At 44.5% G+C, this 57,671-nt stretch carries 58 protein-coding genes, 4 tRNA genes, 1 pseudogene and 1 riboswitch (2 of these 64 running past the window's edge); of the genes and pseudogenes, 3 read left to right on the top strand and 60 right to left on the bottom strand.

All coding sequences use genetic code 11. From position 1 onward, the window contains the following. The 20 genes from ANCC_RS04695 to dpsA form a co-directional block, all read right to left on the bottom strand. A protein-coding gene (locus ANCC_RS04695; RefSeq protein ID WP_006566467.1) for a hypothetical protein crosses the window boundary here: on the bottom strand, positions 1-72 show its 5' portion. 417 nt of this gene lie to the left of the window's left edge; 72 of the gene's 489 nt are visible here — the first part of the coding sequence; the start codon lies at positions 70-72; its stop codon lies off the left edge, out of view. Positions 73-166: 94 nt separating this feature from the next. Continuing rightward, complete coding sequence (locus ANCC_RS04690; protein ID WP_039946516.1) at positions 167-1,540, bottom strand: FAD-binding oxidoreductase; 1,374 nt, start codon at positions 1,538-1,540, stop codon at positions 167-169. Positions 1,541-1,543: 3 nt separating this feature from the next. Next, positions 1,544-2,206, bottom strand: a complete 663-nt coding sequence (locus tag ANCC_RS04685; protein ID WP_006566469.1) for a methionine ABC transporter permease — start codon at positions 2,204-2,206, stop codon at positions 1,544-1,546. Position 2,207: 1 nt separating this feature from the next. Further along, entirely contained in the window at positions 2,208-3,221 is a 1,014-nt protein-coding gene (locus ANCC_RS04680) for a methionine ABC transporter ATP-binding protein (RefSeq protein WP_006566470.1), read from the bottom strand. A gap of 25 nt (positions 3,222-3,246) precedes the next feature. Next, positions 3,247-4,098: a MetQ/NlpA family ABC transporter substrate-binding protein gene (locus tag ANCC_RS04675; RefSeq protein WP_009289025.1), complete on the bottom strand. Its 852-nt coding sequence runs from the start codon at positions 4,096-4,098 to the stop codon at positions 3,247-3,249. A gap of 200 nt (positions 4,099-4,298) precedes the next feature. After that, positions 4,299-4,430: a hypothetical protein gene (locus ANCC_RS17790; RefSeq protein WP_006566473.1), complete on the bottom strand. Its 132-nt coding sequence runs from the start codon at positions 4,428-4,430 to the stop codon at positions 4,299-4,301. A 98-nt stretch (positions 4,431-4,528) separates the two neighbouring features. After that, complete coding sequence (locus ANCC_RS04670) at positions 4,529-4,921, bottom strand: VOC family protein (protein ID WP_006566474.1); 393 nt, start codon at positions 4,919-4,921, stop codon at positions 4,529-4,531. A gap of 59 nt (positions 4,922-4,980) precedes the next feature. Further along, positions 4,981-5,895 carry a helix-turn-helix transcriptional regulator gene (locus ANCC_RS04665; RefSeq protein WP_039946477.1) on the bottom strand — a complete coding sequence of 305 codons (915 nt, stop codon included), beginning with the start codon at positions 5,893-5,895 and terminating at the stop codon, positions 4,981-4,983. A gap of 125 nt (positions 5,896-6,020) precedes the next feature. Then, positions 6,021-6,093, bottom strand: a tRNA-Lys gene (locus tag ANCC_RS04660). A gap of 28 nt (positions 6,094-6,121) precedes the next feature. Next, positions 6,122-6,193, bottom strand: a tRNA-Gln gene (locus ANCC_RS04655). Between the two features lie 107 nt (positions 6,194-6,300). Beyond that, a tRNA-Lys gene (locus ANCC_RS04650) sits at positions 6,301-6,373 on the bottom strand. Between the two features lie 27 nt (positions 6,374-6,400). Next, positions 6,401-6,472: transfer RNA gene (locus ANCC_RS04645), tRNA-Gln, on the bottom strand. Positions 6,473-6,615: 143 nt separating this feature from the next. After that, entirely contained in the window at positions 6,616-7,257 is a 642-nt protein-coding gene (locus ANCC_RS04640) for an Ig-like domain-containing protein (RefSeq protein ID WP_006566476.1), read from the bottom strand. A 29-nt stretch (positions 7,258-7,286) separates the two neighbouring features. Next, a complete protein-coding gene (locus ANCC_RS04635; protein WP_039946480.1) occupies positions 7,287-8,108 on the bottom strand; it encodes a hypothetical protein in 822 nt (273 codons plus the stop codon). A 175-nt stretch (positions 8,109-8,283) separates the two neighbouring features. Next, positions 8,284-9,150 carry a nitroreductase family protein gene (locus ANCC_RS04630; protein WP_233441510.1) on the bottom strand — a complete coding sequence of 289 codons (867 nt, stop codon included), beginning with the start codon at positions 9,148-9,150 and terminating at the stop codon, positions 8,284-8,286. A gap of 235 nt (positions 9,151-9,385) precedes the next feature. After that, positions 9,386-9,994 (bottom strand): cytidylate kinase-like family protein, encoded by a 609-nt coding sequence (locus ANCC_RS04625; protein ID WP_006566479.1) that lies wholly within the window; start codon positions 9,992-9,994, stop codon positions 9,386-9,388. 25 nt (positions 9,995-10,019) lie between these two features. Beyond that, positions 10,020-10,631 carry a cytidylate kinase-like family protein gene (locus ANCC_RS04620; protein ID WP_039946481.1) on the bottom strand — a complete coding sequence of 204 codons (612 nt, stop codon included), beginning with the start codon at positions 10,629-10,631 and terminating at the stop codon, positions 10,020-10,022. 136 nt (positions 10,632-10,767) lie between these two features. Then, the gene (asnB, locus tag ANCC_RS04615) at positions 10,768-12,618 is read right to left on the bottom strand and encodes an asparagine synthase (glutamine-hydrolyzing) (protein WP_006566481.1); all 1,851 of its coding nucleotides are present in this window, start codon (positions 12,616-12,618) and stop codon (positions 10,768-10,770) included. Between the two features lie 67 nt (positions 12,619-12,685). Beyond that, entirely contained in the window at positions 12,686-13,267 is a 582-nt protein-coding gene (locus ANCC_RS04610) for a dipicolinate synthase subunit B (protein WP_009289030.1), read from the bottom strand. Next, positions 13,267-14,109, bottom strand: a complete 843-nt coding sequence (dpsA, locus tag ANCC_RS04605) for a dipicolinate synthase subunit DpsA (RefSeq protein ID WP_009289031.1) — start codon at positions 14,107-14,109, stop codon at positions 13,267-13,269. Before dpsA ends, ANCC_RS04610 begins: the two co-directional genes overlap by 1 nt. A gap of 154 nt (positions 14,110-14,263) precedes the next feature. Here dpsA and ANCC_RS04600 point away from each other — a divergent pair, with 154 nt between their 5' ends. After that, complete coding sequence (locus ANCC_RS04600) at positions 14,264-14,632, top strand: desulfoferrodoxin family protein (protein ID WP_006566484.1); 369 nt, start codon at positions 14,264-14,266, stop codon at positions 14,630-14,632. 304 nt (positions 14,633-14,936) lie between these two features. On the opposite strand, the gene ANCC_RS04595 is transcribed toward ANCC_RS04600, so the two are convergent. From ANCC_RS04595 to melB, 7 genes are all read right to left on the bottom strand, one after another. Beyond that, positions 14,937-16,199: an ATP-binding protein gene (locus tag ANCC_RS04595; protein WP_006566485.1), complete on the bottom strand. Its 1,263-nt coding sequence runs from the start codon at positions 16,197-16,199 to the stop codon at positions 14,937-14,939. 36 nt (positions 16,200-16,235) lie between these two features. Then, the gene (locus ANCC_RS04590; protein WP_006566486.1) at positions 16,236-16,952 is read right to left on the bottom strand and encodes a LytR/AlgR family response regulator transcription factor; all 717 of its coding nucleotides are present in this window, start codon (positions 16,950-16,952) and stop codon (positions 16,236-16,238) included. Positions 16,953-17,256: 304 nt separating this feature from the next. After that, entirely contained in the window at positions 17,257-18,252 is a 996-nt protein-coding gene (galE, locus tag ANCC_RS04585; RefSeq protein ID WP_009289035.1) for a UDP-glucose 4-epimerase GalE, read from the bottom strand. 17 nt (positions 18,253-18,269) lie between these two features. Then, on the bottom strand, positions 18,270-19,772 hold the full coding sequence (gene galT, locus ANCC_RS04580; RefSeq protein WP_006566490.1) for a UDP-glucose--hexose-1-phosphate uridylyltransferase: 1,503 nt from the start codon (positions 19,770-19,772) through the stop codon (positions 18,270-18,272). Then, positions 19,765-20,790, bottom strand: coding sequence for an aldose epimerase family protein (locus tag ANCC_RS04575; protein WP_039946483.1), 1,026 nt, complete (start codon positions 20,788-20,790; stop codon positions 19,765-19,767). Before ANCC_RS04575 ends, galT begins: the two co-directional genes overlap by 8 nt. Before the next feature lie 12 nt (positions 20,791-20,802). Continuing rightward, a complete protein-coding gene (locus tag ANCC_RS04570) occupies positions 20,803-22,083 on the bottom strand; it encodes a galactokinase (RefSeq protein WP_006566492.1) in 1,281 nt (426 codons plus the stop codon). Between the two features lie 20 nt (positions 22,084-22,103). Further along, positions 22,104-23,483 (bottom strand): melibiose:sodium transporter MelB, encoded by a 1,380-nt coding sequence (melB, locus tag ANCC_RS04565; RefSeq protein ID WP_006566493.1) that lies wholly within the window; start codon positions 23,481-23,483, stop codon positions 22,104-22,106. A gap of 214 nt (positions 23,484-23,697) precedes the next feature. Here melB and ANCC_RS04560 point away from each other — a divergent pair, with 214 nt between their 5' ends. Then, entirely contained in the window at positions 23,698-24,711 is a 1,014-nt protein-coding gene (locus ANCC_RS04560; protein WP_006566494.1) for a LacI family DNA-binding transcriptional regulator, read from the top strand. Between the two features lie 46 nt (positions 24,712-24,757). On the opposite strand, the gene ANCC_RS04555 is transcribed toward ANCC_RS04560, so the two are convergent. The 23 genes and pseudogenes from ANCC_RS04555 to ANCC_RS04445 all read right to left on the bottom strand — a co-directional run bounded on the left by ANCC_RS04555 (position 24,758) and on the right by ANCC_RS04445 (position 45,213). Beyond that, complete coding sequence (locus ANCC_RS04555; protein ID WP_233458259.1) at positions 24,758-25,822, bottom strand: FAD:protein FMN transferase; 1,065 nt, start codon at positions 25,820-25,822, stop codon at positions 24,758-24,760. A gap of 27 nt (positions 25,823-25,849) precedes the next feature. Beyond that, positions 25,850-26,344: a Gx transporter family protein gene (locus ANCC_RS04550; protein ID WP_006566496.1), complete on the bottom strand. Its 495-nt coding sequence runs from the start codon at positions 26,342-26,344 to the stop codon at positions 25,850-25,852. 12 nt (positions 26,345-26,356) lie between these two features. Further along, entirely contained in the window at positions 26,357-26,722 is a 366-nt protein-coding gene (locus tag ANCC_RS04545) for a NusG domain II-containing protein (RefSeq protein ID WP_006566497.1), read from the bottom strand. Then, a complete protein-coding gene (locus tag ANCC_RS04540) occupies positions 26,719-27,447 on the bottom strand; it encodes an NAD-dependent protein deacylase (RefSeq protein WP_006566498.1) in 729 nt (242 codons plus the stop codon). Before ANCC_RS04540 ends, ANCC_RS04545 begins: the two co-directional genes overlap by 4 nt. Positions 27,448-27,564: 117 nt before the next feature. Beyond that, complete coding sequence (gene ribH, locus ANCC_RS04535; RefSeq protein WP_006566499.1) at positions 27,565-28,029, bottom strand: 6,7-dimethyl-8-ribityllumazine synthase; 465 nt, start codon at positions 28,027-28,029, stop codon at positions 27,565-27,567. A 32-nt stretch (positions 28,030-28,061) separates the two neighbouring features. Continuing rightward, positions 28,062-29,258: a bifunctional 3,4-dihydroxy-2-butanone-4-phosphate synthase/GTP cyclohydrolase II gene (locus tag ANCC_RS04530; RefSeq protein ID WP_006566500.1), complete on the bottom strand. Its 1,197-nt coding sequence runs from the start codon at positions 29,256-29,258 to the stop codon at positions 28,062-28,064. A gap of 11 nt (positions 29,259-29,269) precedes the next feature. Beyond that, positions 29,270-29,914 (bottom strand): riboflavin synthase, encoded by a 645-nt coding sequence (locus ANCC_RS04525; RefSeq protein WP_006566501.1) that lies wholly within the window; start codon positions 29,912-29,914, stop codon positions 29,270-29,272. A gap of 4 nt (positions 29,915-29,918) precedes the next feature. Further along, positions 29,919-30,983, bottom strand: a complete 1,065-nt coding sequence (ribD, locus tag ANCC_RS04520; RefSeq protein WP_006566502.1) for a bifunctional diaminohydroxyphosphoribosylaminopyrimidine deaminase/5-amino-6-(5-phosphoribosylamino)uracil reductase RibD — start codon at positions 30,981-30,983, stop codon at positions 29,919-29,921. Between the two features lie 478 nt (positions 30,984-31,461). Continuing rightward, positions 31,462-31,576: riboswitch (FMN riboswitch) on the bottom strand. Positions 31,577-31,596: 20 nt separating this feature from the next. Continuing rightward, positions 31,597-31,815, bottom strand: coding sequence for a DUF3791 domain-containing protein (locus tag ANCC_RS04515; protein ID WP_006566504.1), 219 nt, complete (start codon positions 31,813-31,815; stop codon positions 31,597-31,599). After that, complete coding sequence (locus ANCC_RS04510) at positions 31,812-32,057, bottom strand: hypothetical protein (RefSeq protein ID WP_006566505.1); 246 nt, start codon at positions 32,055-32,057, stop codon at positions 31,812-31,814. The genes ANCC_RS04515 and ANCC_RS04510 overlap by 4 nt, the downstream gene beginning before the upstream one ends. Next, positions 32,054-32,496: pseudogene (locus ANCC_RS17980) on the bottom strand (DUF3990 domain-containing protein). The gene ANCC_RS04510 and the pseudogene ANCC_RS17980 overlap by 4 nt, the downstream one beginning before the upstream one ends. A 511-nt stretch (positions 32,497-33,007) precedes the next feature. Next, positions 33,008-33,856, bottom strand: a complete 849-nt coding sequence (fba, locus tag ANCC_RS04500) for a class II fructose-1,6-bisphosphate aldolase (RefSeq protein WP_006566507.1) — start codon at positions 33,854-33,856, stop codon at positions 33,008-33,010. Positions 33,857-33,860: 4 nt separating this feature from the next. Continuing rightward, positions 33,861-34,808 carry a 1-phosphofructokinase gene (gene pfkB / locus ANCC_RS04495; protein ID WP_006566508.1) on the bottom strand — a complete coding sequence of 316 codons (948 nt, stop codon included), beginning with the start codon at positions 34,806-34,808 and terminating at the stop codon, positions 33,861-33,863. 18 nt (positions 34,809-34,826) lie between these two features. Beyond that, the gene (locus ANCC_RS04490; RefSeq protein WP_006566509.1) at positions 34,827-35,723 is read right to left on the bottom strand and encodes a sugar phosphate isomerase/epimerase family protein; all 897 of its coding nucleotides are present in this window, start codon (positions 35,721-35,723) and stop codon (positions 34,827-34,829) included. Positions 35,724-35,763: 40 nt separating this feature from the next. Further along, a complete protein-coding gene (hxlB, locus tag ANCC_RS04485) occupies positions 35,764-36,303 on the bottom strand; it encodes a 6-phospho-3-hexuloisomerase (protein WP_006566510.1) in 540 nt (179 codons plus the stop codon). 13 nt (positions 36,304-36,316) lie between these two features. Further along, positions 36,317-37,366 (bottom strand): galactitol-1-phosphate 5-dehydrogenase, encoded by a 1,050-nt coding sequence (locus ANCC_RS04480; protein ID WP_006566511.1) that lies wholly within the window; start codon positions 37,364-37,366, stop codon positions 36,317-36,319. Then, positions 37,366-38,013, bottom strand: coding sequence for a ribulose-phosphate 3-epimerase (gene rpe / locus ANCC_RS04475; RefSeq protein ID WP_156340668.1), 648 nt, complete (start codon positions 38,011-38,013; stop codon positions 37,366-37,368). Before rpe ends, ANCC_RS04480 begins: the two co-directional genes overlap by 1 nt. Positions 38,014-38,027: 14 nt before the next feature. After that, positions 38,028-39,083, bottom strand: coding sequence for a galactitol-1-phosphate 5-dehydrogenase (locus ANCC_RS04470; protein ID WP_006566513.1), 1,056 nt, complete (start codon positions 39,081-39,083; stop codon positions 38,028-38,030). 34 nt (positions 39,084-39,117) lie between these two features. Next, a complete protein-coding gene (locus tag ANCC_RS04465; RefSeq protein ID WP_006566514.1) occupies positions 39,118-39,420 on the bottom strand; it encodes a PTS sugar transporter subunit IIB in 303 nt (100 codons plus the stop codon). Between the two features lie 25 nt (positions 39,421-39,445). Next, on the bottom strand, positions 39,446-39,889 hold the full coding sequence (locus ANCC_RS04460) for a PTS sugar transporter subunit IIA (RefSeq protein WP_009289059.1): 444 nt from the start codon (positions 39,887-39,889) through the stop codon (positions 39,446-39,448). Between the two features lie 11 nt (positions 39,890-39,900). Then, the gene (locus tag ANCC_RS04455; RefSeq protein WP_006566516.1) at positions 39,901-41,166 is read right to left on the bottom strand and encodes a PTS transporter subunit IIC; all 1,266 of its coding nucleotides are present in this window, start codon (positions 41,164-41,166) and stop codon (positions 39,901-39,903) included. 250 nt (positions 41,167-41,416) lie between these two features. Then, complete coding sequence (locus ANCC_RS04450; protein WP_006566517.1) at positions 41,417-43,510, bottom strand: BglG family transcription antiterminator; 2,094 nt, start codon at positions 43,508-43,510, stop codon at positions 41,417-41,419. A 125-nt stretch (positions 43,511-43,635) separates the two neighbouring features. Continuing rightward, positions 43,636-45,213: an alpha-glucosidase gene (locus ANCC_RS04445; protein WP_233458260.1), complete on the bottom strand. Its 1,578-nt coding sequence runs from the start codon at positions 45,211-45,213 to the stop codon at positions 43,636-43,638. Positions 45,214-45,338: 125 nt separating this feature from the next. On the opposite strand from ANCC_RS04445, the gene ANCC_RS04440 reads away from it, so the two are divergent. Further along, positions 45,339-46,727 (top strand): MATE family efflux transporter, encoded by a 1,389-nt coding sequence (locus ANCC_RS04440; protein WP_039946519.1) that lies wholly within the window; start codon positions 45,339-45,341, stop codon positions 46,725-46,727. A 54-nt stretch (positions 46,728-46,781) separates the two neighbouring features. Here ANCC_RS04440 and ANCC_RS04435 read toward each other — a convergent pair whose 3' ends face one another. The 10 genes from ANCC_RS04435 to ANCC_RS04390 form a co-directional block, all read right to left on the bottom strand. Next, the gene (locus tag ANCC_RS04435; RefSeq protein WP_006566520.1) at positions 46,782-48,212 is read right to left on the bottom strand and encodes a sensor domain-containing diguanylate cyclase; all 1,431 of its coding nucleotides are present in this window, start codon (positions 48,210-48,212) and stop codon (positions 46,782-46,784) included. 128 nt (positions 48,213-48,340) lie between these two features. Then, entirely contained in the window at positions 48,341-48,721 is a 381-nt protein-coding gene (locus ANCC_RS04430) for a RidA family protein (RefSeq protein ID WP_039946522.1), read from the bottom strand. 91 nt (positions 48,722-48,812) lie between these two features. After that, positions 48,813-49,949: a hypothetical protein gene (locus ANCC_RS04425; RefSeq protein ID WP_006566522.1), complete on the bottom strand. Its 1,137-nt coding sequence runs from the start codon at positions 49,947-49,949 to the stop codon at positions 48,813-48,815. 12 nt (positions 49,950-49,961) lie between these two features. Beyond that, positions 49,962-50,516, bottom strand: coding sequence for a signal peptidase I (gene lepB, locus ANCC_RS04420; RefSeq protein ID WP_006566523.1), 555 nt, complete (start codon positions 50,514-50,516; stop codon positions 49,962-49,964). A gap of 64 nt (positions 50,517-50,580) precedes the next feature. After that, positions 50,581-51,867, bottom strand: coding sequence for an adenylosuccinate synthase (locus tag ANCC_RS04415; protein WP_006566524.1), 1,287 nt, complete (start codon positions 51,865-51,867; stop codon positions 50,581-50,583). 117 nt (positions 51,868-51,984) lie between these two features. Beyond that, a complete protein-coding gene (locus tag ANCC_RS04410) occupies positions 51,985-54,483 on the bottom strand; it encodes an LTA synthase family protein (protein ID WP_006566525.1) in 2,499 nt (832 codons plus the stop codon). A 70-nt stretch (positions 54,484-54,553) separates the two neighbouring features. Beyond that, a complete protein-coding gene (locus tag ANCC_RS04405; protein ID WP_006566526.1) occupies positions 54,554-55,684 on the bottom strand; it encodes a chorismate mutase in 1,131 nt (376 codons plus the stop codon). Further along, positions 55,681-56,508 (bottom strand): 2-amino-4-hydroxy-6-hydroxymethyldihydropteridine diphosphokinase, encoded by an 828-nt coding sequence (gene folK, locus ANCC_RS04400; RefSeq protein ID WP_006566527.1) that lies wholly within the window; start codon positions 56,506-56,508, stop codon positions 55,681-55,683. Before folK ends, ANCC_RS04405 begins: the two co-directional genes overlap by 4 nt. A 13-nt stretch (positions 56,509-56,521) precedes the next feature. Next, the gene (gene folP / locus ANCC_RS04395) at positions 56,522-57,328 is read right to left on the bottom strand and encodes a dihydropteroate synthase (protein ID WP_006566528.1); all 807 of its coding nucleotides are present in this window, start codon (positions 57,326-57,328) and stop codon (positions 56,522-56,524) included. 9 nt (positions 57,329-57,337) lie between these two features. Then, on the bottom strand, positions 57,338-57,671 hold the 3' portion of the coding sequence (locus tag ANCC_RS04390) for an HD domain-containing protein (protein WP_006566529.1). The gene runs 140 nt beyond the window's last position; 334 of the gene's 474 nt are visible here — the last part of the coding sequence; its start codon lies beyond the right edge, outside the window; the stop codon is at positions 57,338-57,340.

Below are 57,671 nucleotides of genomic sequence, written 5' to 3'. Positions count from 1 at the left end.
TCCTGTAAACATCGCAGCGACACTTAATGTGAGGACTGCAACCATTGTAAGCATCCAACATTTCTTTTTCATTATGAATTCTCCTTTTCCTTTGGAATAATTATTTGATACCACTATTGTTTCCAATGAAAAGGAAAATATACCTTAACAAATTCTGCGATAATTTTTAATCAAAAATTTTATTTGGATTTAAAATATTTTTCGGGTCCAGGCAAAGCTTCACCTGCTTCATCATTTGAAGAATTAAAGGATCTGATGCTTTCTTTAAATATGTTTTCTTGCTCAGCCCGATCCCGTGTTCTCCTGATGTCAGGCCGCCAAGCTCACTGCTTTTATCGTAGGCAGAAGCCAGCACTTCTCTCCGGTCTTTTTCCCACTGCTCCTGTGTCCTGCCGCCCCGGACAACACAAAGGTGTACATTCCCGTCTCCCGCATGTCCGAAACTTACCATTTGAACTCCGGTCTTCTGTTCTAAATCATTGATATATTCTATGAATTCGGCAGATTTATTGATGGGAACCACAATGTCCACCGGCTCCTGTTCCGATTTTGCCTCAACAGCTTTTACAAGGGCTCCCCGGATCTTCCACACCGCATCAATCGTCTCTTCGTCTTCCAGCACGAGCGCATCCTTAGCTCCGCTTTCCTCGGCGATTGTTTTGAGTTTTTCGACCCGTTTATAAATTTCCTCCGAGTCATCTCCGTCAAAAGTCAAAAGAATATATGCCGCTGCATCTTGATAAGGAAAAGCAAGACCAACATATTCTTCTCCGAGAGCGACTACCTTCTTCTCCACAAATTCAATGGCCGTCGGGTCAAGACTGCCCCGAATTACGTTTAAGACTGCCCGTATCCCCGTATGAAGATCATCAAAAGGCAAAAGAACGCTCAATGACTTCTGAGGTTTTGATGTAAGCTTCACAATGGCCTTTGTGATGACTCCGAGGGTTCCCTCTGAGCCGATCATCAGATGTTTTAATGAAAGACCGGAACTGTCTTTTACAACTTTCCCGCCAAGCTCTGCCACACTGCCGTCGGCCAGCACTACTTCCAGCCCACGGATATAATCTCTGGTGACACCATATTTTACGGCGCGCATTCCTCCTGCATTGGTGCTGATATTTCCGCCGATGGTGGCTGTCTTCTCACCCGGATCCGGAGGGTAAAACAAGCCTTCCTGCTCCACCAGCTCCTGAAAATCTTTCAGCACGACACCGGATTCCACTGTTGCCGTAAAAGTATCCTTATCGATCTCCAGCACCCGGTTCATGCGGGACAGATCCAAAACGATCCCTCCGTCCGCCGGTACCGTAGAACCTACTAAATTGGTCCCTGCTCCTCTCGGTGTAACCGGAATCTTATGTTCATATGCATATTTCATAATATCGCTGACCTCTTTTGTGGACTCAGGGAATACCAGGGCTTTTGCCCGTCCCCTGAGTCTTCCCAGAGTGTCCGATAAATATTTTTCTTCTATATTAGAGTCAAAGATCACCCGACTGCTGTCGGGAATCAAACATTCAAGTCCTGTCAAAGCCATCACCTACCGTTTCGTAAATTTTAATGCCACCTTATCTCCGAGCCACTGTCCGAGCTGGACAATGATAATCAATACAATCACTGTAAATGTCAGAACACCGGTCTCGTACCGGTTATATCCGTACCGGATCGCCAGATCTCCGATTCCGCCTCCTCCGACACTTCCTGCCATGGCAGAGTATCCGATGATGCTTACAAATGTCACCGTAAGTCCGCGGATCAGACTCGGAAGAGCTTCCACAAATAAAACCTTGCGGATGATCAGGGAAACACTTGCCCCTGTGGCCACCGCTGCTTCCACGACTCCTTTGTCCACTTCACTGAAGGATCCTTCCACCAATCTCGCATAAAAAGCCACAGATGCGATGGAAAGGGGAACCGCCGCCGCTGCCGCACCGATGCTGGTGCCTACTAAGATCCTTGTCAGCGGAAGGAGTACTACGAGCAGAATAATAAACGGCATGGAACGGATAATATTTATAATGGTACCTGCCACCGCATTGACCGCCCGGTTTTTAAAAAATAAGGGATTAGCTGTCAAGTGCAGCACCAGGCCAATGAGCATTCCGAATACAACGGCCGCAGCCATGGCAATCAGCACCATCTGTATGGTCTCTATCGTCGCATTTCCAAATTCTAATTTTATAATCTCCATCGTTTCCTTCATCTTATCGTCCTCCCTCTAATTCTTCTACACGGTACACATTTTCTTTCATATAACGAAGGGCTTTTTCCCGTTCTTCATTTCTGCCTCTTACAATCACGATCAGCACACCCAATGGTTTCCCATGAATATAGTCGATCTTTCCGTTGATGATATCGATCACCACGTCGAATTGTTTGGAAACCTGGCTGATCACAGATGCATAAGCCTTTTCCCCGGTATAACAGAGTTTCACGAGTTCTTCTTCCTCCGAAAGCTTCACCTCATCGGGAACGCCCACATTGAGCACACGCTCCACAAGACTTTTGGTAATCTCTTCTCTCGGCTCTGCAAATGCAGAATATATATCCCGTACTTCCTTGATTTCACCGTTTTCCATGAAGGCGATCCTGTCAAATAATTTTTTTGCAACTTCCATCTCATGGGTGATGAAAACTATGGTAATATGATATTTTTCATTGATCTCTTTTAACAGAGACACGATTTCTTCTGTATTCTCCAAATCCAATGCGGATGTCGCCTCATCACAGAGCAGGATTTTCGGATCGTTGGCCAGCGCTCTAGCGATTGCCACTCTCTGTTTCTGCCCGCCGCTTAAGTTGGCCGGATAGGAATCCGCTTTTTCCGGCAGATGTACCATTTCGAGGAGTTCTTTCACTCTTCCCTGTATTTTCTCTTTCGGATAATGGTTTGCATGAAGGGCAAACGCCACATTTTCCGCGATCGTGGAACCGCTGATCAAATTAAAGTGCTGGAAGATCATTCCGATGTCCAGACGGACCTTACACAGCTCTTTTCTTTTCAGGGAAGTGATCTCATTCCCTTCGATCAGCACCTGTCCGGCAGTAGGCGGCTGAAGCAGATTGATCACTCTGACAAGCGTACTCTTTCCGGCTCCGCTGGGTCCTACAATGCCAAAGATTTCTCCTTCCTCAATGGTCAGATTTACGTTCTTAACCGCCTGAAAATCCTGTTTATTCTGCTGAAATGTCACTCCAATATTCTTTAATTCAATCACAGTTTCTCACCTTTCTCTCTTATGTTTATTTTTCTTTATATTTTTCTGTCCACCAGTCTGGTTTCTGGAAGGACTGAAAGCTGCTCTTTTTGTCTGACACCGCTTTATAAAAATCTTCTGACTCCACAGCCTCTTTGAGGTCTTTCCCCAGCTGTCCTTTCACGTCATCAGTTTTTACAGCAATGACATTTTTATATTCTTCTGCCAGAGTCTCGACCGCCAATGCTCTGGAAAAGTCCAGTTTTGCCGCATATGCATAATTTCCTGGAACTACCCCCGCCGCAACACTGTCCAAACTCCTTGATATCTGGGCCGCATCCAATGTTACAAATTTTAAATTCTTAGGATTCTGGGCAATGTCCTTCTCCGTTGCCTTCGTCTGGTCGATTCCTTTCTTAAGGACAATGACCTTTTCTTTGCCAAGAATACTGAGGGCCCTTGCAAGATTGGAAGGATCATTCGGTATCCCGATCTTGTCACCCTTCTTCAGTTCTTTCAAAGATTTTATGCTGTCAGAAAAAATTCCTGCTCCCGCAGTCGGCACCGCAATGACTTTGCTTATATTCAGATCATTATCTGCCGCAAACTTTTCTAAATATGCCGTGTGCTGCATTAAATTTGCATCGATCTCACCGTTTGCCAGGGCCTGATCCGGCAGTACATAATCACTGAACTCTCTCACCGATACTTTGTATCCCTTTTTCTCCAAAGAAGGCGCGATCGCTTTTTTCACCATGTCTCCGTATGGTCCCGCACAGACACCGATGGTAATGTCTTTTGCAGCACTGGCTTTTTGGCTCCCGCATCCGGTCAAAGCACCCAGTGCCAATACTCCAATCATAACGATTCCTGTCAGCTTTTTCAACGATTTTTTCATAATACGTTCCTCCATTTTTATACAAATCCTATTTTTTTAGTATGGAATTAATAATTTCAAGCTTCAGCTCTGTCTGCGGCCGTTCAGACATGGAGCGTTTTTTATTTCACAGAAAAGGCCGTAAACTTTTTTATGAAATAAAAAAAGGAGGCCATGCATGGCCTCCCAATACTTAACCGCTATGTACTTTCTCTCAGCTTTTAAGATATCTCCATACAAATATGATGTTCCGGTATTTGATTGTACGCAAAAGAACTGCACATGCTCTGCATCTGCATTTCCATACCCATCATATCCATCATGAAATTCTTATATGCCTTGATAAAATTCATTGCGGTATCTCCTTCTTGCTGATTTCCTATCTTGCCTATAGGTTATTTGGAATCTTACACGGTTTCTTTCTATTTGTCAATAGGTTTTTTTGATTTCATCACTCTTTTCCAAAAGATCCGATCTCAATCAGATTCCCGTCAGGATCTGCAACATAGCTTGTTCTCTGTCCCCATGGTTCCGTTACCGGTGCGAGAACCGGTTCGGCTCCTGCTTCCAGCACTCTCTGATACTCCCGGTCCACGTCTTCATAGGAAGGCAGATCAAAGGCGAGTTCCACCGTCCCGTTTATTTTGTCCGGATAGCCAAAGTTTCTGCCGGTCATTTCTTCAAAATCTTTTCTCCCAAACATAATCAGACACATGTCGCCGGAATAGAGTTCAGCGTTGGGAGTTCCTTCCCAATCGGTCTTCATACCCATCACATCCCTGTAAAACGCGACCATTTTCTCCATATCAGTAACAAATAATCCTGCTGCTGTCATTTTTAACATAGCACTTCCTCCTTCTTTGAATACATTCAGTATATCAGGAGGAACCAGACAGCTTTATGTCATGTTCCTGTATATCTGTTTAAATTCTTTTTCAATTCCGACACAAGATCATCCGCAAGGCACCTGGGTTCTATGACCATTGCCTGGCTTCCAAAACTCAAAATCCACTGCTTCATGTTATCATAATTCACGAAATCCCATTCAAAGATCAGCCGGCCCTGCTCGTCTTCGGTATAACAGCCGGCCCCGTATTCTTCCACAAGCCTGTATTTTGCTTCTTTTTCAAAGACCGCTCTAAGTTTGACTGCATCCTGTCTGAAATAGTCCTGAAAATCTGCCTCCGTTTTACCTGCATTTCTCATCAGGAAACTGTTTCCTGTCTCTTTGAGCTCCCACAGCCTGTTTAGTTTAAACATACGGAAATCCTTTCTTTTTCTGCAGTAGCCATAGACATACCAGGATGACCACCGGAAGACCAGAAGATACGGCTCGATCTCTCTGTATTCTTCTCCTCTGCTGTAATAATACAAAAAGTTCACCGTATGCCGGCTGGAAACCGCATGTTTTATGATCCCGATCTTCTCTTTCAGTGATTCTTCATAGTGAGAAGCCAGATCGATCAGGATCATTCCTTCTGACAGGACCGAATCTTCCGGCTCTAAAGAGAGCTTTTCCATGAGACTTAACGCAGCGGAAGTCCTTGATACGCTGTCAATTCCTTTCAGCCCTTCAAAAACTGCTCTCAATTCTTCTTTCGTAAAAACAGTTTTGTCAAGCTTATAGCCTTCAGCGATACGGATTCCGCCGCCGTATCCCTGTTCCGTGATCAGAGGAATCCCCGCACGGCAGATCACGTCAATGTCCCGGCTGATGGTCCTTCTGGACACTTCAAACCTCTCGGCCAGTTCAGGTGCCGTGACTTTGTCGTTTCTGAGCAAAAGTGTGATAATTCCGATTAAACGGTCTATTTTCATTGAGATGCCTCCTGCAAGATAACAAATGATTTCATATAAAAGGATAAAGTGGCAAGCCCACCTCATCTCCCCACCCCTCATCTATGTAAATGAAAAAACTCCGTTTCATCTGAAACGGAGTCCTATGAGCGTGCGGGGATTCGAACCCCGGACAACTTGATTAAAAGTCAAGTGCTCTACCACCTGAGCTACACACCCTGATTATTCTATTTTAATTCTGATGAAACTGGGCTAGCTGGATTCGAACCAGCGGATGCAGGAGTCAGAATCCTGTGCCTTACCACTTGGCGATAGCCCAACAGCTTTATCAATATATCACAGCAAAAATCTTATGTCAACTACTTTTTTACTGATTTTCCAAAAAATATGAGACAGATCTTCATCTGTGATTTCCTTATAAGGAACTGAGCGTGCGGGGATTCGAACCCCGGACAACTTGATTAAAAGTCAAGTGCTCTACCACCTGAGCTACACACCCTGATTATTTATTTTAATTCTGATGGAACTGGGCTAGCTGGATTCGAACCAGCGGATGCAGGAGTCAGAATCCTGTGCCTTACCACTTGGCGATAGCCCAACAGCTTTATTAATATACCACGGAATTTCGACAAGCGCAATGGTTTTTTATATTTTTTTTAATTTCTTTTGTTCTCAAATGCCGAATAAAAAATGTTGTAAAACTGTCCTATTTAATTTTACAACATTTTCTTTCAGCATTTTTTATTTTACCGTTACGCTGACCTTTTTATACTTTCCATTCTCACTGATCACATAAATAGCTGCCTTGCCGGCTTTCTTTGCTTTGATCTTTCCTTTGCTGTTCACGGATACTACAGAACTTTTTGAAGTCATGTAACGAATCTTTGCACCGTGATTTTTCGGCTGTTTCTTGCCGGACGGGACCTTTACCTTCGCTTTAATGACAGCTGTCCTGCCCTTTTTCAGAGTAATTGATTTCTTCTTTACAGAGACGGAAGATGCATTTGCATACCGTGAACCGGCTCTCATCAATACATGTGCCGTATTAGATTTTCCAATGTTCTTTTTCTGTTTGTTCACATTTTGATATGGTCTTACATAAAACTTATAGGAACCTTTGGATTTCAGTTTTCGCTTTCCAATCTTTGTGATGGTAGTCTTCGTTCCCTTCTTTACTGTCTTTAAATATTTTGGTGTAGATTTCTTTCCACATTGATTACCGTAAATCCGGTATCCGTCCGCACCCTTCGTCTTTGTCCATGACAGCTGAACCTTCCTGGAAGTCTTGGCCGTACCAGTTGCTACAATGACCTTCTTTTCGGTACTGGCTGCTGTATTGAGAGTGAGCTCCTTAGTTTTGGCACCTGCTGCCAGACTTGGCATATCTGCACCTGTTGTAGGATACTGCACCTTTACTTTAAATTTTCCGTTCTGCGCACTAGTCTGAGATAAAGCGATATAATTTGTATCTGCTTTCCCCATTTTACATCTTTACTGTTTTTCTTATTCACATATTTTGCATAGACCGTAAAATCCGACTTTTTGATCACTTGGTTCTTCTTATAAGTCTTTGTATTCTTTACATAAATCCCGCTTAAAACATACTCGCTGGCAAATGAACCATGATATAAAAGAATTGGCTGGCCGGCTACTCCGCCGTTGTCACATCCATAGCGGGAATACTTCCCGTCCGTGGTATTAATATTGCTTCCCTTAAAAGTCTCGTTAAATGCAATGGTTCCATTACAGCTGTCAAAAAGACTTACAAATTCCGGATTGTCTTTACTGTTTAAAGCAAAATAAGTATCGCCTTTCTGCAGCTTATTGTAGCTTTGATCGGGTGAATTATACCAGGTAGGGCTGGAAACCTTTCGGCCAAGTTTTACAGGAAGCAGACTTGCGCTTACCGTTACCCATGTATTCTGTTTCAGCACCCTTTTATAATCCGGCCGCTGTTCCCCATAACCGTCTGCGAGACGCAGTGCATAATATGTTTTTCCCGTCTTAAGCTCTCCTCCTGATTTTACATAGGAGCCTACTTTGATCATCCTTGCGCCTTTTGCATTGTTTACTGTAACCGTCTCATTCGCTCTGCCATCCATATTGGCATCGGCTTTTTTGCCCGAAGCCCCGGATACAGACGTTTTCGTTCCCCCAAAAACTCCAAACATCATTGCTGCGGATAAGGCCGCAGCCATTCCCTTTTTCCATAATGAACTGCTCATCTTCCTCATAATCATTCCTCCTTATTCTGTAAAACATTTTATCATAAGAATCTGAAATAATAATGAGATTGAATCTATGTTGTTATTTGTTGTTTTTCAGTCGGAAAAAAATACAGTTAAACGAAGAAAACTCGTTTAACTGTATTTGGTCATTTTTATAATATTACGGAAATCCTTAAGGGTATTACATACTGCAGGATGCCACAATCTTATAGTTATCCGGTATATTGTATTTATTTTCCACAGGTTCGAGATTCCAGCTGATCTCACATAAGGTCTCCCTCATCACCTTCTTGCAGTAAAGCATTACGATGCCCGCGTCGATCTGTTCCTCGTAGAGATTCGTATCCTCGTCGTCCCTGACTGTAAGAATCAGCAGTCCTCCGTCAATGATAAATCTCCACGGCTGGCGATTTAAAGTAGAAGGCGCCATCCTTGCATAGTTTAACGGTTCGTATACAGCCCGGTTCACAAGCTCATCCACCGTTGCTTTATTGCCCCATGTATCAAGAAAAACAATCTCTTCTAAAGGCATCCTTGGAGATGTAACGCTGTCTTTCACCTGAAAATCCGCATTAGCATATCCTTTTCCCAGTGTGACATTCCCTGTAACCTTTTTAAACCGCTTCTTTCCGTATCCCAGTGCCATGATCGCCACCACTTCTTTATCCGTGACAATGTTCAGCTTTTCAATGACTGTACGGCTGTCTTTGAAGGTAATCCAGCAGGAATCCACTCCCAGAGAATGAGCTTTAACAGAGATAGATTCACCCACATATCCGCCATTTTCAATATAATGATCCTTTTTCTCTGACAAAACGATCATATAGTGCGGCGCATTGATCAAAATCCCTTTATATCCTGCATACCCGTCCAGCTGGCGGTAAACGGTATCATTATCCATAAAGCGGATATCGATCCCGATACTGTCATCCAGGCGCTCACAGGACTGGGCAAAATCCCGGATTTTCTTAACGGTAGCGGCATCGACTTCCTTCTCTTTATAATCCCTGACGGAGTTCTTGCTTTCAATCAAATCTTTATATTCCATAGTCATACAACCTCCCTTATCCAGTAAAAATATCTTCCTGCTACTTGTTATATTATACCTTATCGCGCAAAGCGCGTCCACCCGAGAGACATTTTCCACATGATTTCCGTTCGGCTCTTAGAATGCCTCACTCCAATCATGCAGAAAACGGATATAATGTCGCAGAAGGCAGCCTTACAAACTGCCCTCCAGCAACTTAAAAAGGACAGGTGGATTTCCCATCTGCCCTTTATATCTATTCTTCCAAGTAAGATTCTATGACTTTTACCGCTTTATCTATACCTGTCCGGCCGGTGTTGATGACCAGTTCATAATTGCTCGGATGTCCCCACTTGATTTTTGTGTAGTAATTGTGGTAAGAAGCCCTCTCCTTATCCACCTTTTTCATGAGACGTTTCGCCTCCCGCTCAGAGACGTCCTCCGTGTCCATGATCCTCTGAATCCGCACTGCCTCAGAGCTGTGGATGAAGAAAGAGTGGCAGCCGGGAAGTTTCTGAAGGATAACATCTGCACACCGCCCCACAAAGATGCAGGACTTCTCCTGCTCTGCGATCTGGCGTATGGCAATGGACTGAATGACAAAAAGCTTCTCAGGTGTCAGGATACATTCATCCATAGGAGTCGTGGCCGGATGTCCGATGGGAACTCCGAAGATATAGGCATAATCACCGGTCTCTTCCCTTTGGCTTATATACTCTTCAGACACGTCCGCCATCTTTGCCACTCTGGCGATCAGTTCTTTGTCAAATAGCTTGATCCCTAAATCCTCTGAAAGCTTCTCCGCAATTTCATGGCCTCCGCTTCCGTACTCTCTGGATATGCATATAATCGTATTCGGTCTCATATCATCTCTCCTCTCTGTATCATACTCAGCGTTCTACATAGTAAGAAATCAGATCCACCGCATTTTCCATGCCCAGTTTTCCCATGTTAAGAACCAGGTGATAGTTGCTCGGATGTCCCCACTTGATCTTCGTGTAATAGTTGTGGTAAGAGGCTCTTTCCCGGTCAGTCCTCTTAATCAGTTTCCTTGCTTCCTTTTCTGTAATCTGCCGCAGATCCATAATTCTCTGAATCCTGTCTTCCAGCGGGCTGTGGACAAAAACTGAGATGCACTCTGCCTGATTCTGCAGAATAACATCCGCACACCGTCCCACAAAAATACAGGAACCTTCGTCTTTAGCCATCTGCCGGATGGCAATGGACTGAAGGGCAAACAGTTTCTCCGAAGTAACTACAAAGTCTCTTGTAATATCCGCTGCAACATGTCCGGACGGCATCACTCCCAGGAAGCCCCGGAAGTCTCTGACCTCCCCCTGTTCTTCCACGAAGTCTTCAGGCACATTGCCAAGCTCGGCTACCTTTGTTATGATCTCGCTGTCGAACAGCTTGATCCCCAGCTTCTCTGACAGGTGTTCTCCCAATTCATGGCCGCCGCTTCCGAATTCTCTGGAAATACATATGATTCTGTTCTCTTTCATAAACATCACTCCTTTGCTCATAAACAGTGATTGCTAAGATCAATATCTTATCTTCATTATACCATGACAGAGTGGAAAAAACATAAAAAATAGAAGGAATTGTTCTTTTATGAAAACAATCCCTTCTGTTCTCTTCTTATATGACAGCGATATGATACGTTTCCAGCCAGTAGTTGACCTGGAGCATAAACGCCACCATCTGCGGTCCTGCCATCAGCTGTCCGTACCAAGGTTTTCCGTAGTCCGACGGACTCTCTAAAAATTCTTCCGTTTTCTTTTTATCGATCAAATTCCGAATCGGAGCATTGGGATCTGCGATCACTTCCCGCAGCCGGTCTCCCAGCATTTTTTCATATTCAGGATGATACGTTTTCGGATACGGACTCTTCCTCCTGTACAATACTTCATTCGGAAGATCTCCTTCACCTGCGGCCCTTAACAGTCCTTTGACCACACCATCCGGACATTTCATTTCCCACGGCACATTCCACATATATTCCACGATCCTGTGGTCGGCAAACGGTACTCTGGCTTCCAGGCCGGAATACATGCTGGTGCGGTCCATCCGGTCCAGAAGTGTGACCATAAACCATTTAAGATTCAGATAGGAGATCTCTCTCCTCCGGCTTTCTGTCGGATCTTCTCCAAGAAGTCTTGGGGTTTCCCGGATCGTCTTTTCGTATGCCCGCCGTGCATGGGCTTTCAGATCTACCGCCTGAAGCACATCGCCGCTTAACAGGGCCTCCCTGGGCTCCATATCCATAGACCACGGAAATGCATGGGCTTCAAAACATTCTTTTTTATGAAACCACGGATATCCTCCGAAAATCTCATCTGCACATTCTCCGGTCAGAGTAACCTTCTTTGTCTCGGCAACTTTTGAACAGAAGTAGAGAAGGGAAGACTCCACATCAGCCATGCAGGGAAGGTCTCTTGCATCCACAGCCCTGTACAGGTTCTCAATCTGCTGCTCGTTATTACACTCCAGGTACGTGTGATTGGTTCCCGATGCCTCTACCATACGGTCTACCCACGGACGGTCCTGGGACGGCTGAAAAGAATTGGCCTTAAAATACCGGTCATTGTTTACAAAATCAAAAGAAAAGGTATTCAGCTGTTTCCCCTGTCTGCCAAGCTCTTTGGCACAGATGGCTGTCACAAGACTGCTGTCCACCCCTCCGGATAAAAACGTACAGATCGGAATATCAGAGAGCATCTGCATCTTTACCGCATCGTGGACCAGATAAGACAGTTTCTCTACCGTCTGATCATAAGATTCTTCATGAGGCCGGCTCTCAAGCTTCCAGTAAGTGTGATCATTAAGCCCCTCCGTACTGTACTCCAGAAAATGACCCGGCAGTACTTCTGAAACACCTTTGAATACTCCTTTTCCATAGGATTTTGCCGGTCCCAGTCCAAAAATCTCACCGAGTCCGTCCCGGTCGATGACCGGTTCTATCCCCGGATACTGAAAGATACCCTTGATCTCGGATGAAAATACAAGGGTCTGGCCGGAAAAAGAATAAAACAATGGTTTGACCCCAAGCCGGTCTCTGAACAAAAACAGCTTCTTTTCCGCAGAATCCCAAATACTGACCGCAAAAATACCGTTCAGTTTCTCCACAAAGGCCGGTCCGTGAAGGATGTACCCCGCCAGGATCACTTCCGTATCGCTCGCTGTCCTGAAGATCGCCCCTTCCTTTTTCAGCTCCTGTTTCAATTCCTTCATGTTATAAATTTCACCGTTATACACAATGACAAACTTACGTCCGGATTCCTCTCTTACCATGGGCTGATGACCGGTGTATAAGTCAATGATCGAGAGACGGACATGGGCCAGACCGCACCCATTTTCCAAAAACGTTCCCTGATCATCCGGGCCCCGGTGCTTCTGAACTTGATTCATACGGTCCAGAACATCTTCCCACTGTCCTTTCTTTTCCAGATACCTGTTATGAGGATTACAAAATCCCGCAATACCACACATATGTGCCACCTCTTCAACTTTTTTTCATACAGGCCCCGCGGTGAAGCATCACCGGGAGCCTTACGTTCTATCCCCGGATAACCGGCTGATATTGTCTGCCTTCCAGCGCTTTTTCCACAGTCGGGATCAAAAGGCTGGTATCGGCGATCATGGAGTTCGGTTTTTTCACCGGATCATCCTGCCCAAACGGTACAAAATAAATATTTTTCATATTCATCAGAGCTCCGATGTTCTTCATATTTATTCCCAGAGCATCATTGGTTGATACAGAAATCACCAAAGGTTTATCGTTCCTTAAATGGGCTTTTGCCGCCATCAGGACCGGTGAATCTGTGATCCCGCTGCACAGCTTTGCAAGCGTGTTTCCTGTACACGGGAAGATCACCAGAATATCCAATAGACTCTTTGGACCGATCGGTTCAGCCTGGGCAATCGTTTTCATCGGGGTAATCCCAGTGATCTTCTCTGCCCTATCCAAGAAATCTTCTGCCTTTCCAAATCGGCTGTCTATGCTCTGTGCGGCCCCGGAAAAAATGGTCTGCACCTGTGCTCCTTCTTCTGCCAGCTTCTCAAGCTGGATAAAAATTTTTTCATATGTGCAGAATGAGCCAGTTACGGCAATTCCTATTTTCTTTCCTTTTACACTCATCATACATCCCATTCCGTAATCATTGTTTCTGTCAGAATGGCAGCTGCCGAACACGCTGCATACTTGCCGGGAATTCCAAGACATTGTTTTGCCTTGATCCCCAATTCGTCTGCCGCCATGAAATCTACGCCTCCCGGCGCAGATGCAATATCCACGATTAACGCCTCTTTTTTTACCTGTTCCAGACGTTCTCTGTCTAAAATCATGGCCGGAATCGTGTTAAAAATAAAATCAGCCTGAGAAAGTTCTTCTTTCAGCTCATCGAGAGAGACTGCTTTTATTCCAAAGGACTCCGCCAGGGCACGCTGCTCCTTATTTCTTGCGGCTGCCGTTACTTTGGCCGACCAAAGCTTCAGCTTTTCTGCCAGGACGCTGCCGCATCGTCCGAAGCCTGTCACCAGACATCGGCTTCCCTGTATCTGTACAGGAGAATCAAAAACGGCTTCTGCCACAGCTCCCTCGGCAGTGGGCACGGCATTTTTTAACGCCACTGAGTCCAATTTCATAAAGTCATGGACAGCAACCCCCGCATTCATGCAATAGCGGCAGAAGTCATCCGGAATACATCCCGCAAAGATCTTCTGCCCTTTCCTCAGATGCTGTTTTACATCCTCTATTCCGAAGTCAGCACAGCATTCCATGGAAACCAGGTTTTCACGGTCTTTGGAAAAAGGGATCGGGCCGATCAGGATTTCTGCATTTTCCACGGCTTCTTTCATAGAAGAAGCCTGCACCTCCCCGGATGCGATCCCATAGGTAATCACAGAATAGCCTTTAAAAGCAAGCTGTTTTGCCATATAAAACTGTCTTAAATCACCGCCAAGCACTGCAAAATCATACATTTTACCGCTCCTTTCTGCTGCCATCTAATGATAGTATATGAAATTTGTCACAGAGTTGCTTCATTTTTTCCAAATTCTACAGACAAATGACGCATAGTCTGATATATTAGAATCAGTAACCAGGGTTGTTGTTTTAAAGAAGGGAGTTCTTAAAATGAAATTTTTTATCTGTGAACACTGCAAAAACATCATGACTTTGCTGAATGACAGCGGAGTACCGGTCATGTGCTGCGGCCAGAAAATGACGGAGCTTGTTCCAGGCACTACCGACGGGGCAGCAGAAAAACACGTCCCGGTCATTTCAGCGGATGACCGCAGGATCAGCGTGAAGGTCGGAGAAGCCGAACATCCTATGATGGAGGCTCACTACATTATGTTCATCTGCATTGAAACCAGCCGCGGCCATCAGATAAAATATCTGAATCCGGGTGAAAAACCGGAGGCAGAATTCCTTCTGGCAGACGGTGAGGAATTGATTGCCGCATATGAATACTGCAATCTCCACGGACTGTGGAAAGCATAAAATCAGACATAATAAAAGAGGCATCTCTGATCTTCTCAGAAATGCCTCTTGTTTTATGTCTCTTAATTTAAGGCTACCCTCATATTAATTCTTTATCCTTTGTAATTAGTCCTCCAAACGGACTAGATGACGATTAGAAAGGCCAAGGCCATCTCATGCATGTCATTGTTTTATCCCCCTTTATACTGCTTTGCTTTCGACAATTATCTCGGTAACAATACACACTATAAAAGGTCCTATTCCTTGTTTCAATATACCCGCGGGGAACGACTTGATATTTGAATAACCGTCATCTTTTTTTCCATTAAATAGTATCCAGAAGGATAATTTTTACATAGAATATCCCATTCTCACACCGGAAGGAAACATCCCCGTTATACTTTTCGGCGATTTCGATCATATTGCGGCTTCCAATGCCGTGTTTTTCTTTGTCATGCTTCGTAGTTTTGAGACGGCCGTCTTCTATGATCACCGGCTTCATGGTCCGGTTGCTCTCCTCCAAAATCAAATGATGCCCGGTGAGCTTGACCGTGACGCTGACTGTCTTGTCTTCCATATCTCTGACGGCTTCCGCAGCATTTTTGAGAAGATTGGAAAACAAAATACAGATCTCTGCATTGGTCATGTTCAGCCTGCTCGGAATTTTTCCTTTCCAGTTGATCTTAATCTTTTCGCTCTGGACAATATCATTTACCACTATATCAACCACATCATTTCCGGTAGAAATGAGAATATTCAAACGCTTTATATCTCCGGTCAGCTCGCCCAGATATTCCCTTGCATTGTCATACTCTTCTTTTTCCAGAAATCTGCTCAGACATGCCAGCTGGCTTTTCATATCATGCCTGATCTTTTTGGTCATCTCCTCCTTCTGAAGCAGCAGTTCATAATACTTTTTCTGTTCGTTTAACAGACGTTCATTCCACAGCATCTGCTGTTCAAACTGTTCCTGCTCCTGCCTGACTCTGCAGATCCGGTATATAATACTGCTGATTCCAAACAGCATCAAAAGAAATCCAAGAAGGATCTCCAGCCTCTTACCGATGGATGTCCAGTTCTGAAATCCTTCCGACAGAAAGGGACCGATACAGGCGATCACCCCAACCAGTACCATGGCTCCCAGTGCCACATCACTGTATGTATACTGGATCTTCTTGACTTCAAACCTCTTCCGTACCGCAATGATAACGATCAGCAGAAGAAAACTGAAGACCTCCTCCACATCAGCGAAATGATTGCTGTTATAAGCTGTCTGAAAATCCATCTGTGCGAAAAAAATAATAAACAGTCCGATCAGAAAATCCATGATCGAAATTCCGAGCCAGGTAAACACTGACAGAAAAAACTTATTAAAATAAATCCATGCCGACAACATAATAAACAGGACAATAACTATATTCACGGGAAGCTGGTACTTAAAGCTTGCCAGCACTCCCAAAACTGCCGGAATCTGAAACATCAGCACCTGCCGTTTCCGCACCGGTTCGATCCCTAAAATCCCCCTCATGATCAAGATCATCTTCCAAAGTTCAATGGCGTACACATACACCCAATATAATCCTTTCACTTTTCACCCTCACTGCCCATTTCCCATATGGGTTCATTAAATCACTTTTGCATATTTGGTTATATACTCAAAATAGTGTTTTTTGACCTCCTTCTGTTTCCTCTTGGAAATCTGAAATTCCTTTCCGCAGAACAGCACAAGCCGTTCTTTGTAATAATGCTCTACGAATTGGAAATTAATTATGTATCCCTTGTGGATCCGCTGAAACCTCTCATCCAAACACCCCTCAATTTTTTTCAGAGACAATCTCACGATCAGATGCCCTCCCACAAGAAACACCGCTATTTCATCGCCCAGAGCTTCGATCCATCGAATCTCCCGGAAGTAAACGAATCTGCTCTCCTCCTTTCCCTCCAGTACAATCCCTTCATTGTCGTTCATATCTTTGAGCGCGTCTTCCAGCGCCTCCAAAAGATCCTGTCCGCTTCCACTTTTATACAGATACCTGAATGCCTGAACCTTAAAAGCTCTCTGGACCCATTCATCATGGCTCGTAATAAAAATGATTTTTCCGGGCCTCTGCCGGTTCTTCCACTCTTCCGCAACAGAAAATCCATCCATATGCTGCAGTTCCACGTCGAGCAGGATGATATCAAACTCATCCTCCGAAGAAAGCAGATCTTCTCCCCTTTGAAAACAGAAGATTTGTGCCTTTTGATTTCTGCCCTCCAGGAACCGGAGACATTCATCTTCCAAGATATCCAAGTAAGTCTGTTCATCGTCACAGATTGCTATTTTTAACGTTCTTTCCATCCTCAGTCCTTTCTATATTATAAAACGTAAAACATAATCATATTTTACCCCTTTCCCGCTCCAAATGCAAAAAAGAACAGACATGTGCAATAAAAAATGCATCATGGCTGTTCCTTTTTCATTATAAAATATATGTCTGTGCTCCGGCAGATTCTGAGATTACATTCTCTAAGGATGTTGTCTCTGCTGAGCTTGTGGTCAGTATAGAACGATACAGCTTCATCGTCAAGCATATTTATGGAAATTCAGATATACGTTCTAATTTCCTGATGACCGTTCCATTTTTTACATTATATTACTCGTATTATTTGCTCTGATATCCTTCGGGATGTGTGCTGTGCCACCTCCATGCACTCTCAATGATCTCATGGAGATCTGCATGCTCCGGCTTCCATCCAAGGACTTTTTTTGCCTTCTCGCTGGATGCGATCAGCACTGCAGGGTCCCCGGCCCTCCGGCCCTCTTCCACTGCTTTGATCGGTTTTTGCGTTACCTCTTTTGCGGTCTCGATCACCTCTTTGACCGTAAAGCCAATTCCATTTCCGAGATTGAAGATATCACTTTCATTTCCTTCCATCAGATATTTTACCGCAAGGATATGAGCCTGTGCAAGATCGGTCACATGAATATAATCTCTGACACAGGTCCCGTCTTTGGTCGGATAATCGGTTCCGAAAATACTGATTGCTTCTCTTTTTCCGTTTGGAACCTGAAGGATCAGCGGGATCAGATGAGTCTCCGGATTGTGCGCCTCGCCGATCTCTCCGCTTTTATGGGCTCCGCATGCATTAAAATAGCGAAGTGATACAAACCGGAGTCCGTGTGCTCTGCCCACCCATTTGAACATCTTTTCCATAGAGAGCTTTGTCTCGCCGTAAGTATTGGTCGGCTCTGTCCGGTCCGTTTCGAGAATCGGAGTCTTCTCCGGTTCTCCATAGGTCGCCGCCGTAGAAGAAAAGACAATCTTGTCGATGCCGTGTGCCACCATAGATTCCAGCATGGTCTTTGTACCGCACAGATTGTTATCATAATATTTCAGCGGATCCGTCATACTCTCACCTACGAGTGAGTTTGCCGCAAAGTGGATGACTGCATCGATGCCGGTCTCCTGGTCCAGAACGCTGTCCACAAATGCTCTGTCTCTCAGATCCCCCTGATAGAATTTGGCCTTCGGGTGAACCGCTTCCTTGTATCCGGTCTCCAGATTGTCAATGATCACAACGTCTTCTCCGGCATCAATCAATTCATAAACCGTATGGGACCCAATGTAGCCTGCTCCGCCTAATACTAAAATCTTCATATTTCATTCCGCCTTTCTTACTGCTGATCCAATGTAGAAATGAATCTCTCAAACTGTTTCCTGCCCTTTTCGGTACATTTATAAACACCTGCGTCCTCAAGGACTTTTACAAATACCTGTCCGATCTCTTCTTTCAGGATATCCATGACATTCTCTTTGTTGATCTCCTTATATTTTGGCACAAACTGTTCCACCCAGTCAACATGCTTTCTCAAAGATTCCTCTTCTTCAATCGGAGTCCCTTTTACAAGGCAGTCCGCAAGAAGTTCCATTTCATTTTTTAATCTGGAAGGCAGCACCGCAAGACCCATGACTTCGATCAGTCCGATATTTTCTTTCTTAATATGGTGATATTGCTCGTGGGGATGAAACAGCCCCAGAGGATGTTCTGCAGTCGTTATATTATTTCTCAGAGTAAGATCCAGCTCATAGGTCTCCCCGGTCTTCCTGGCGATCGGAGTGATCGTATTGTGCGGTTCCCCGCCGGTCTGTGCATAAATATGGGCATTCTCGTCACTGTAGTTTCTCCAAACATTAAGGATATGATCCGCCATATCGATCAGCCGGTTCTCGTCCTTTGACCGGATTCGGAGCACTGACAGCGGCCAGTTCAAGATTCCCGTCTCCACATCCTCAAATCCCTTCACTGTATAGTGTTTTTCGACCTTCGCATCTGCCATGGCAAACTGATAATGTCCGCCCTGGAAATGGTCGTGTGACAGAATGGACCCTCCCACGATCGGAAGGTCTGCATTGGAGCCGAGGAAGTAGTGAGGAAACTGTCTGACAAAATCAAACAGTTTCACAAACGCCGTCCGGTCAATCTTCATAGGCACATGCTCTCCGTTAAATACGATACAGTGCTCGTTGTAATAAACATACGGTGAATACTGGAACCCCCATCTGCTGCCGTTGACCGTAACCGGAATGACTCTGTGATTCTGTCTCGCCGGGTGATTCATGCGCCCTGCATACCCTTCGTTTTCCATGCACAGCTGGCACTTTGGATAACGGCTCTGCGCCGCGTTCTTTGCCGCGGCAATGGCCTTCGGGTCCTTTTCCGGCTTTGAAAGATTCACGGTAATATCAATGGTTCCGTACGGACTGTCTGCTGTCCACTTCCAGTCCTTCTTCACACGGTATCTGCGGATATAGTCTGTATCCTGACTGAACTTATAGAAAAATTCGGTCGCTGCTTCCGGACTCTTCTCATACTTCTCCCGGAAATTCTGTATCACCCGGCTAGGCCTCGGCACCAAAACACCCATGAGCTTTGTGTCAAACAGATCTCTTGTCACGACATCATTGCTCTTTATAATATAACGGTCATATGCCTCATCCGTAAGTTTTGTCAAAATCTCTTCCAGATCAATCTCCCCTGCCGGGACTTTGGGTTCCTCATAATCATCCAGCTTAAAGATTTCCAGATACTGATTGACCGTGTAAATCTTGTCCTCCGGTTCGATCAGATGTTTATTGAGCCCGTACTGTACTAATTTTGCAATATATACATCAATCATTTTCCTGCACCTCGAATTTAAAAGCGGTAAACACTGCATATCTGTCTTCTTTTCTTAGAATCACCTGCTGCTTCTCCTCAAGGTTGACAGCATTCGGCATAAACTGGGTTTCAAGACAGACACCGTCTCTGTTTTCATTTGCTCTCCCTCCTTTTCCGGGAAATCCTCCTTCCAGAAAGTTCGACGTGTAAAGCTGTACCGTCGGAAGATTTGTGGAAACTGTCAGTTTTCTTCCTGTCTCTTCATGAAGCAGCGTAATCTGTTCTGTCTGATCGCTTAAAATATAAGGGTGATCGTATCCTCCCGCAAATGCAAGCTGTTCATGCTCATCATTAATACGTTCTCCGATTCTGCGGAACTTTCTGAAGTCAAACGGAGTACCGGCCACATTGAGTTTTTCACCAGTGGCACAGCCGTCCTTATCAACACAGGCAATCCGGGATGCCTTTATCCTGAGTTTATGATCATAAATCTTTTCTCTCCTGCCGGACAGATTGAAATATGTATGGTTAGCCAAATTCACAATTGTATCTTTGTCGGTTGTCCCGTAATATATCATAGTCAGTGTATTTCCTGTCAGTTCATAGGAGACATGGATCCTCAGGTTCCCCGGATACCCTTCTTCCATATCTTGAGACAGATAGCAGAAGATTACTTTGTCATCCCTAATCTCATAGTCCCAAACCTTCTTATCGAATCCTTCCGTACCTCCGTGGAGATGGTTCGGCCCGTTGTTTGCCGCGAGATGATACTCCTGTCCCCCAAGGGTAAACTTTCCGTCTTTGATCCGGTTCGCTGCCCGTCCCAGAATTCCTCCGATATATTTCTCATCTTTTCTATAGTCCTCTATATGTTCCAGTCCAAGAACAACATCATCTGTATTTCCTTTGCTGTCTTTCATCCAGACCGAAAGAATGTGGCACCCGAGATTTGTAACTCTGACTGTCAGTCCCTGATTCTTCATCTCTATGATGTCAATTCCGTCTTGTCTTTGTTCGATCACTTTCACTTCTGCCATCATCCTGTCTCCCTATAAAACTTTCATTCCGCCGTATTTGCGGACTTTCAAAATATGGCACGCTTCTTCTCCAAATACACTGTCCATGGTTTTCTGATAAAGCGGAACGATCTCATCCGGTACAAAGGCCTGAATGGTTCCCGCAAAACCTCCCCCGTGGACACGGCTCACGCCCCGGTCTTTCAGTATCACATCACTGACCGCAAGGCCGATGGAAACGCTCTGATTGTTTACCTGGTGATTGGAATAGACGTTTTGCAAATACTTAAAAGAGGAATCTCCGGAATCCTTCACCAGCTTTTTGAAGACCTCGAATTTCCCCTGTTCCAGAGCCTCCACCTCTTCTTCCACCCTCTTGTTTTCCTCAAACAAGTGCATGGCTCGGAGCACTGCACGGTCTCCAAGAATTTCACGGATAGCGGGTATGTTCAGATAAAAGTCGGTCTTGTCTACTTTCCGCAGTACATCTTCTTCAAAATAATGGGCTACCTGCTTCATTTCAGACGGAATCATGGCATAGTCCTCTGTCAGATCCGCGTGGGACCCTCTCGTGTCCACAATGCAGAGACTGTGCCCGAAGCCTTCAAAGTCAACGTTTACCTGCCTTACTTCCGGCTCCTCCGGATTTTCAAAATCAATATAGATCATTCCTCCCACAGAGGACGCCATCTGATCCATCAGACCGCACGGCTTTCCAAAATATTCATTTTCCGCATACTGGCCTGCCTGGGCTAAAAATACCGGATCCAGTTTCATCTCATTGTACAGTCCGGATAAAATGGTGCCGATCAGAGTTTCATAGGCGGCGGATGATGACATCCCTGCGCCGATGAGTACGTCACTGGTAATATATGCCCGGAAGCCCCCGATCTTATATCCTTTCTGTTTCAGTCTGGCGGCAACACCTCTGATCAGTGCCAGCGAGGTTTCTCTTTCATCCTCTCTGGCAAGCAGGTCATTCAAACCTATTTCCATGCGCTCATATCCGTCAGAAACTACCGTGATCTTCTCATCTCCTGTCCTGGCAGTCACTGCAATGGCATCCAGATTAATAGATGTTGCAAGAACCTTGCCATATTGATGGTCCGTATGATTGCCTCCCACTTCACTCCGTCCCGGTGCGGAATAGATCTCCACTTCTTCTTTCCCGAATATTTCTTCATACTGATTCAGTGCTTTTATATATCTTTCTTTCTGATATTCCAGCACACTGTCATCTACATAAATATCTTTTAACAGACTCTCATAAATTCCTTCTTTAAATTCGTTCATCAGCACACTTGTATCTTTCATCTTTCCACCTCCGCAGAATGTCAGGCTTCTGCGTTAAATCTCCTTTCCTGTATTGTTTCAATCACTTGTTTCATAAAACTGTCGCTGAGCTTATATGCTTTTTTATAAATGACATATGCAGTGAGCATAGAAAGTGCAGGCACGGCACACATCAGCACCCGTATGGAATTCATGGTCAGCATACTCTGGTCCGGGCTGTTTGGTATGTATCCCGTCTGCTGCAGTGCAAATCCTATAAACAACGAGGTCAGTGCAGCTGTAAATTTCACGATCAGTGTCTGTAAAGAGAAGACTACCGACTCATTTCTTGTACCCAGCTTATATTCTCCGTAGTCCACTACGTCGGATAAAAATACAGTGGCACAGCCAAGTTCCAGGCCGGTTCCTGTCTTTACAATGATTCCTGATATGGCTGTGAGCACGATATTCTCGGGATAAACAAATCCCACCGCAAGGAGAAGAGCCAATCCCACAAACGGAAGAGTACAGGCCAGCAGGAAAGATACCTTTCTGGACAGCCTTGCCGCTACTTTCGGAAAGATGATGAGTCCCACCACTTCCGCAATGGATGCGCTGATCATAAATGCAGAAAGCATCCCTGCGTTGCCGCATACATAAGTAAAATAGTAAACTGCCACTCCCATAATAAACTGAATGCCTACATTGTACAGCAGGATCAGCCCCACTGCCGACTGCAGCTGGTCATTCTGTCTGATAATGGAGAATACACCTTTAAAAGAAATTTTTTCTGACGGCACATTCCCGTCATCTTTTAGTTTTAAGTTAAATACGGCGACTCCGATTGTAAAGATAAACATTCCGGCTATAAACATGGCAAATCTGTGATAACCGATATAGCCTCCTCCCAGAGCTCCGATGATCTGCACCCCGAAACCGGCAATGATCAGAGATTGTCCCAGACTGGCAAAAATACGCGGAAGGACGGAAACCACTTCCCTCTCCCTCGGATCGGATGTCAGGTTGGGAATGATGGACCAATACGGGATATCCATGATCGTGTAGGTCATTCCCCAGGCCACATAGATGACTGCGACAAACACACAGAGTGCATTTCCTGATAAATGAAAGTCTGTAAACAGTATAACGAACACTACAGAATTGATCAGTGTTCCGATTACCAGCCAGGGAACAAATTTTCCCCATCTGGATCTCGTATTGTCTACGATCATGCCCATAAACAAGTCATTGAACGCGTCCCACAATTTTGCCGCAAAAAATACGATACCGATAAATGCCGGCGATACTTTGAGGATATCAGTAAAGTAAATCATCGAGAATGTTGCGATCATTCCGTAGATTAAGTCTTTCCCCAGTGCCCCGAAAGCAAACGTATACTTCACTCTGCCCGGTACCTTCTCCCTGCTGTTATTCGTTTCCATACATAAAGCCTCCTATTTCATATCTTAGTTTCGTTCCTGTGTCTATATAGTAATACTGTTTAGTAAATATTTCAACTATATTTTACTTAAATATTTACTAAATATATTTATTATATTTTAGTAAATTTGAATGAAAAGATTTTATTTTCGTTTACAGATATGGTATACTTGGAATAAGAAAAGAGTTGGAATTAGATGCTAAAGGAGAATTCATATGGCTACCATTAAAGATATCGCTGAAAAAGCAGGTGTATCATCCGCCACAGTCTCCCGTATTTTAAATCAGGATGACACCCTGAGCGTCACTGAGGAGACAAGGGCCAGAGTTTTAAAGATTGCAGACGGTCTGAACTACAGAAAAAAGGGGAAAGGAACAACGAAAAGAACTACCATTGGAGTGTTCCAGTGGTACTCCCTGTTTCAGGAATTAGAAGACCCCTACTACCAGAACATTCGTGTGGGGATTGAAAAATACTGCGCAGACCAGAACATTGAAGTCATCCGGGCATTTCAGAGTGATCCGGACTATTTAAAGACTTTAAGCGGAGTGGACGGCCTGATCTGTATCGGAAAGTTTGCGCAAAAGGATATCAAAGCCTTTGAGCAGCTTACAGACAATATTATTTTTATCGATATGCGGACTTCCAGAATTTCCTTCAATAACATTGTGCTGGATTTCCACCAGTCGGTCATAGATGTGATCGATTACTTTGTGGAACTCGGACACACAAAGATTGGTTATCTGGGCGGAAAGGAATACATCGGCGAGGATACCGTCTATTTTGAACAGCGGAAAGAAACGTTTATCAATTACTGCCGGAAACTTGAACTCTGTTACGAACCTTATGTTCTGGAGGAAGAATTCAGCGCAGAATCCGGATATCAGATGATGAACAAACTCATAGAGTCCGGACAGCTGCCCACCGCGGTTTTTGCCGCCAGCGATCCGATCGCTATCGGCGCCATGCGCTCCCTCTATGAACATGGCTATAAAATTCCCGAAGATATTTCGATCATCGGCTTTGATGATATCAGCGTGGCCGAATTTTCCAATCCTCCTCTGACTACGGTCCATGCCCCTTCAGAGTATATGGGGGAATATGCGGCAAACTTTGTGGCCAAACTCTATAATGAAGTGCCAAGTGAATACAAGACACCGGTACGCCTGACACTGCCGTGTACACTGATTAAACGGCAGACCTGCGGAAAACCCCGCGGAGAAAAATAAAGAATTTATTTCAATCACAAAAAAAGATATTGGCAGATAAATTTTTTCATCCGCCAATATCTTTTTTAACTATTTTATATGCATCGTCTGTGAGTTCAAAATCCAATCCGTCACTGACATAAACATTTTTTTGTTTATCCACAAAAATCGCTTTTGCTCCGTACTTTTTCAACAGTGAACCGCTTTTTTCCGGCCCCAGCACAAAACATGCGGTGGACAGTCCGTCACTGACGATGCCTGAACTGCACACAATGGTACAGGATGTGATCTCTGTCTGTACCGGATATCCGGTATTCTCATCTAAGATGTGAAAATACCGTTTTCCTGTCTTTTTATCAATAAAATATTTTTCATAATCACCGGAGGTAGAGATAAAGGTCCCGCCTTTTACGCTAAGCCCTCCAATAGTCTCCCCCTGCTTTCCGTCAGGGTTCTGTATCCCGACTTTCCAGTCCTCCCCGCCGGGCTTTTCCCCATAAACAGCGATGCTTCCCCCAAGAGCCACCATGGCTCCGGTGATTCTCTCATCTTTTTTGAGGAATTTCATGGCTTCGTCGGTTCCGATCCCCTTGCCGAAAGCTCCCAGATCAATTTTGATCTCCCTCTCTTTTCTCACAGTTTTCTGCTGTTCATTCAGTTTTACATGCGCATATGCACTACTGACGATACCATCTTTAATCAGTGCTTCGATCTTATCCGCATTGGGTGCCTTTGGATTCTTGGATTCAAAATCCCACATTTGAGTGAGGCTGCCGATGGCCGGATCCGCAGCCCCTTTGCTGTCTTTTGCAATCTGAAGAGACTTTTCAAGCCAGGTAAACAGCGGCTCCGGGACATCCGCCTCTCTTTGCTTCCCTCGATTGAGCTTTGCCACAGCGGAACTGTCCTTCCTCCAGGAAAGCTGCTCAGTCTCCAGCTTCTTCATCTTCTCCATTATCGCTTGTTCAGTCTCAGAAAGATCCGGGCTTCTCCCATATAATGTCGTATTGGTCACAGTCCCCATGGCATAGTCTACGTGGGAATATTTCTGTATCTCTTCTTTCTTCACACAGCCAGATGCCATGACCGCTGTAAAAACAAATACCATGGCCGCACATACTTTCTTTTTCACGTCTTTCCTCCAATTCAAATTCTTTCCTTACTGAAATAGGTTTGCCGGGATCTTTTTTATCAGCCCTGCCGCCAGCACTCCGATGGCAGTGCCGGCAATGGTTCCGGTGATAAGCAGCACCGGCGCATAATAATAAATTCTTGCATTTTCCATCAGACACACGGCAACACTGAGCTGTCCCAGGTTGTGTGCCACTCCCCCGGCAACACTGAGTCCCACTGCCGAAAATCCCCCTGCTTTTTTCAAAATCGCCATGAAAAAAATACTCAAAATTCCGCCCGCCAGACTGTAAACAATCGTCATTGGATTCCCAAAAAGTATTCCTGCCAGAAGAATTCTCAAAACGGAGATAAACAGCGCCCTCTTCCAACCGGTAAAAAAGAGAAGAACCATGATGACTCCATTGGCAAGGCCGATCTTCACTCCCGGAATCCCTACCGGAATCGGAAGGAGTACCTCTATATAAGAAACAACGATGGCCAGCGTCAGAAACATGCCATCCACAGCAGTTCGTCTGGTCATTGGTTTTTCTCCTTAATTTGTGATTCCGTCATATTCTTTCTCCCTGGTTCCGTCTTTAATTTCCACCACGACTTTATGCGGCAGGCAGACAATGGTTTCCCCGGTTTTATCGATAGCTTTATGCTTTCTGCATATCTGATCAGGGCAGTCGGCCTCTGTGACTGCTGCTTTCTGATCTTGGATTCGGACTACATTGGACCCGTTCGGGCTCTTTACCGTATAGACCGCATCCTCAGAAAGGCTGTGGCTCCAGACTTCTTTTCCATCTACCGTCACCACTGCCCTTTCCCCGTCTTTTTTCACAAGAGACAGAAATAAAAATCCTGCCGCTGCTACAAGAAGGACTGCTCCGATCAACACAAGATCTCTCTTTTTCATGGATTCACCCTGATCTGTCCAAGGACCTCACCGATCGGATCTGTAATGCAGAGCTCTGCCTGCCGGTCTCTGGATGTGGCATCTTTATTAATCAGCACAAGATGTTTCCCATGAAAATAGTCAATCATGCCTGCTGCCGGATACACTACGAGAGAAGTCCCCCCGATGATCAGCATATCCGCCTCAGAAATCGCATCGACGGCTCCCCTCATCACGGATGCATCCAGTCCCTCTTCATATAGTACAACATCCGGTTTCACCAGTCCCCCGCATTCGTCGCAGCGCGGTACTCCCTCTGCTCCGGCTACGTAGTTTACATCAAAAAATTTATGGCATTTCTGACAGTAATTTCTGTGAACACTTCCGTGCAGCTCAAATACCTTCTGACTTCCGGCCTTCTGGTGCAGACCGTCGATGTTCTGAGTGACAACTGCTGTGAGCTTTCCGGCCTTCTCAAGCTCTGCGAGCTTTAAATGGGCAGGATTCGGTTGGGCATCCGGAAATATCATTTTCTTCTTATAAAAATCATAAAATTCTTCTGTCTTCTGAACAAAAAACGTATGGCTGACAATCACCTCAGGAGGATATTGATACGTCTGATGGTAGAGTCCATCCGTACTCCGAAAGTCCGGAATACTGCTCTCTGTGGAAACTCCCGCACCGCCGAAAAAGACGATCCTGCTGCTTTCGTCAATCATTCTCTGAAGTTGTTGAATCTGATCCATAGTAAGATACCTCCCTTATGTATTTGTGTGCATAACGCGGGCAGAACTTTTTTTAATGCTTAGAAAAGCCGCTTATTTTCTGTTCTATTTTACAGGAAATAAGCGGCTCCGTCCAGTTTAACCAATCTCTTTCAATAAATTTACCATTTCAATCGCTGACAGCGCACAGTCATAACCCTTGTTTCCGGCTTTCGTACCGGCGCGCTCGATGGCCTGCTCGATATTTTCCGTGGTCAGTACACCGAACAGCACAGGAATCTGACTTTCCATAGACACGTGAGCAATCCCCTTGGATACCTCATTGCACACATAGTCATAGTGGCTGGTAGAGCCCCGGATCACGGTCCCCAGACAGATGACAGCATCATATTTCCCTGAGCCCGCCATCTTCTGTGCGGCAATCGGAATCTCAAATGCTCCTGGAACCCAGGCTACAGAAATATCGTCTTCCTTCACGTCATGGCGGCGCAGGCCGTCCAGCGCTCCTGAAAGCAGCTTGGATACGATAAACTCATTGAATCTGGCGGCGACAATGCCGACTTTCATCCCTTTTGCGACTAATTTTCCTTCTAATACCTTCATCTTATATCTCCTTCTTCTTCATATTTTTCAGCTTAATATGTTAAATAGTGCCCCATTTTTTCCTGTTTGGTCTTCATATAGAATCCATCATAATCTGTGAGTTTGATCTGGATCGGCACCCTCTCCACGATCTCCAGGCCAAAATCACCCAGACCTTCGATTTTCGTCGGATTATTTGTCAAAAGTCTCAGTTCAGACGCACCCAGGTCTCTCAGAATCTGTGCACCTATGTAATATTCCCGTTGGTCTTCTTCAAATCCTAGGGCCAGATTTGCCTCTACCGTGTCCATTCCCTCATCCTGCAGGGCATATGCTTTCAATTTGTTGATCAGGCCAATGCCCCGCCCTTCCTGTCTCAGGTAGAGTAAAATCCCCCTGCCCTCCGCTTCGATCTGCCTCATGGCGGTGGTCAGCTGATCACCGCAGTCGCATCTTAATGAACCAAAGGTGTCTCCTGTCAGACACTCGGAGTGTACACGGCACAGCACCGGCTCCCCGTCATCTACTTTTCCTTTTACTAAAGCGACATGATGTTCACCGTTTAGTTTATTTACATAACCGTAAGCCCGGAATTCCCCATACTTAGTGGGCATCGGTGTCTCCGCCTCCCTGCTCACGAACACTTCATGTTTCTTCCGGTAATCCTGCAGTGCCTTTATAGTGATCATCTTAAGGCCAAACTTCTCTGCCAGTCCCATGAGCTCTGTGGTACGCATCATAGTGCCGTCTTCCCTCATGATCTCACAGCACAGCCCGCTTTCTTTTAAACCTGCAAGCTTCACAAGGTCCACCGTCGCCTCTGTGTGTCCGTTCCGCTCCATGACACCGCCCGGCTTTGCGATCAGCGGAAACATGTGCCCGGGGCGCCTTAAATCCTCCGGCCTGATGCTGTCCTCCATACACTTCAATGCTGTGACAGAGCGTTCCACTGCAGAAATTCCCGTGGTGGTTTCCACATGATCAATACTTTCTGTAAATGCAGTCTCATGGTTATCCGTATTCTTGGTTACCATCGGAGACAATCCGAGTTTTTCTCCCATAGCTGCGCTCATAGGCATACAGATCAAACCCTTTCCATGGACCGCCATGAAATTAATGTTCTCCGTATCTGCAAATTCTGAGGCACAGATGAAATCCCCCTCATTTTCCCTGTCCTCATCGTCCGTGACAATGATGATCTTTCCCTGTCTCAGGTCTTCCAACGCTTCTTCAATCGTGCTGAACTTCATATTCTTTCCTCCTAAAATCCTGCTCTTATTAACATTTCCTCGGTTATGGCACTGGTCTTTTCTCCATGTTCGGGCTGCATCAGTTTTTCTACATATTTTCCGATCATATCGTTTTCCAGATTCACCGGATCTCCGGGCTTTTTATATCCCAGCACCGTTTCCTTTAAGGTGTGGGGGATGACCGAAACCTGAAACCATTGATCCCCGGTATCCGCAATGGTAAGACTGATGCCGTCCACGGCTATAGAACCTTTTTTAATACAGTACCGCATGATTCCCGGCGGTGCCTTCACTGTAAACCATACCGCATTGGCATCCTGCTTCACCGAAGTGACCGTTCCCGTACCATCTACATGTCCGGCAACGATATGTCCGCCAAACCGGCCGCCTGCCCTCATGGCCCGTTCTAAATTTACCGGATCTCCCGGCTTTAAATTTTCCAGGCTGCTTTTCTCAAATGTCTCGTTCATCACATCCGCAAGAAATCCCTGTCCATCAAAGGTAACTGCCGTCAGGCATACCCCGTTGACTGCAATGCTGTCTCCTGTATGTATATCTTCGAGGACCCTGGATGCCCCTATCCTGACAGCCGAAGACTGTCCTCCTCTTTTAACCGAAAGGACCGTCCCCAATTCTTCAATAATTCCTGTAAACACTTTCTCACCTCACTTTATATTCCAGCAGCAGGTCTTCGCCGAACCTGGTAATCTCAGGCCCATTGAGAAGCAGCGCATCGCTTATCTTATCGACCCCTTCTCCTTCCACCGGAGATCTGGCCTGTCTTCCGCCGAAAATTTTCGGTGCGATAAAGGCATACACTTTGTTTACCGCTCCGGCCTGAATAACCGAATCGTTGATATCTGCTCCGCCTTCCACGAGGACACTGTCGATTTTTTCTTTTCTGAGAATCCGCATAAGTTCCAGAAGATCTGTCTTTCCATCCTTCCCGGGGCAGATCAGTACCCGGCACCCCAAAGCCTCAAGTCTCTGCGCCTTCTCGTTTCTTTCACATGCCGCAATGATGGTCGGGATAACTTTAGCACTCTGGACAATTTTTGAACTTATCGGAATCCTTAATCTGCTGTCGCAGATTACACGCACCGGATTATTCCCTCCTTCTATGCGGGCATTGAGCATCGGATCATCGCCTATAACCGTATGAATCCCTGTCAGGATCGCCGCATACCGATGCCTGAGAAACTGAACATGTTCCCTCGCCTCTCCGCCGGTGATCCATTTGGACTCCCCTGTCTTCACCGCAATTTTCCCATCCAGTGTCATAGCATATTTCAGCGCCACATAAGGCGTATCGTGGGTAATATAATAAAAAAAGATGTCGTTTAACTCTCTGCATTCCTCGTCGAGAATACCTGTTTCCACTTTGATACCATGTTCCCTTAAAATTTTGATCCCCATCCCTGCCACTTTTGGATTCGGATCAACATTCCCAACATAAACTTTTCGGATTCCGCTTTTTATAACTGCTTCCGTACAGGGCGGCGTCTTTCCGTAATGGCAGCATGGCTCTAAAGTCACATATAGTTCTGCGCCTTTTGGGTCTTCGGTACAGCTTTTAAGTGCATTCCTCTCCGCATGCAGACCTCCGTATGCCTCGTGGAATCCCTCTCCGATCACCTGTCCGTCCTTTACGATGACAGCCCCCACCAATGGGTTGGGATTCGTATGTCCTGTTCCTTTTTGGGCCAGTTCAATCGCCCTTCTCATATATTGTTCCTGCAACCGCACAAACCTCCTTTCAAACTTCTGTGTACAACCCGCGGAGCGTTTTTTATTTCACAGGGAAGGTCGCAGAACTTTCCTGTGAAATAACAAAGTGGGCAAGCCACTTCAACTCCCAACTCCTCAATCTTTGAGGGGCTTGACAGCTTTGCGTACCAGATGCGATTTGACGCAGTCAAATAATTTCCTTACGCATCTGTGTACAGCCCGCGGAGCGTTTTTTATTTCACAGGGAAGGTCGCAGAACTTTCCTGTGAAATAAAAAAATCCCCAAAATCCTGCAACACAGGACTTCAGGGCTTTAACAAGCTAAAGTTCACTCATAAATAAGCGGAACGTGTTTATTTCACAAGGAAGGTCGTAGAACTTTCTTATAAAATAAAAAACCAGGACTTATAACAGCACGCCAAATACACCAAATGCATCTGACCTACGCTGTGCGTAAATCCCAGAGTTCTTTTATCACTATCTTCTTTCATCCAGACTGTACTGTCGGCTTCGGAGTTTCACCGAATCATGCCTTGCGGCTCGTGGGCTGTACCACCGGTAGGGAATTTCACCCTGCCCTGAAGATCCTATTCAATTTTTATACAGTTTATTATAACCTATCACAGGTTCTTGTCAAGACCAATCGGTCAATATCATCAAAAGCATTTTCAATTGCTTCTGAATGATACAGCTCATACATATCAAAAATAAACATGGTCAAATCTAATTTATCCCATTGTTCCAAGATCACCGGTGTGGGTATTCCCTTTTTTTGTGCATATCTCTCAATAAGGTATATAAAAAATTTCATTTCCTTAGACACACTCATCCCTCCTCAAATATAGAGAATTTCTTGGGTTCCCTGTAATCTTTTTCATTTTCCCACATATCAAATATTGCTGCTGGACCAAATTCCCACATTTCAAGCTCTGCATCTGATAACAATTTGTATGTTTCGGAATTTAAAAATATACGAAGAGCCTGCATTTGTTCAAATCCATACTTTTCTGTTATCATCTTAATTACTTCCTCATCATAATAATCCAAAATTTCAACAGACGTATTTTTCATAGCTCAATCACCTCGCATAAATTCAGGATCTTAATTGCTTCTTCACTTTTAAATGCATATTGGTCTTTTAGATTCTGTGGAAGCAGTCTTTTGACAGCCTCTTCTTCACTATAGCTTCCTTTAAGATATAAGTTAATAACAGGGATAGTGTTATCATTTGCAACTGGACCGATAACTATATCATATTTATCATCTGTCTGCCAATTCTTTCTATGTGCACTTACATATCGCAGCCATTCTTCATTTTACCTTTTGTAATTTCATATACCGATATTACGGGCTTCCCTGTGCCTCTTCTTCTTGCTGTCAGATTAGCCCACTTTCTTGCCTGATCAAAACTTGATGTTACATAGAAACCGGCACCAAAATCAAGTGCCCTGACATTTGGCAATAGCCTGGGCTCTTTTACTGCAATGTTGCTTCCGTGATATAATTTCACCTCCAAAGCACTGTTTCTACTTCCATTTTACCATATGAATTCAAAAAATCTATCCCTTATTGGACAAAGCCTATTATCTGAAAGATGTAAAAAATCAAATACAATCAACAAATATATATCTATGTTGGTTGTATTTGATTCATTTAATAACATTTTTCACTACATAATTGTGATCGTGTAGCTGTATTCCCTGCTTTCTCCTTCTTTGACAGTCAGTACATCCCTTTTTCTTCAAGCTGGTACCCTTCGTCACTACAGGTGGACAGCCCCACCCATGGCTCAATGGCACCAAAATCTCCGTGGTTTCATGGCTTAAAGTTACTGTATCGGAATCTGCCAAAAACGGAAAAACTAACATTTCTTTGAATGCAAGGCCTTCAAACTGATCAAAATGGACATAATGTATGCTGGAGAAGGGCTTCTATTACAAAAAGGTACCACTATTCGAAAGTTATTCACCACTATTGGAGGAGCGCATTTCAAAAGCGCGACGGAAATAGTGGTGGATAACTCATACTTTTCCTGCACTTCCGCATACTTTTATTTTGTCCATAACATATTTTTTAACTTCTTCACGACCTGCCGCACTATATTTCTTAGGGTCAATGGTGTCTGGATTTTCAGCAAAAACTCTGTTTACTCCATTGGTAAATGCGATACGGAGATCGGTTGCATAATTCACTTTACAGATACCGCGTTTGATACACTCTTTTACCGCTTCGTCCGGCACACCGCTTGTTCCGTGAAGCACGAGCGGAATCTCTACGACATCTCTGATCTGGCTTAAGATGTCAAACTGAAGTTTTGGTTCTCCCTTATAAACACCGTGGGCTGTACCAATCCCAACTGCGAGGGAATCAATCCCTGTTCTCTCTGCAAATTCCTTTGCTTCCTGCGGATCTGTATAGGGATTATCATCTCCGCCGTCCAGATCATCTTCTTTTCCGCCAACCTTTCCAAGTTCAGCCTCTACCGGAACTTTGGACGGATGGCAGGCATCTGTGACGGCCCTGCTGAGCGCGATATTATCTTCAAATGCTTCATGGGAACCATCAATCATGATGGATGTATAACCCGCTCTGAGTGCCTGCATCGCCAGTTCAAAGCTGCTGCCGTGATCTAAATGCATAACCACAGGAACCGATGCCCTCTTTGCGGCTGTCTCAACATTTGCAAGATAATAGTCAAGTCCCGCATATGTCACGGTAGACGGAGTTGTCTGCATGATGACCGGTGAGCGCAATTCCTCTGCTGCCTCCGCAACTGCCTGTACCATCTCCATGTTTTCTACATTGAATGCACCTACTGCATATCCGCCGGCCTGAGCTTTCCGTAATATTTCTTTTGATGTCATTAACATAATTCTATTCCCTTTCCGGATCTGATAATTTTATGATCTCAACGTTCTTTATGATTTCATCTCTCTTGGCCGTATCAAAAGTCCCTGTAAGGGGTGAAAGCGCGTTAGCAGACGCCACCGCCACTGCAAATTTCAGAGCCTCTTCCGGTTCCATATGACGTTCTAATCCTACTGCAAATGCTCCGACCATAGAGTCTCCGCATCCAACTGTATTTACCACTTCTATTTTGGGCGGTCTCCCCTGATAAATGCCTTTTTCGCATACAAGCAGTGCCCCGTCTCCTCCAAGAGAGATGACCACATACGGGATTCCTTTTTCATAGATTTTTTTGGCATATTCAATGACATCTTCACGGCTGCGGACTTTGATATGGAAAAGCAGTTCGATCTCATCCTGATTAGGCTTTACCATCGTCGGCATGCTCTCGATCCCTTTTTCCAAATATTCTCCGCTGGTATCTAAGATAACTTTCTTTCCCTCATCCTTTACAATCCGGATCATTTTTTTATAGATATCGCTTCCCATTCCACGGGGAGCGCTTCCTGAAATGGTCACAACATCACTGTCCCTAATAAGATCAGGAAATCGTTCTAAAAATGCAGCTTCTTCCTCCGGAGTAACCTGACAGCCGGGTTCCAGATATTCGGTCGAACCGTATTCCGGATCCAATATATTTATACAGCTTCTTGTTTCCCCCTCGATATGTTCAAATTCATAGGAAATTCCATCTGCGTCCAGAAGTGATTCTAAATATTGACCGTTATATCCTCCCACAAGACCGGCAGCTTTTGTGTCAGAACCGCAAAGCTTGACCACCCTTGCCACATTCAGCCCCTTTCCGCCGGCACTGTTATGTGTCTCTGCTACCCGCATTACCGTACCGTACTCTACTTTTTGGGTCATACGATATGCTTTATCGATGGAAGCATTTAATGTCACAGTTGTAATCATGCCTTTTCCCTCCCATTATTAAAGACTTTTTAAATATTTCACTCCTGCGGCGGCATCTGCCACAAGTCCGTCAATATCATCTGCTGGTTTGATTGCTCTCCAGAGTGAAACGCTCTTAGCGCTTGCTGACGTATTGAGAACGAATGGTTCCATCACCAAAGGTCCTTCAAAACCGATCTCTTTGATCGTCTCTGCAATGGCTTCCCAGTCAATATTGGTCTTTCTTCCACCGGCAGGAATCTTCCGGTTGCTTTCTCCAATATGAAGATAGCCCAGATATCCCTTTTCATGGGCTGTGCGGATGGCATCCGGAATATAATCTTCTTCAATGTTCATATGAAACGTGTCTAAAAGAAGCTTGCAATACTCACTGCCAATGGCTTCGCAGACTGCAATTCCCTCTTCTGCAGTATTGGCAGTATACTGTTCAAAACGGTTTACAATTTCTAAACACATTGTTACGCCGGCTTCTTCGGCATGTTTTGCAGCTTCGGTTAATCCTTTGACTGCATTTGCTGTGCGGACCTTCTTGATCCCGGCAATATCCTCTCCATCCGGGCGTGTATTCCATAAACCATAAGGAATTCCGGAAAAGAGTTTTGCGTCCATCTCAACACAGAGATCCAGCATCGTACATAAATGTCTGATACCGGCTTCATGAGATTCTTTGTCAGAACTGGAAACATCTCTTTCCGGTCTGAGTCCGGTCCCGTTGACTGTAACTGACAGACCTGCATCCTTGATATAGCTCTTAAGCTCCCTGCGTTCTTCTGTTGTCAAAGGAACAAAGTCCCCCGCTTTCAGTTCAATGGTGTCCATGTTGGCTTTCTTGGTCAAATCAATTATTTTATAAATGTCCAACTCGGGAGTTGTTCCATTCCAATATGCTGTCTGTAGACCAATGTTATTCTGCATGTTTATTCTCCTTGATTCTCTATAAGATTTCCGTCACAAACTACTCCAGGCTTGCGTGTCTCTTTGCCATATCGTCATTACTGCCCGGCTCTTCCCGGCTCATTTCCAAGACAGCAGCATCAAACACGATGAGCAGCATCTGTTCGAACAAACTTCCCAGTGGCTGGATGCTTGTTTTGGATGTTGAAAATTTTGTTGCAGATTCAATCGTGATATCCGGTGTCTGGATCTTTCCCAGGGTCGATCCCTCTGCTGAAGAAATCACGATCAAATCTGCCCCCTGTTTCTTTGCCGACTGAGCCGTCATACAAACACTTCCTGTTTCCCCTGAAGCAGAAGCTACGATCAGCAAATCTCCCTTTTCTACAGACGGTGTTGTGGTCTCTCCCACTACATATGCATCCAGGCCAATCTGCATCAATCTCATGGCAAGTGCTTTTAACATCAATCCCGATCTTCCGGTCCCATAAACGAAAATTCGTTTATGGGACTTGATCTTCTGAATCAGATTTGAAATCTGATGTTCAGGGATTCTGTCAGCTGATTGTTCCAATTCTTTGATAATTACTTTCATTCCCATAATTACACCTTCCTCACATGATTTCTTCCGGATATAACAAAACTTTTCCGAATCCCTTTGGATTAGCAATGATCTTTTCAAACATCTTCGGCCCCTGACTTAAGTTCACCTTATGGGTCACCATTCCAAGGACATCAACCTGTCCGTTTCCGATATATTCTACCGCGTTCACCCATTCTTTTCCCGGATATGGGGCAGAAATCGTGCACCAGGAACCGATGATCTTTAATTCATTTCTCATAATCTTTTCAAAATAGAATCTTGGTACCGGAACATCTGCATAAGGGATTCCCATGTATACAACCTCTCCGCCCTTTTTCGGCAGTCCAAGTACTCTTGCAGCCGTAAATGGATTTCCTGCAGATTCGATCGCTAAGTCCACGCCATTTCCATATTTTCTGATTTCATCATGGAAATCAATATTGGTAGAATTAATCAGTACATCAGCGCCAAACTGCCGGGCAATTTCTAGTTGTGCATCATCGATATCAATGGCAAACACTTTCTTTGCTCCAAATGCTTTTGCCCATCTAATTGCCATAAGCCCGATATTTCCGCATCCCACAACCGCAACTTCATATCCCATTTTAATATTTGTCTGATATAAGCCGTGGATCGCAACCGTTGCCGGTTCTACTAATGCGCCCTGCTCATAAGTCATACTTTCCGCCATTTTTACAAGATTAACGGCAGGCATTTTAATGTATTCCGCAAATGCACCGGGAACATAAGCTCCAATAGTATTTAAAGATTCACATCTTGACGGATGTCCGCTCTTGCAGTACTCACACTCGTGGCAAACCAAGTTCGGGCACCCCACCACACGGTCACCAGCCTTTAGTTCTGTAACAGCAGGACCAGTTTGAACAACCTCCCCTGAAAATTCATGTCCCCAGACATTCCCTTTTACATAAGGTCCTAAATTACGGTATCTTGCAATGTCCGAACCACAGATCCCGACTGCTTTTACTTTTACGATGACATCATCATCTTTTTCGATTGCAGGGTCAGCAACCTCTTCATATCTTAAATCCTGTACGTCATAAAATGTCAATGCTTTCATTATCTCACTGCCTTTCTTAAAGCCTCTGTATTCTCTTTGATATTTTTGAACAAATATCCCCCGGACACAAATACATTTGCTCCCGCTTCATAACAAGGCTTTATCGTTTCATGGTCAATACTTCCATCTACTTCAAGATCGATATCCCGGTCCCCGATCATTGCCCGGACATTTCTAATTTTCTCCACAGTTGAATTCAGGAAATGCTGTCCTCCCTCCCCGGGATTTACACTCATCAGAAGGATCATATCTACATCATCTAGTAAATACTTGATCGTCTCTTCCGGGGTCCCCGGGCTCAGCACGATCCCCGCCCTGATACCCCGATTGCGGATTTTATGCAAACAGCTTAATACCCTCGCTGTGGACTCCTGATGAATTGTTATGATATCTGCTCCTGCCTCTGCGATGCTGTCGATATGTACCTCCGGGCATTCGATCATTAAATGGACATCCAGCGGAATATCCGTCATTGATTTTAACGCTCTGATGTGATCTGCTCCAAATGCCATCCGCTCCACGAAATGTCCGTCCATCACATCTACATGCAGAAGTTCCACATTGCTCTCTTCCAGTTCTTTGATCTGATTTTTTAATTCTCCCAAGTCCGCTGCAAAGACAGATGGAGATAATTTTATTTTTCTCACGTCATACTCCTTTCTCATTTCTCTTTTGAGCTGTCAATCAAAATTTTTCCTTTTACCGCCCCGCGGGTCTTAAACATTTCAAAGCCCTCTGCGATTTTTGAAAGCGGCAGCTTCTTAAAGATCAGGGAGTCTTCCCCCTTTAACTGTCCTGTTGCAAAATAGTGCGCCACGCAGTCCCACTCATGTCCGGGGAATGGAGCCGAATAGGATAACCAGGATCCTGTCACAGTGAATTCTTTCCGATTCATGTTTTCCCATTCTTTCACAGTAAATGTTAATTCTCTTGTAGGTTTTCCGATATAGCAGATACCAGCTTTATTGGCTGCCAGCTCATATGCCATTTTCATGGTAATTGTACTTCCTGCCGTTTCGTAAATGTAATCGTAGCCTTTTCCATCTGTCAGGTCCATTGCCTTTTCCATGAAGTCTTCTTTTAATGTATTGATTCCGTCTGCTGCACCCATCTGTTTTGCCAGTTCAATTCTGTCGTCATCAATATCAAATACAACGGTCTTTGCCGCTCCAAAAATATTGGCCCACTGCATGACAAGCAGTCCGATCGTTCCGCCGCCGAGAACCGCAACCGTCTTTCCTCCTTCATACGGAAGACACTCTAATCCATGGAGGGCGACTGCTGCCGGCTCAAATAACGCGCCTTGTTCAAAGGATACTGTATCCTCAAAAGGAACCACGTTTTGCTCCGGAACACAGATATATTCTGCAAAGCTTCCTGCCTGTCTTGTTCCGATAAAACTGTAATCCTTGCAAAGTGCATAATCACCCTTCATACAGTCTTCACACTTCATACACGGAACCAATGGAGCGCCGGCTGCCCGCTGGCCTTTCTTTACTTTTGTCACCCCATCTCCCACCTCTTCTACAATTCCCGAAAACTCATGACCGAGAACGATCGGATAAAAGTGGGCTCCGTCTTCATTTACTCTGGGTACATCCGATCCGCAGATCCCTGAATATTTCACTTTTACAAGCACTTCCCCGGCTTTTGGCTCCGGGGTCTGTACTTCCTCATATCTTATGTCATCTCTTGCGTGTAAAACTCCTGCTTTCATTTATAACCACCTGATCCTTTCACATATTGGGCTTTTATAACTCTTCTGAAATCTTTTTCAGCAATTCTTCCACTTTCTTCTTTGCTGCTTCTTTATTCAGTCCGGAGACAAGCCCAAATACGCTGAGATGTGGTTTTTCAAGCGGATTTCGGTAATTTGCTGTGGTAAATACTACATCTACATCTTTTTGTTTTATAGGAACTTCAGAAATCGTTCCTTTCATTATTCTGATTTTAACGCCTGCATTTTTTGCAATTTCTTTGATTTCTTCCTGTGCGATGGTTGATGTTGCCACGCCGCTGCCGCACGCTACTAATACTTTTACTTCTTTCGCCATAATATTTCTCCTTTACTGCGATTTATTATGATTCTAATTGCTCCTGAAGATAAACTTCTGTTTCTTCATTTGAAAGTTTTTTACATTTTGTTAAGACTTCCGGATTATTCAAAAATGCCATCATTTTTTGAAGCACCGCTAAGTGTTCATCTGCATCCCTGATCGCCAAGTTGAAAATCATGTCTGTTTTCACTTCCTCTGTATCATCATCCAACCTTTTAAACGTCACCGGATGATTCAGTTTCAGTAAACAGATGGCGTTCTCTGTAATTCCTTCGTCTTTCACATGGGGAATCGCCGTTGGGATTTCTGTCGGAAGTCCTGTGGGAAAGTCCCTTTCTCGTTTCGCACAGAGATCCCCGAAATTTTCACTGACAATGCCTGCTTTATATAAGGCTTCTCCACATAGTTTGATTGCCTGTTCATTATTATCTGCTGTTCCGTGAATTACCAAATATCTAGTTTTCATTTCAAGCCTCCTCATCCGAAGATCGCCATAATTCTGTGAATAATTGATACAACTACATTGCCTGGATTCCATCCAAAATGAGATGCTGTGACACTTTTCCCAAAGTCTACATTTGTAACGGACATCATGCTTGTAGCCTCCGGAATAAACATATTTGCCAAAAACAGGGTTATGTACATTAAAATAGTCATTGCAAGTAATGACCGGAATAGATTTCCCTTGCTGCTTAATACGACCATAGGTGCCAGATAACAGATTTCAGCTAATAAACCAAGCGGAAAGAATCTCATATCCGGTACAAGAAATACAAGAAGAATGGTAACCGGGATCATAACGGCAGTACATGTGATACAGGTCGGATCACCTAAACCAAGGGCAATGTCCATACCGATATAAATATCTGCGTCTTCTCCGATTTTCTTATGCATATATTCATTTGCAGACTGTCCCAATGGAGAGAGCCCTTCCATCATGATGGAAACCATTCTCGGGATCAATACCATTGCCGCCGCAACACCCATTGCCATTGTGAGAATTTCTCCGGGACTTTGTTTCGTGATGACTGCAAGAAAAGCTCCAACTACAACACCGATGATTGCAGGATCTCCAAACACTCCAAGCTTTTGTCCCACTTTATCCATATTCAGATCAATTTTATTAAGTCCCGGGATTTTGTCTATGATCTTATTTAATCCGTAGCTGATCGGGTAGGCCCATGCTACGAAAGAAAGACAGGTACATGTGGTTCCTTCCAGTCCAAAAAATTCTTCCCATGGTTTTGCAATCCACTGGCCAAAAAACAGAACAATAATACCGCAGGCAAAAGCAACTAAAAATCCGATAACGGCACTTCCAAACAAAGCATACGCAAGTGCTCCGGGAACGAGAAAATGCATAAAATTCCAGATGTCAACATTTAAGACCTTTGTAATCTTTAAACGGACTAAAATGATATTCACAAGGATAATCGACGGAATTACAAGTACTGCAAACGGTGTCGTCCACGATGCCGCACCCAGCGCTGCAAATCCAACTTCCAAAGTGTCATATCCTGATCCTAATTTTTCATAATATTCCATTGCCGGTGTCACTGAAGTAATTAATAGATTTACTGCTAAAACAAGTCCTTGGAAACCAATTCCTACCAGCAAGCCGGCTTTAATCGCCCGGCCGATTTTCATCCCAAAGAAAATTCCCAATATTGCGATTACAACCGGCAGCAGGACGCTCGCCCCTAAACCTACAAACCCCTGAAAAAATTTTAATAGTATTTCCATTTTTACCTCCGTTTTTCTAATCGTATTATTTGTATGATGTTATGTTCCTGAGATTGTTGGCCAAACGTTCTATCTCTTGTTTACAGTTACATACTATCATGCAGCCTAAATCAAAAACAGTGAAAGGTCTTTCCCCATTCGGGAAAAAATTTAGCTTGGTCAAATCCATTTCTGTTTCTGGAAATAAAATAAATCAGTCGAATCCATTTCCGGATCCGGAAATAAATTCGACCAATCAGCTTCACCTTATTTAACTGTTGCTGTGTTCATATTTTTCAATGATTCCTGCCATTTCTTCGGGACACTCTGCCTCATGAAGCATCTGCCGGTACTCAGCATCCCTCAGCATATTTACCAGACTGAAAAATGCTTTCAGGTAGCTTTTATGGTCAATAGCGCTTAAACAGCATACAAACTCTATAGGGTCCAATTCTTCTACCCCAAATGGCACCGGATTTTTTAAACGGATCAAGTGCATGCCAAGGCGTATACTTCCTTCTTCTACTTTTGCATGTGGCATGGCAAATCCTTTTGACAATACGACATAAGAACCATATTCTTCAATGCTATGGATCATTGCGTCTATATACCTTGACTCAATATAGCCTCTCTCTACAAGCTTTTCACCGGACTTTCGCACTGCATCCTTCCAGTCTTCACATTCTACATCCACTTCAATATTCATTGCCGGCAGCAGATGATGCAGATACGGCGACAGAACCTCCGTCTCATTTTCCACAGATTGTTTAAAATAATCCCGGATCACTCTGCGCAGTTCCTTCATAAATGTCTTCGCCTTTTCTTCCGGCTCGATCATGCTGTATACAAGCGGATGGATCTCATCGATCAAACCTTTGGCGCTTAAACCGTCTTCTTCCATTCTGACCGGAAAATTTCTGCAGTTTCTCAGTGCATCGATCCTATTTCCCACACGGATATAATCCGCATCATTAAAAGCCGCTGAGACAACAACATACTCTAATGAGCAGCCTTCCAGCGGGACCGTGGAGATTACAAAGTCGGCTGCATTAGGCTCGATGCTCATCGCTTCATGGGCTGAGATCACATCCACAACCCGGAATTTAAAATGCCTTTTCAGCTTTTCCAATAATAATCTGGACGTTCCGATTCCTGCGTGGCAGGCTACAATCACACGGAAAGCAACCTCTTTATTTTTCTTTCGTTCAATGGCTGCGCATACATGGACTGCAATATATTTTATTTCTATCTCGTTTAATTGACGCTCCGTATATTGATATATAACGAACATCTGGTTGTTGACTGCCTCCAGTACATCCTGATTATCTTCCAATACCTCATTAATCACATCGACTTCCTGATAATCGATTGGAGGTGCAGAAAATATAGATCCCAGATGATTGGACAGATTCTCAAAAAAATCATAATCCGCATTCAGATCGATTCCCAGTTCCGAAGAAATACCCGAAATATATTGTCTCGTGATCATTTGGATGATAACTGTATTCTTACTGAATCTGCTGTTGTTCATGTAGCGTACTCCATCCAGAAATCTGCTGAAATACTTAATGTCGTCCTCGGTTGTAACCACATCACAATACTGTGAAATGTATTTCAGCGTATCCAGGGCAAACATATAATTCTCACTGTTCGTATCCGGCTGCGGCTCAAGAAATTCTCCCATCTGATTCCGGTTCACCATAATTCTTAAATATAAAATAATCTCCCGAAAAGAACTGTCATCCAGATATTTCTTATACCGTTGTTCCTGTTCTCCCAGAATTTTCTGAATAACAGAGGAGTCACCTGCCTGTACACTGACATGCTCAGCAACGACATTTTTATGATTTTCATAGATGGAAAGGGAGGGACGAAGAAGATTCAAAAGAAAATTTCTCTTTTCACTCTCTGCACCTTCTATACGAAGTCCCTTGTTGGCATGAGAGATCACATTCAGATTTCCTTCCCTGATAAATGCCTTAATGTCTTTCAGATCATTGATGACCGTTGCCCTGCTGACAAACAAATGATCTGCAATGGTTGCAAGCGTAATATAATCTGCAGAATTTACAATCATTGCCGATGCTGCCTGCCTGCGTTCTTTCCTTGATAATTTATAGTTGTAGAAATCCCCCTCGAGCAGTAATGACAGAGATTCTTTAAAGTTCTCCGGCGGATTGATTCTGCCGCCGCTCTGTATCAAAACTTCCTCCCGCTGATTCTGATTCAGAATCGTATTAATTTCTTTTAAATCATTGCGGATAGTTTTCTGAGACACCTGAAAATATTCTGCAAATCCTGAGACTGTAATCTCATCCTTCTCTTTACTTAATAACTGCACAATCTCAGTGCTCCGCTGGTTCATTCTAATTACCTCCAATTATTTATCTGGCAAAACAGTAACACTCTATTTCATTGTATCCTAATGGAATAGATTAAAAAAGAATGAATTTCTTCTTAAGTATAGAAATTTTTTATATCATCTGCAGATCAATCTTTTATCAATATGACCTGAAAGGGCCTCAGAATTTTTTCTTTCACCGGCTGATTGCTCAGCAGTATCTCTCCTCCTCTTACCCCAATCTTCTTTGTTCTTCGTGAAAAGTTACACAGTATAAGGAATCTTGTAAATCCGTCGTTTCTCTCATATGCCACCACTTCTTTTCCGTATTCTCTATAAGGGATGAATTTACCGTAAATTAAACACGGCTCCTGTTTTCTGAGTGCTGTCATCTTTTTGTAAAATTTCAGTACCGATTGCTCTTCTTTCTCCTGGGTCTCTGCCTCTTTCCAGTCCATCATCTCTCTTGCATTGTCTCTGCTGCGCAGGTTAATATAGTACAGTGCTTCTTCTTTTGTACATCCGTCTGACAGAGCAGAAAGGTACTGTCCTCTGCTCTCAATATCATCAAATTCACAGACAGAATCTTTCCATACATTTGTTGTTCCTAATTCCTGTCCCTGGTAAATAAAAGGAGTCCCCCTCAAAAAGAAATACATGGCAGCCAGCATGGAAGCAGCCTCATACGTCTGGTCTTTTTTATCCGGAAAAAATTTGCTCACCGCTCTGGGCTGATCGTGGTTTTCTATAAATACTGCCGGCCAGCCAGTCTTCTGAATCTCTTCCTGGCTTTTAAACAGTAACTCTCTGAATTCTTCTGTCGTCCATGTTTTCCTTTTATACCATTTCTCATCTTTTCCTTCCAGATCAAAATTTGTATAACTGAAGTCAAACATCATCGAAAAACATCCCTGCTTTCCAATATAATCTCCAAGTGATGAATATGGTACATCTACAGCCTCTGAGACAGTGACACAGTCCAGTGGGTCAAATACTTGGTTTTTAAGTTCCCTCAAAAAGGCTTCAATCCCTTTTACATTTCTTACATACGGAAGGCAGCTTGCCAGCCCATCCCTTCCATCAGGTTTTCCGTCAGGAAAAGTGTGATCCTTTTTTATAAAATTGATGGCATCCACACGAAATCCCGCAATTCCTTTTTTCATCCACCACCGGATCATTTCATACAGTTCTTTTCTCATGTCTTCGTTTTCCCAGTTAAGATCCGGCTGCCTTTTTGAAAAAGAATGAAAGTAGTACTCCTCCGTTCCCTCAACAGGCTCCCACACTGATCCCCCGAAAACAGACCTTAAATTGCTCGGTGGGCGCCCATTCCTGGATTTCTTAAATATATAATAATCCCTGTATCTGCTTTTTGGATCCCTCAGCGCGTTCTGAAACCAGACATGTTCATCCGATGTGTGATTGAGCACCAGATCCATCATGATTTTCATCCCCCTGATCCCCGCCTCATCTATGAGCTTTTCCAAATCCTCCATCGTCCCAAACATGGGATGAACGGCATAATAATCCGAAACATCGTAACCATTGTCATCCATCGGTGAAGCATAGACCGGACAGATCCACAGCATGGTCACTCCCAGATCACTAAGATAATCAAGATGCTTTAAAATTCCTCTCAAATCTCCGATTCCATCCCCGCTACTGTCGCAAAAACTTTTCGGATATATCTGATATACAATTTCCTGTTTTCCTTTCTGACTGTCCATAACCTGCCCCTTTCCTAAAGAAAAGAATTGCTCCCATTGAGAGAACAATGTAAAATAATAAAGTGACATTTTTATATGATAGGAGTGATTTTTTGAATACAAACAACGAAACAGCCCTTGGAACCATGCCTGTTGGCAAATTATTGTTCCAGCTGGCTGTTCCCACCATTGCCGCCCAAGTCATAAACGCGCTGTATAATATGGTGGACCGCATTTACATCGGCCGTCTTCCGGGAGGAGAAGGACCTCTTGCCATTGCAGGGCTTGGAATTGCTTTTCCGATCATTATGATCATTTCTGCATTTGCCTCCATGATCGGTATGGGAGGAAGCCCCAGAGTCTCAATAAAAATGGGACAGCAGGATCATGACGGGGCGGAAAAAATCCTTGGGAATGCCGTCACAGCTTTGATTGCTCTGGCCGTTCCTCTTACCCTGTTTTTTTATCTTGCAAAAGAACCTCTGCTTTCCATGTTTGGAGCGACAGACAATATACTGCCTTATGCCAATGACTATCTGGGCATCTATCTGCTCGGCTCCATTTTTGTCATGTTTTCTCTCGGCCTGAACAGCTTTATCACCTGCCAGGGGTTTGCCAGGACCAGTATGCTCACAGTGCTGATTGGGGCTCTATTAAATATCGTACTGGACCCAATCTTTATTTTTATCATGGGTCTCGGTGTCAAGGGCTCCGCCTTAGCTACCGTCATTTCCCAGGGGGTCTCTGCTGCCTGGGTCCTCCGTTTTTTAACCGGAAAGAAAACGGATCTCAAGATCCGCAGGAAAAATCTCAGGCTGGAAGCAAAAGTTCTCCTCCCTGTTATCGCCCTGGGGATCGCGCCGTTTATTATGCAGTCCACAGAAAGTCTGGTACAGATCACATTAAACTCAGGAATGAAACGCTACGGTGGTGCCAGCGCAGACTCCCTTGTCTCTGTCACGACCATTGCCATAAGCGCCATGCAGTTTCTATCCATGCCCGCCCTGGGACTCGCCCAGGGTGCACAGCCGATCATCAGCTTTAACTATGGAAGCCGGAATATGGACCGGGTAAAAAAGGCCTTTCGCCTGTTATTTGTGATCACTGTGGCCTACACTTTGGGAATCTGGGCCCTCTCCATGGCAGTTCCCCAGATCTATATCTATCTGTTTTCCAGCGGTGAGGCAGCCAGGCAGCTCTCTGTCCTCGGCAGACCCATGATCCGCATTTTCATGGGAGGCTTTCTGTTTATCGGGGCACAGTACGCCTGCCAAAATACATTCATGGCACTGGGCAGGGCAAAGATTTCTCTTGTCATGGCCCTTCTGAGAAAGATCATCCTGCTGATCCCTCTGGCCTTGTTCCTGCCGTTATTTTTTGGCACTACGGGAATCTTCGCGGCAGAACCGATTGCAGATATTCTGGCCTCTGCCGTCACCACCGGAGTTTTCTATTTTATGTCAAAAAAACTGCTCGTATATGCTCCTGATGATTCTGAACAGGGGAATCCTGCAGAGGAGGAAATGAAAGCTTAGTTTTTAAAATCAGGAGGGACTGCCCGGTTAAGCATCCCTCCTGAAATTAAATACTTAAAGAATCATAAACTGGTTTTTGCCCCTTACTTTTGCTTCATACAATGCACCGTCCGCTCTCTCGATGATCTGCTCATAGGAATCATTATCCTGGATCAAAGTAATACCCATACTGATATTCACATGGACTTTCCCCGTCACTTCCCGAAGGATCCTGCCGGCAATCTCCCTTATCTTCTCTTTCTCTGTAATCCCATAGATCAGACAGGTAAATTCATCTCCTCCGTAGCGGCTGACTACATCTTTTTCGCGAAGATTTTTCTCTAAATGTCTGGCCACGGCAGTCAAAACTTCGTCTCCCTTTTGGTGTCCATAAGTATCATTGATTCTTTTAAAGTCATCCACGTCCAGAAAGAAACAGGCACGGTACTTTTTATTCCGCTTTAAATCCTTTTCCAGTAATTTTTGAAAATATTTACGGTTTATGACACCTGTCAGCACATCTTTTGTATTCTCTCTTTTTTCGTTTCTATGGATTTTAAAAAACTGCAGGCTAAAGAATAAAAGCAGAATGGTAATCAGCACACCCTGAATGGTAATCAGCACACCCTTGGTCATGAGTATAAATGTCTCGCTTTTTAAAGAATACAGTGTTCCTTCATAGAGTTCCGCCACAGCCAACGTACAAATTATCCAGTCACTGATATCCGCCAGTTCATAGTAAAGCATGCGCAATTTTCCTTTGTTTTGATAGTTCAGAAAACCGCTGCTTCCTTTCTGTACGTTTGCCTCCATCTCATGCAGCTGTGCCGGGTCATCGTATTTCATAGTCTTGAGCATATCATACATGGTCGGAAATTTCTCCATTCCTTCATAGGAAGCGACCATCCTGCCTTTTCGTGTAAACACAAGTACAGCTCCCATCCCGCTGGTATCTTTCCCATTGAGAAGTCTTCCCAGCTCCATTGTGCTGTACTCCAGGCAGATGGCGCCTTCAAATCTGCCCTGCTTTATCATAGGCACACCGATGATAATGGATTCGGTTCCTTCTTCTTCATCAAAAAGTACTTTGGAGATGCTGCTCTTTTGTTTTTTAAGAACTTTGTAGTACTGTCTCCCGGAGATATCCATCTTCTTATGGCTGCTGTAGTAAATCGTTCCTCTGCTGTCTGCAACTCCGATTTTCATTCCTTTTGTATCGAACTTTTTGACTACATTCCACCAGTTTTCTTTCCCTGTCCCATCTGGAATATCACATATGACCGCAAGACTCTCCAGCCAGTTTTTCCCGTCCTTTAACAGTGAATTCAAAGCTGCCTTGGCCGTATCATTTGTAGTCTGCAGGTCATGTTTTGTCTGGGCTGCGATCTTTTGATCCATTTCACGGTAATACTGTACAAACGAAAAAATGAAATATGAAAGCAGCGCTATAATTACCAGAAGGATGACTGCTGAATTTATTTGAATTTTTTTCTTTCTTTCTCCCATGCAGTCTCTCCTGTTCTGTGAAGCCATAAATTCTTACTTTCATTATACCCCATTTACCCGGACAATAAAAGAAAACCCGGATCCTGAATTTACATTTGCAGGAAACCGGGTTTTCTTCGGTGATAATGTTATTTCACAGCTGCGACCGCTTCTATTTCAAAAAGCGCCCCTTTGGGAAGTGCCGCCACTTCCACACAGGACCGGGCGGGTTTGTTGTCTCCGAACCTTTTCTCATAAATTGCATTGATTGCCGCAAAATCATTGATATCGTCTAAAAATACAGTAGTCTTGATCACATCACTAAGAGATAATCCTGCCTCTTTCAGTACTTCATCCAGGTTGCTCAGTGCCTGGTCCGCCTGTGCTTCCACTCCATCCGGCAGAGTTCCATTTTCCGGGTCCAGCCCAAGCTGTCCTGAAGTAAATACAAGTTCACCCGCTTTTACCGCATGGCAGTATGGTCCCACTGCTGCGGGAGCTTTCTGTGCATTGATAGTCTCACATGTCATAGCTGATTCCTCACTTTCTAAAAAATAATTAGGTTCATACAATTTTTTTGTATCACTATTATAGCACAGACTGTGTCCGGCGTCCATGCTTTTAGCTGCTTATGCTCACCCTGAGCTTTTTATTTTGCTGATCGGTCTTTTCCATGCTCTTCTCATCCGGTGCATCTTTTGTGGCATAGTAGTCAATATAGTAAAATAATTCTTTTTTCAGGCCACTGAAGGTATAGGTGTTTTTACCTTTTGTTAATTCTATCATTTGGGGTTCTCCCTTTTCATCGATGTTGTTCAGTGACAGTACCGGTTTCAGAGAAAGATCTCCTTTTGAAATATCTTCAAATGTAACTGTAAGTTTCCCGCTCTTTGACTGAAAGACATTTCCAATGACAAGTTCCCCAAATGTCCCCTTCGTCCCGTCGGTCTTCTGCATAGCATCCACATCGAAGTAGAGAACACCGTTTTCGCTGAATTTCATGAAACGGCTGCCTTTAAAGACAAGCTTTGAGGCGTCAGTCTCCCGATCGGTCTTTACAAACCCGTCAAACAGAGAAGTCACAGTCTTCTTTTTTGCTTTGACATCGTATTGGACCAAAGAAAGATTTTTAAACATCTGATCTTCCTTCATATATACACCGGATGGGTATCCGAGGAAGTCCACGGTGCTGTCATTTTGGATCAGCGCATTGGAATCATTCTGCCCATTTTCCATAAGTTCCCGGATCACCTCTTCCTTCGGGCGTCCGGCAAACTTCTTTTTGTCTGTATTCTGGATATCCCCTTCGTAGACATCATCAAAAGCCTGTTTTTTATCCGACAGAGTCTGTTCCTTCACATCATAGAAATAGTCTTTAACCGTATCTTCCCCTTTTGTTCTCAAGAGCCGGACCATATTTCCGTCACTGGAAACGATGATCTTTGCCTCTGTCTCCCCATCCTCGGAAAATAATTTCATTTTTGCCAGGTCCAAAGCTGCAGTAACTTTCTTCTCCTTCAGATCAAAGACATAGAAGCCCTGGGAATTGTGGAACATCACCCTGTCATCTGAAGCGTAGTCCAGTTTTGGGAAATCAGAAACTTCGTCTTTTTTGGTTGTCTCTCCTATGAATGCTTTCAGATCTTTTTCCGATACGAAAGGCTTCTGGTTTTGTTCAGATTTTTTTTGACATCCTGCCGCTGCCAGGGCAAGCATGACTGCCGCTGCAAACATAACAATCCTGATTTTTCTTTTCATGGTCTCACTCCTTTATTTGATCCACTTTGGAGACGGATAATATCGAAAGCTTGCTTTTCCTATGATCTCTTCCCTGGTCACATAGTGAGTCTGCCATTCTCTGGCATCATTGGAACTGTTCCGATTGTCTCCCATGACAAAGTATCCGTTCTTCGGCACTTTATACGGTCCGAAATCGTCCACTGGCTCCTCTTTAATATAAGGCTCCTTCAGGGGCTTTTTACTCCCGTTGATATAAACCTTTCCGTCCTTTACCTCGATCGTTTCTCCCGGAAGTGCAATGACTCTCTTAATATACCACTCTGACTCGTCGTCCGGGTACTCAAATATAATCACATCTCCCCGTTCAGGCTCACTGAACAGGTATGCGGTCCTGAATGCAATGAGTTTATCTCCGGTCATGATGGTATTTTCCATGGAACCGCTCGGTATACTGGCGTTGACTATGACGAAATTCGTGATAAACAAAGTAATGGCCAGAGTGGCAGCAATACAGACAATCCAGCTTCTGACTTCTTTCCTGAAGTTTTGTTTTTTCTTATTCTCTTGTTCCTGTTCTTTTTCCATAGATGTCTCCTATACCTTTGCAAAAAACCTCTTTGCCATATCTGCAAAGAGGTTTTTTTTATTTTTAGTCTGTATATCCTCTGCGGATAATCTCATGTCTGCCGGGTCCGTTGGAGATCAGCGTAATCGGATATCCGATCTTTTCCTCGACGAACTCTACGTATTTTCTGCAGTTTTCCGGCAGTTCTTCGTATTTTGTAATTCCGCGGATGTCACTCTTCCATCCCGGAAGTACTTCGATCACCGGTTTTGCTCTCTCCAGATCACCCGTTGTCGGGAAATCGGTCGTTATTTCACCGTCAATATCATAAGCGACGCAGACCGGAATTTCTTCTAAATAGCCAAGAACATCGAGCACGGTAAATGCCACGTCTGTCGTTCCCTGCATCCTGCATCCGTACTTGGAAGCCACGACGTCAAACCATCCCATCCTTCTCGGACGTCCGGTCGTTGCCCCGAATTCACCGCCGTCTCCCCCGCGTTTTCTGAGCTCATCGGCTTCTTCTCCGAAAATCTCACTGACGAAGGCACCTGCGCCTACAGCACTTGAGTATGCTTTAACTACGGTGACAATCTTCTTAATTTCATATGGCGGAATACCTGCACCGATTGCTCCGTACGCCGCTAAAGTGGAGGAAGATGTCACCATCGGATAAATACCGTGGTCCGGGTCCTTTAACGAGCCCAGCTGGCCTTCCAGGAGAATGGTCTTCTGTTCTTTCATCGCTTTGTGAAGAAACAGGGATACATCGCAGACATACGGCGCTACCATTTCCTTGTACTCCATCAGTGTTTCATACAGCTCATCCGGATTAAGAAGGGGTTTGTGGTAGAGATGCTCGAGCAAAACATTCTTCATCTCGCAGATTCTGACCAATTTTTCTTTTAACACTTTGCCGTCAAACAACTCGTTGACCTGGAAACCGATCTTTGCATATTTGTCTGAATAAAACGGTGCGATCCCCGATTTTGTAGATCCGAAGGACCCTTTTCCCAGTCGTTCCTCCTCGTATTCATCAAACAGGATATGGTACGGCATAACGATCTGGGCACGGTCGGAAACGAGAATTTTCGGCTTTGGCACTCCCTGGGAGACGATTTCCCCAATCTCCTTAAAAAGCACAGGAATATTCAGTGCCACACCGTTACCGATAATGCTGGTTGTATGATCATAGAATACACCGGATGGCAGCGTGTGAAGCGCGAACTTTCCGTAGTCGTTGATGATGGTATGCCCGGCATTCGCTCCTCCCTGGAAACGCACGATAATGTCAGAAGTCTCACCTAACATATCCGTGATCTTACCTTTTCCTTCGTCGCCCCAGTTGGCTCCAACTATTGCTTTAACCATATGTGTATCCTCCTAATTATCAATGACGTGTTTTCGCCATTTTCTTTTGCATAAAGCGAACAACATTTTAATATTATATTGTTTTGTCCCATGTGTCAAGAATCCGCATGGAGATTCCTACTTTTCTTTCACAGAAAAGAAGGAATCTACGCGGTGTTTATAGTCCAGCAGGGAATTGTACTGCAGATACTGATAGTTTGTCAGCCATTTATCTTTATCTTCCTCATCCTGGGTCGCAACATTTTTACCGTCTTTTGTCACATATCCGTTGGCATTGATTGCCGGAATCTGTTTCTCCAGTTCTTCCAGATACTGATTATACGGAGTCATTTTTAAATTTGTCTGTTTCAGCATCAGCGTGGACAGATAGTTGGCACTGGTAAGTTTTACATTTTCCTGTTCTTTGATATCATAGTTTGCCCAGATAACAAACGGAACAGTAAATTTCTTCTGCATCTCCTTGATGTTCAGGCTGTTTAAGTCCTTTCCGTAGAGAAGCTCATAGAACTCGTCTTCCAGTTTTGGCTGATGGTCTCCGAACATCACAACGATGGTCGGTTCTTTCTGCTCCTTAAAGTAATCGATCAGCTTCTTAAATGCCCGGTCGGATTCATGGATCAGAGACAGATAACGCTCTGCGGGTTCTGTCTTCTTCTCGTCTTCAATCGTAATTTCCTGCTTGAAGTTATCGTCCGGAAGCAGATATCCGCCGTGGTTCTGAATTGTTACATTAAACATAAACAGAGGATTATCTGATTTTCTGTTCTCGAATGTCTCTATGATCTTGTCATAATCTGACTCGTCGCTGACCCATCCTCTGATTCTCCTGACTTTGGATTCATCCAGCGATGACTCATCCAGGAAGTTGTCGAATCCAAGCAGCGGATACACGCTCTGTCTGTTCCATGCATTCGGCTTATAAGGGTGGAATGCGGTCGTGTCATATCCCTGTTCTTTTAACTGGGTAGCAAGACTCGGCACTTCGTGTTTTACAAACTGGGTATATGCATTTCCGTTCAGCGGAAGAGAAGATACTGAGTTTCCTGTGAGGAACTCATACTCGGAGTTGCTTGTTCCGCCTCCGAATACAGATACCAGCATATCACCCTTGATTGTATTTTCTTTCATAGAATTGATATAAGGCATCACTTCTTTATTTGTCTTGATCTTGTTGACCACATTCAGATCAGAAAATGTCTCGTTCATGATGACGACCACATTTGGTTTCTGCTTCAGATTCTTGTTCTGTCCGGTTGTCACCTCATAATTTTTGGCAATGTCTTTTACCTTATCCACACTGTATCCTTCCGGTTCCGTCCCAAGAAGATACTGTACATTCAGAAGGAAGCTTAAGACAAAGCCGTTTCGTTTATATCCCTTTTTCTGATTGAAAAATTCTACCTTTACGTTATGTGCTTCTAAAAAGTTCACCCTGGTGCAGAAGAAACTCTGTCCCAGTGTTGCCACAACTACAACGGCCAATACCGCCAGACGGTGCTTCCACCGAAACGCCTTGATAGTATCCAGTTTCCATGCTATGATGCACAGTCCCAAACAAATAATTGTAGCAACAATGGCTGCTTTATCATAGGACAGAGTATAGTGATCCGCAACGTCCATAGCAGTACCGAGCGCCCATATATCCGCCGGTGTGATCGGTGTGCCTCTGAACTGCATGACGAAGTAGTTTCCAACCGCACATCCGTATAAGAGCAGATTCCCCACAATAACTGCATATTTGACCCGGTTAAAGATCAGAAGCAGTATTGCAAAGATGATATAGAACCATATGACATTCAAGGCATAGGACAGAATACCCATGACACTGATTGGATTGTAAAATACCTTTTCGACCATATAAAAGGCCAGCCACGGATTCACAATAAATAAGGCCCATGTGAGCCATTTATTCCATTTTTCAGGAATATTCAGCTGAACCAGTAAAAGTACAATCAATCCTACGGCAATGGCAATCGTCAAACCGATGGCCCACATGTCAATCTGGGTTGTCCAAACCCTTGCACAGAGACGGATATCCTGTGTCTTGTTATTCTTTACAAGAGGCTGGAAAACAGAACCCATATCCTTTGAAATGTAAATATACAGAGGATCTTTCTTGTTAATTCCGATTCCTTTAATTTCGTAGGTATAAGTTTCTCCCTTTTCAAGCTTCTGATTCACGACAACTTTGTACCAGCGGTCGTCATGAAGCTCTCTGCGGCGCATAGTGGATTTGACTTCAGCCCTTCCGTCAACTTCCTCCATCGTTGGGGTGATATGAAATACAACATTACCTTTTGAATCTTTTATCGTCAGATCAATGCTTCCCGGTCTTGCATCTCCATAGTTTCTCCCCACACGGAAGTCAATTCTTTCTGCCGAAGTAAAATTAGCTTTAAATTCCTGCTTAATCGTATCCCCGTCTGCAATCGCGATCTTCTCCATGCCGCTTTCCGGTACGCCCTTAGCTACCCGTTCCGCAAACTGATCTTTATTCTTAATACACAGCACACAGAATAAGATCAGACACGCAATAATAAAGTATTTTCCAAACTTGTGAATAAAGCTATGGATTTTTCCCAGTTTGTCTTTCAAACCATTTGATTTACTGTTCATGTTTTCTTCCCACCTAATTTTGTATTTTTTAAACGGCTGTTTTTAAAGCCTGCCCCTCTCTTCAGTGTCCTTAAAAATTTCCAAGTATTTTAAAGTCCTTTACCTCCGCCCGGATGCCGGTCAGAGCATTGCGTATGCCCGGTTCATTTAAGTTTCCGGCCACATCTATATAAAATCCATATTCCCACTGCCTGTTCGGAAGCGGTCTGGATTCAATATTCGTCATACTGACATCATTGAACATAAAATGTGCAAGAATGTTATAAAGAGATCCCGTCTCATGCGGAAGAGAAAAACTGATGCTTACCTTCCCGGCATCTCTCCGGTACTGCTTTTTCTTGGACATAACCACAAAACGGGTGCAGTTATTTCCTTCGTAATTCACCTTGCGCTTCAGCACCTCCAGTCCATAGAGCTTAGCCGCCCGCTCGCTGGAAATCGCAACCTTGGTCGGGTCATTGTCATCCGCAACTTTTTTGGCCGCAACGGCAGTGTTCCTTATGCGAACCTGATCCCAGCCGGTCTCGTCTAAAAATTGCTTGCACTGCATCAGCCCCTGGGGATGTGAATATACCTTGGTCACCTTGGAAAGATCTGTTCCCTTAATGCCTACAAGGGCATGATTGCACTCTACCGTCTCTTCCCCGACTACACATACGTCATGATTCAGGAGCAGATCATAGATGCCGCTCACAGTGCCTGCGGAGGTATTTTCGATGGGCAGAATTCCGTAATCTGCCTTTCCCTCATCCACTGCCACGACCACATCTTTAAATTCATCGGCTGTAAAATGGCTGATATTTTCTCCAAAAAACTGCACCATGGCCTGTTCCTGATACGCTCCGGGAATCCCCTGATATACAACTTTTGTATCTCGGTTGATCTCCAGTTTATCCACCTCTTTAAACATTTTCCGCACGTAGCTGTCTTCTTCCGACAGGAGACTGTACTGGTATCTGCGCCCGATGGACATAAGCTGTAAAAAGAGTTCCTCTGTTCCCTTCTTTAAAAACTCCGGTTCGACTTCGCCTGTTAGCGCCTCTATCTTCTCCTGTTCCCTATCTCTGTCATAAATCGGCTTGCCTGTTCCTTTTTTATACTCTGCAACCTCCTCGGAACAATGCATCCGCTCTTCAAACAGGCGGACAATCTTCCGGTCTATCCGGTCTATGTCCTTTCTTATGTCAAGTAAATCTCTCATTTTTCTTCCTTTTCCTCCAAAGCATCTTTTAACTCCAGGATCGTCTTGTTCAAGACAGGATGCCTCTCATAGGGTGCTATCTGTACGAGAGGCTCCAAAACAAAACTTCGTTTCGGAATCTCTGGATGAGGTATCGTCAAATGATCTCCATGAATCACGATGTCATCATACAGCAAAATATCCAGATCCAGTGTCCTTGGTCCCCAATGTACAATCCGTTCTCTGCCCGCATTATTTTCCAGTCCCTGCAAATATTCGAGGAGTTCCTCAGGTGTCTTCAATGTATCGATCCCGATACATCCGTTGATAAATTTATCCTGCTCCGTATATCCGTAAGGTTCTGTCTCTGCAAGGTCTGACACACAGATCAGCCTGAGATCATCTTCCTGTTTCATCTGTTTTACTGCTTCGTTTATATACTTCATCCGGTCCCCCATATTGGAACCTATCCCAATATATGCCCGGTGCCACTGCCGCTCAATTCTGACAGAGACACTCTGGATCGGCAGCCCGATCGGAGCCCAGGGTTTTTTGACTTCCACCTCTGTCTTCCTGATCAGGTCAAATTCTATCAGAAGCCGCTCTGCAATCGTTTCCGCCACCCGTTCGATCAGGTCAAAGGTATTTCCCTCCATGATCTCCCGAATCCGATGGCATACTTCCCCGTAGTTGACGGAGTATTCTATTTTATCACTCTTGCCGGCCCGTTTTGTATCTGTATACAGTACTGCGGACACAAGAAATTTCTGTCCCAGGACTTTTTCTTCTTTATATACGCCGTGATTGCTGTAAAGCTCCAGCTCTTTTATAATAATCTGATCCATCTTCCCCGCTCCTTTAATAACGGCAGATTGCCTCGATCATAGTGAGGGCGCGCCTGTTTTCCTTAACGTCATGAACCCGGAACATCCGGCAGCCTTTCATATATCCGCTCACCGTAGTGGCCACAGTACCCTCTGTCCTCTCATCTGCCGGCAGATCCAGAGTAAATCCGATCATAGATTTTCTGGATGTACCGAGCAGTACCGGCACCTGAAACTCAAGAAGAAGTTCCAAATGGTTCATGAGCATCAAATTTTGTTCCAAAGTCTTTGCAAATCCAATGCCCGGGTCCAGCAGTATCTGTTCTTTCCGCATGCCGGCCTCCCCGGCAGTCTGCATAGTCTCCCTGAGGTCCTTTATCACATCACTCAAAAAATTCTTGTAATCTGTATTCTTCCGGTTATGCATAAGGCAGGCCGGAAGGCCTTCCCTGGCCAGCAGCGGAGCCATTTTCCCGTCCCACTTGAGTCCCCATATGTCGTTGATCATATCGGCGCCTGCACGGATGCCTTCCTCAGCCACCTGCCACTTGTATGTATCCAGGGAAATGACCGGATCAAACTCTCTTTTCAGTGCCTCAATCACCGGAGCTGTCCTCTCGATCTCTTCATCCACGGTGATCTTTTCATGTCCCGGGCGGGTGGATTCCCCTCCGACATCGATGATATCCGCCCCTTCGCCGAGCATTTGCTCCGCATGCTTCAGAGCCGCATCCAGACGGGTGTATCTTCCTCCATCCGAAAAAGAGTCCGGAGTCACATTGAGTATCCCCATAATATATCCATGGTTTTTCATATCAAATTGTCTTTTTCCTATCTTCATGTCCAGCTCCTAATACCGATATATGTTGTTTTTCTTCTCTTCCGGCCAATAGCATTCTTCTCTCGCCTTACAGTTGCAGCAGTCCCTGGAGAGCTTGTCTGCCCGGCCAAAAAGGCAGGAAAGCTTATCACTGTCCGGCCTTCTGTGGGACCTTAATAAAAGCAGAATGGTGTTCCGCTCCTCTGTGGTATATGGGGACTCAGACAAAATATCCGTGGCGACCCTAATGCCTGCTTCCTCATGGGGAATCCCCTCTGCATACTGCTTTCCCCTTCCGATATCGTGCAGAAAACCTGCGGCATAGATCACATCTTTCTTTACACCCAGCCGTTCTTCAAGTACA

The organism is Anaerostipes caccae L1-92 (assembly GCF_014467075.1).
GTDB classification, from domain to species: domain Bacteria; phylum Bacillota; class Clostridia; order Lachnospirales; family Lachnospiraceae; genus Anaerostipes; species Anaerostipes caccae.
This window is presented reverse-complemented; position numbering and strand designations above follow the sequence as displayed.

Coding starts and splice junctions, on each gene's coding strand:
- ANCC_RS04690 (WP_039946516.1), bottom strand. CDS start 1,540: ATGGCTTTGACAGGACTTGAATGTTTGATTCCCGACAGCAGTCGGGTG.
- ANCC_RS04685 (WP_006566469.1), bottom strand. CDS start 2,206: ATGAAGGAAACGATGGAGATTATAAAATTAGAATTTGGAAATGCGACG.
- ANCC_RS04675 (WP_009289025.1), bottom strand. CDS start 4,098: ATGAAAAAATCGTTGAAAAAGCTGACAGGAATCGTTATGATTGGAGTA.
- ANCC_RS17790 (WP_006566473.1), bottom strand. CDS start 4,430: ATGAATTTTATCAAGGCATATAAGAATTTCATGATGGATATGATGGGT.
- ANCC_RS04670 (WP_006566474.1), bottom strand. CDS start 4,921: ATGTTAAAAATGACAGCAGCAGGATTATTTGTTACTGATATGGAGAAA.
- ANCC_RS04665 (WP_039946477.1), bottom strand. CDS start 5,895: ATGAAAATAGACCGTTTAATCGGAATTATCACACTTTTGCTCAGAAAC.
- ANCC_RS04640 (WP_006566476.1), bottom strand. CDS start 7,257: ATGCCAAGTCTGGCAGCAGGTGCCAAAACTAAGGAGCTCACTCTCAAT.
- ANCC_RS04635 (WP_039946480.1), bottom strand. CDS start 8,108: ATGAGGAAGATGAGCAGTTCATTATGGAAAAAGGGAATGGCTGCGGCC.
- ANCC_RS04630 (WP_233441510.1), bottom strand. CDS start 9,150: ATGGAATATAAAGATTTGATTGAAAGCAAGAACTCCGTCAGGGATTAT.
- ANCC_RS04625 (WP_006566479.1), bottom strand. CDS start 9,994: ATGAGACCGAATACGATTATATGCATATCCAGAGAGTACGGAAGCGGA.
- ANCC_RS04620 (WP_039946481.1), bottom strand. CDS start 10,631: ATGAAAGAGAACAGAATCATATGTATTTCCAGAGAATTCGGAAGCGGC.
- asnB (WP_006566481.1), bottom strand. CDS start 12,618: ATGTGTGGTATTGCGGGATTTTGTAATCCTCATAACAGGTATCTGGAA.
- ANCC_RS04610 (WP_009289030.1), bottom strand. CDS start 13,267: ATGAGTGTAAAAGGAAAGAAAATAGGAATTGCCGTAACTGGCTCATTC.
- dpsA (WP_009289031.1), bottom strand. CDS start 14,109: ATGTATGATTTTGCAGTGCTTGGCGGTGATTTAAGACAGTTTTATATG.
- ANCC_RS04600 (WP_006566484.1), top strand. CDS start 14,264: ATGAAATTTTTTATCTGTGAACACTGCAAAAACATCATGACTTTGCTG.
- ANCC_RS04590 (WP_006566486.1), bottom strand. CDS start 16,952: ATGGAAAGAACGTTAAAAATAGCAATCTGTGACGATGAACAGACTTAC.
- galE (WP_009289035.1), bottom strand. CDS start 18,252: ATGAAGATTTTAGTATTAGGCGGAGCAGGCTACATTGGGTCCCATACG.
- galT (WP_006566490.1), bottom strand. CDS start 19,772: ATGATTGATGTATATATTGCAAAATTAGTACAGTACGGGCTCAATAAA.
- ANCC_RS04575 (WP_039946483.1), bottom strand. CDS start 20,790: ATGGCAGAAGTGAAAGTGATCGAACAAAGACAAGACGGAATTGACATC.
- ANCC_RS04570 (WP_006566492.1), bottom strand. CDS start 22,083: ATGAAAGATACAAGTGTGCTGATGAACGAATTTAAAGAAGGAATTTAT.
- melB (WP_006566493.1), bottom strand. CDS start 23,483: ATGGAAACGAATAACAGCAGGGAGAAGGTACCGGGCAGAGTGAAGTAT.
- ANCC_RS04560 (WP_006566494.1), top strand. CDS start 23,698: ATGGCTACCATTAAAGATATCGCTGAAAAAGCAGGTGTATCATCCGCC.
- ANCC_RS04550 (WP_006566496.1), bottom strand. CDS start 26,344: ATGACCAGACGAACTGCTGTGGATGGCATGTTTCTGACGCTGGCCATC.
- ANCC_RS04545 (WP_006566497.1), bottom strand. CDS start 26,722: ATGAAAAAGAGAGATCTTGTGTTGATCGGAGCAGTCCTTCTTGTAGCA.
- ANCC_RS04540 (WP_006566498.1), bottom strand. CDS start 27,447: ATGGATCAGATTCAACAACTTCAGAGAATGATTGACGAAAGCAGCAGG.
- ribH (WP_006566499.1), bottom strand. CDS start 28,029: ATGAAGGTATTAGAAGGAAAATTAGTCGCAAAAGGGATGAAAGTCGGC.
- ANCC_RS04530 (WP_006566500.1), bottom strand. CDS start 29,258: ATGAAGTTCAGCACGATTGAAGAAGCGTTGGAAGACCTGAGACAGGGA.
- ribD (WP_006566502.1), bottom strand. CDS start 30,983: ATGAGAAGGGCGATTGAACTGGCCCAAAAAGGAACAGGACATACGAAT.
- ANCC_RS04515 (WP_006566504.1), bottom strand. CDS start 31,815: ATGAGTGTGTCTAAGGAAATGAAATTTTTTATATACCTTATTGAGAGA.
- ANCC_RS04510 (WP_006566505.1), bottom strand. CDS start 32,057: ATGAAAAATACGTCTGTTGAAATTTTGGATTATTATGATGAGGAAGTA.
- fba (WP_006566507.1), bottom strand. CDS start 33,856: ATGTTAATGACATCAAAAGAAATATTACGGAAAGCTCAGGCCGGCGGA.
- pfkB (WP_006566508.1), bottom strand. CDS start 34,808: ATGATTACAACTGTGACATTAAATGCTTCCATCGATAAAGCATATCGT.
- ANCC_RS04490 (WP_006566509.1), bottom strand. CDS start 35,723: ATGCAGAATAACATTGGTCTACAGACAGCATATTGGAATGGAACAACT.
- hxlB (WP_006566510.1), bottom strand. CDS start 36,303: ATGGGAATGAAAGTAATTATCAAAGAATTGGAACAATCAGCTGACAGA.
- ANCC_RS04480 (WP_006566511.1), bottom strand. CDS start 37,366: ATGAAAGCATTGACATTTTATGACGTACAGGATTTAAGATATGAAGAG.
- ANCC_RS04470 (WP_006566513.1), bottom strand. CDS start 39,083: ATGAAAGCAGGAGTTTTACACGCAAGAGATGACATAAGATATGAGGAA.
- ANCC_RS04465 (WP_006566514.1), bottom strand. CDS start 39,420: ATGGCGAAAGAAGTAAAAGTATTAGTAGCGTGCGGCAGCGGCGTGGCA.
- ANCC_RS04460 (WP_009289059.1), bottom strand. CDS start 39,889: ATGAAAACTAGATATTTGGTAATTCACGGAACAGCAGATAATAATGAA.
- ANCC_RS04455 (WP_006566516.1), bottom strand. CDS start 41,166: ATGGAAATACTATTAAAATTTTTTCAGGGGTTTGTAGGTTTAGGGGCG.
- ANCC_RS04450 (WP_006566517.1), bottom strand. CDS start 43,510: ATGAACCAGCGGAGCACTGAGATTGTGCAGTTATTAAGTAAAGAGAAG.
- ANCC_RS04445 (WP_233458260.1), bottom strand. CDS start 45,213: ATGGACAGTCAGAAAGGAAAACAGGAAATTGTATATCAGATATATCCG.
- ANCC_RS04440 (WP_039946519.1), top strand. CDS start 45,339: ATGCCTGTTGGCAAATTATTGTTCCAGCTGGCTGTTCCCACCATTGCC.
- ANCC_RS04435 (WP_006566520.1), bottom strand. CDS start 48,212: ATGGGAGAAAGAAAGAAAAAAATTCAAATAAATTCAGCAGTCATCCTT.
- ANCC_RS04430 (WP_039946522.1), bottom strand. CDS start 48,721: ATGACATGTGAGACTATCAATGCACAGAAAGCTCCCGCAGCAGTGGGA.
- ANCC_RS04425 (WP_006566522.1), bottom strand. CDS start 49,949: ATGAAAAGAAAAATCAGGATTGTTATGTTTGCAGCGGCAGTCATGCTT.
- lepB (WP_006566523.1), bottom strand. CDS start 50,516: ATGGAAAAAGAACAGGAACAAGAGAATAAGAAAAAACAAAACTTCAGG.
- ANCC_RS04415 (WP_006566524.1), bottom strand. CDS start 51,867: ATGGTTAAAGCAATAGTTGGAGCCAACTGGGGCGACGAAGGAAAAGGT.
- ANCC_RS04410 (WP_006566525.1), bottom strand. CDS start 54,483: ATGAACAGTAAATCAAATGGTTTGAAAGACAAACTGGGAAAAATCCAT.
- ANCC_RS04405 (WP_006566526.1), bottom strand. CDS start 55,684: ATGAGAGATTTACTTGACATAAGAAAGGACATAGACCGGATAGACCGG.
- folK (WP_006566527.1), bottom strand. CDS start 56,508: ATGGATCAGATTATTATAAAAGAGCTGGAGCTTTACAGCAATCACGGC.
- folP (WP_006566528.1), bottom strand. CDS start 57,328: ATGAAGATAGGAAAAAGACAATTTGATATGAAAAACCATGGATATATT.